Source organism: Parabacteroides sp. CH2-D42-20, assembly GCF_003670185.1.
In the GTDB taxonomy this organism is placed as follows: Bacteria; Bacteroidota; Bacteroidia; order Bacteroidales; family Tannerellaceae; genus Parabacteroides; species Parabacteroides distasonis.
The window spans coordinates 1-57,671 of record NZ_RAYG01000022.1 but is presented as its reverse complement, the minus strand read 5'-3'; the positions used below and the strand labels follow the sequence as shown (position 1 = coordinate 57,671).

Genomic DNA, 57,671 nt, shown 5'->3' with positions numbered 1-57,671 from the left:
AGCAGGTGTCTCCGCTCTGGTTTTCAATTCCATCCGCGACGTGGCTACCGTATATTATTTCAAATACTTTATCATTGAGGAAGCCTATGCCAATGTATCTCTTTTCGGAGTCTCCTTCGTCTTAAGCGGATTATATCTGGCGGTAGGACAGGCGGCAAACATTATCGGAGTAATCTTGGCCGCCCCATTAAGCAACCGGATCGGAAAGAAAAGAACCTATATGGGCTCCATGCTGATCGCCTCGGTCTTAAGCATCCTCTTTTTCTGGCTCGACAAGACGGATATAGCCCTGATATTCACGTTCCAAGTGTTCATCAGTATTTGCGCCGGTAGTATTTTCCCCTTACTTTGGTCCATGTACGCTGATTGCACGGATTACTCGGAACTAAAAACCGGGAACCGTGCCACAGGATTGATCTTCAGTTCTTCGTCCATGAGCCAGAAATTCGGATGGGCGATCGGCACGGCTATCACAGGCTGGCTGCTCGCTTTCTTCGGATTTCAGGCCAATACCGTACAAAGCGAGGAAACGATTAGCGGAATCAAGATGTTCCTCAGTTTCTTACCGGCCGTAGGTACGATCCTGTCCGTTGTATTTATCGCTTTCTATCCGCTTAGCGAGACAAAGATGAAGGAAATCACCGCAACATTAGAAACCAAAAGAAAAGAAACAAATGAATAAAATCACCGAAGATTTACAAAACGAGGTTCAATGGGAGCTAGAGAACAATATCCTCCCTTTTTGGATGAACCGAATGATTGATAATGAGTATGGTGGTTTCCATGGGCAAATCACGGGAAACGGCCAACGAGTCGTACATGCCCCTAAAGGCGCCATCTTGAACGCCCGTATCCTATGGACATTCTCCGCCGCATACCGTTTATTACGAAAGCCGGAATATCTGGAAACGGCGACCCGTGCAAAACGCTACTTTATCGATAAATTCTACGACCAAGAATTCGAGGGTATTTACTGGGAATTAGACTATACCGGTCAACCGGTGCAAACCAAAAAGCAAATCTACGCCTTAGGATTCGCTATCTACGGATTAAGCGAGTACAACCGGGCTACCGGAGATAAAGAAGCGTTGGATTATGCGATCCGTCTCTTCAAGGCGATCGAACAATATAGTTTCGACCCGGAAAAGAACGGTTATATGGAAGCCTTTACGAAAGACTGGAAACTGATAGAGGATATGCGACTCAGCGACAAGGATGAGAATGAGAAAAAAACAATGAATACCCACCTGCATATCCTCGAACCTTATACCAACTTGTACCGGGTATGGAAAGACGAGCACCTCAAAAAACAACTCCGAAATTTGATCCTGATTTTCACCGACAAGATTTTGGATCACCGTACCTATCATTTAAACCTCTTTTTCAACGAGGATTGGGAAAGCAAATACCGTATCATCTCCTACGGTCATGATATAGAGGCATCTTGGTTACTGCATGAGGCCGCTATCGAATTGGGAAACAACGAGATCCTTCAGAAAGTAGAGCCTTTGGTTCAAAAGATAGCGATAGCGGCCGAAGACGGGTTATTAGCGAACGGTAGCCTCATTTACGAGTATCACCCGGATGAGAAGAAAGCCGACACGGACCTGCATTGGTGGGTGCAAGCCGAGAATGTAGTGGGTCATTTCAACTTGTATCAACATTTCGGAGATGAGCCTGCCTTAGGCACAGCCTATACATGCTGGAAATTCATTCAGCGTTATTTGATCGACAAGGAACAAGGGGAATGGCATTGGAGCGTATCGCTCGATCACGAGATCAATCGCGAGGATGACAAGGCCGGTTTCTGGAAATGTCCCTATCACAACGGACGGATGTGTATGGAGATTATCGAACGACTTGCCGGCGAATAGCCGTCCGAAAGACCGCCTGCCGGCTCTTTTTTATCAGATTAACAACCGTCGGAAGTTTCCGACATCAAAAAAACAAGCGATATGAACAAATTCTATTGGATGGCGATCGGCCTCCTTCTCGGTTTGGTGAACCTCCGGGCCGAGATCAAGCTGCCAGCTTTGGTAGGCGACAACATGGTACTCCAACAAGCCACTAAAGTACGGCTCTGGGGAAATGCAACCCCAAATTCAAGCCTGAAAGTCCGTAGTTCTTGGGACAATACGGAATACACGGCCCAAGTAAACGATCAAGGCAGATGGGAAATCTGGGTTCAGACGCCCTCGGCCAGTTTCGAAAAGCAACAGTTAACATTAGAGAATGGACAAGACAAGATTGTCTTGCATGATCTTCTGATCGGCGAGGTATGGTTCGGTTCCGGCCAATCCAATATGGAAATGCCATTAAGAGGTTTCTGGCACTGCCCTATCGAGGGAGGTAACCACGCTATCGCTACATCCGGGAAATATAAGAACTCGATCCGTTACGCTACGATCCAACGGGTCGGAGCCTTGGAACCGAAAGATTATCCGGTAGGTGGCGAATGGAAAGTATGTGATCCGCGAAACGCCCCGGAGTTCGGAGCTACCGCCTATTTCTTCGCGACCCTGTTGACCGAGGTGTTGAACGTGCCGGTAGGTATCATCAATTGTAGCTGGGGCGGCTCCACAGTGGAAGGTTGGTTGCCCAAAGACATCCTGCTAAATTATAGCGATATCGATCTATCCTTAGCGGGTAACGATGAGAAAATCCATCCGATGCTACAACCCATGATCATGTATAACGGAATGCTGAAACCAGCCAGCAAATATACGGTCAGAGGTTTCCTATGGTATCAAGGAGAGTCAAATGTCGGACACCCGGACTACGCTAAACGCCTAGCGACAATGGTAGAACATTGGAGAGGATTATGGGGACAAGGAGAATTACCTTTCTATCTGGTAGAAATCGCCCCTTACGAATATGGAGAAGGAGACCAAGCCGCATACCTTCGTGAAGAGCAATACAAAGCCACCCGGTTGATCCCCAATAGCGGTATTGTTTCCACAAACGATCTGGTACAGGATTACGAGAAACGGCAAATACACCCCAAAGAGAAACAAAAGATCGGTGAGCGTCTTTGTTATATGGCTCTAAACAAAACCTATGGTTATACAACCATCGCTTGTGAGGGCCCCCAATACGATCATATGGAAATAGATAAAGATAAAATCATTCTTTTTTTCAAGAATGCGGAAGATGGCTTCAATCGAGATAACGGGATCATAGGCTTCGAGATAGCCGGAAAAGACATGCGTTTCCACAAGGCAAACGCAACTATAGACGCTAACAAGAAAACCGTTATTATCTCAGCTCCGGGCGTAAAAGCCCCAATAGCCGCTCGTTATGGTTTCCGGAATTTCCAAATTGGCAACTTGCAAAACGTACAAGGATTACCGGTGCTTCCATTCCGCACGGATAAATAAAACGACTTAGAAAATAAAACACAATACGTTATAATATTCAAGCTTGTTCATACGTAATGTCTTATTTTCATTTGTAAGACGTATTTAGTTTTTATTTCATTCTATTGTGATAATAGAAATTACCCTCCTAAAGTATTAGTAAACTTAATTCTTCTCATAAAAAAATGGGAGATCTTATTTTACAAGGAATCAGAGACCTCCTCTGATTCCTATTTATTTTTCATTCATATCATAATGTATACAAAAAATGATAGTTTGTATACAGACCATACTAATACATTGCGCTTTTTTTGCATCTAGATTTACTGAAGGGGGAAATATTTGTATAACAAACTAAATAACAATAATTTCATGAACAAGCTTATTAACAGAATTTCTCCGGAAACATCTGAAAACCGAATCTTACACGCTGGCTTTAGTATCATATTGATGTCAGAGGAAATAACACAAACCTTATCTGGTTTATCCAGCGATATGATTATTTTTATCTTAAGCGGATCCATAACTATATATTCCACTAAAGAAGAAAAGAAAACAATCGGTGAACAGTATATGATCTTTCTAAGATCATTTGAAAATTATACATATGATATCACCCTAGGTTCAAAAATCATCATTTTCTTTTTTGACAGTTTAACGATGAATAAGTTACCGTATTACCAACATCCGTACGGAATATTACCTCAACCTATCTCTAAGTGGATAGAGCTGAAAATAGTGGAACCTTTATACGGTTTTCTAGAACTTGTCGGACAATATCTTGAAAATAATTTCCTGAACTACCCTTTGTATGAATTAAAGAGAACGGAATTATTCTACTTATTGAAAAAGCTTTATAGAAAAGAGGAATTAGACTACTTTTTCTATTTATCAAGTACGCATTCAGCAGAGTTTGAGAGACTCATCGCCGAGAATTATATAAAAGCTAAAACAGTAACAGATCTAGCTCAAATGATAGGTTACGGAGTAAATTCCTTTCGAATGAAGTTTAAAAAAGCTTTCGGTATTCCAGCCTACGAATGGCTGATGCAAGAGAAATCCAAACGACTATTGGTCGCCATAGCTAACAGCGAGGATGATTTTAAGAACATAATAGATGAATTCGATTTCTCCTCGCATTCGCATTTCTACAAATTTTGCAAGGCACGCTTTGGATATAGTCCCACGGAGCTAAGGAAAAAACTTAAATCGTTGTAGAAAACACCCCCTATCAGAATATACATTTAAATTGTCAAGTTGTATAACTCCTAATAAGTTATGCTCATTTATCTTTGCCTCATTGATTTTAGACACCTATCCGTATGGATGATCTAATAAAAGATAGTGTATAATGACCACCATATTTTTTTATGTTTTACTATTCCAAATTAAAGACTGGGATAAAATTTGTAAAGAAGAGGGTAAAATGACATCGCCGATAATTTGCTATATTTTGCTAGGGGTTATCTTATTCATAATCTTGATGCGTATACTTTCCATATTGCAGTTTTTGCGATTGAAGCGGAAGGTAAAGAAACGTATTTCCCCGAAACACGATAAACCTTCCTGTAAATAAAGCCTCAACCCGCTTACATACATTAATAATTAAAGGAAGAACCAATTCGCTTCTTTCTATGTTTATATAGGAAAAGCGTTTAGATCATGGGCTTCAACATTCCTTACACAGACAAAAAGCGGGTCGTAATTATCGGGGGCGGATTTGGAGGGTTAAAACTAGCTGAGAAATTGAAAAAGAGCAAGTTTCAAGTAGTCTTAATCGACAAGAACAACTATCACCAGTTTCCTCCCCTGCTTTATCAAGTAGCGTCCTCCGGCTTAGAATATAATGAAATATCCTTTCCATATCGAAAGATATTCCAGAAGAGAAAGAACTTTTACTTCCGGTTGGCAGAGGTATATGGCGTCAATCCGAAAGGGCATACCATTCAAACCTCCATCGGCGAATTGGAATATGATTATCTTGTAATCGCCGCTGGAACTATCACCAACTTCTTTGGAAACAAAACGATCGAGGAACAGTCTCTACCCATGAAAACGGTAGAAGAGGCGTTAGCTTTACGAGACACCTTATTAATTAATTTAGAGAAAGCGACTACTTGTACGGACCCGGACGAGAAGCAAGCTTTGCTAAATATAGTTGTTGTAGGTGGAGGGGCTACAGGTGTAGAAGTATCCGGCGCTTTATCCGAGATGAAACGGTTTGTTTTGCCGAAAGACTATCCGGATCTAGGAAACTTTCATATGAATATCTATCTGATAGAAGGGTCCCCTAAATTACTAGGGGCCATGTCTCCGGAAGCCTCCTCCAACGCTAAACGCTTCCTTGAGGATATGGGCGTTAACATCATTCTTCAGAAGCGTGTCGTGGACTATAAGGATGGGAACGTTTTCTTAGATGACGGACAAACCATACCCACTAGAACCTTACTTTGGGTAAGTGGTGTGAAAGCGGTGCATTTCGATCATATCGAAGGAGAACTCTTGACCCGGGGGGAACGGATTATCGTCAATGAATGTAACCAAGTAAAAGGCTTATCCAATATATTCGCCATAGGAGATGTCTGCTGGATGGCAGAACCGGATTACCCGAACGGACATCCGCAAGTCGCTCAGGTAGCGATTCAGCAAGGTGAGTTATTAGCCGAAAATCTACAACGGATCGAGGCTCTAAAAAAACCGAGACCTTTCCATTATAAGAATTTGGGAACTTTAGCTACTGTCGGCAGGAATAAAGCGGTTGCCGATTTAAATAAGGTGAAATTACATGGATTTACGGCATGGTTGGTTTGGATGCTCGTACATTTACGTTCCATCTTAGGAATCAAGAATAAGCTAATTGTACTGATCGACTGGATCTGGAATTATTTCACGTACGACCGTTCCATGCGTTTCATCTTGTTCATCCAAAAGCACAAACAAGATGGAACACAGGGCACGGAACCTACTTTATAAACGATAAGTCAACGTAAGCCAAGCTACCCAGGCATCACGATTGCGCTTTTGCGTCATTTCTAAGTTCGGGGCATCAATAATCGTTGTTTCTTCTAAACTATCGAATATATTGTTGATACTTAAGTTCGCGCATAATTTACGATTGAGGAAATATTGAGAGAGACCGGCATTTACGCTATAACGGCCTTTGATCTTACCTTGAGGCGTAAGCTGGTCGGAAACGTAGAAGCCGTCTACCTGAAAATCCGTAGTCGGCGTAATACTTACGTTCACATTCCCCTTCACATCCCAGCAAACCAAGGATTTCTTCTCGCCATAGCCTACCGTACGCCCATCGATCTCGTCCCGATAGATATCCCCGGAGAAACCGACCGTCAAGATACGTACCGGATTCCAGCTACCGGACAAGTCGGCTCCGACTGCTTGGCTATGTCCGATATTCTCTTTCTTCCAAACCGTCTCATCATTTACTTGGCCAGCGATCTCCATGATACGATTCGTACGATTCCGATAATAAATAGCCGGAGTCAAACGAAAACGGGGAGCCGAAAACTGATATCCTAGCTCTACGTTATGTATAAACTCATCCTTCAAGTCCGGATTCCCCTGTATGATATGGGTAGGATCACTGTTATTCAAGAAAGAGCACAAATAGCTGCCATTCGGACGAATCGCCCGTTGCTGATAACTCAAGCTTAAACGATTGCTCTTATTCACCTCATAAGTAAAACGGGCACGAGGATACAAATGAAAACGAGAACTCTTGTTCTCTTTGCCTTTTATCCCCTGCCAATAAGGGTCGTTGATCCAAGAAGGGCTAAACTCATCCATCTTAAAATGACTAAATTCCGCCTGTATCCCTATCTCCGCGTTAAAAGCGCCCCAATTCTTAACCACGTCCGCATAGATCAAATTCAGATAACGGTTGAAATCGTAATTATACGATTTCGCCGGACTTAACTCAAAACTACCGTCCACCTTATCAAAAGCAGCCGTCAGATAATCCTCGTTTCGCGCACGACCTATATAACCAAGCTTGAAATCCCAACCATCGATCTCCTGCCCATATCCAAATCCCCAGAAATAATTATGTTTCGTATGGTCGATAAATTGGTTATCCTCCGAGACGATATTCCCGTTTTGAGGATTCTCATTCTTGAAATCATTATCCTCATCATACGAGAAATTATTATAGTTGAATACGGTATAAAAACCTTGATTCTCCGAAATCTCATGGTTCCAATACGCTTCGGCGGCATAAGCTTCCTGGCGCTGGTCGTTATACCGGTTACGGATCACGTACTTCATTTGCTCCCCTTTCGGGTTGAATACCCGGTTGTTAATGCGTCCATACCGGCTATAATCCATCAAATGATACAGGCCATGCACGGTGATCCGGTCTTTCGCGGAAAGATCATAGTCTACTTTCATATCCGCCACATGTACGTCCGGACGAGCCGTGGCATTATTATTCATCTCCGTCCGGTTTTTAGCGGTCGCAGTCGATTTGCTGAAAGATCGTTCCCGGTATTCCCTCCTATAATTGTATTTCGCGTTGATATGGAATTTTCCGGGATGCAAATTCAATACCGCTCCCGCGTTATATCGCTCATTCCATCCCGCCCCAAGCGTAACATATAGAGGGGAATCTCCCGTTCCATACATACGAGGCACCAGATTGAGTATGCCCGCGTCACCATCCGGCACCGCATTAATCGGAGGAAACGCACCTAATGAGATCTGGTTAAAGAACAGGGCGGGAAGTTGGATCAGCACGTCACCGCTATATTCTTCCAGCAAACCGTAAGGAACTCCATCGACAAGCATCCCGACATTACCGGAGCCCCTGTATGTAACGGCTCCTTCCATATCGGTTATGACAGAAGGCAATTGGCGAAAAGCATCTGCCGCCGTATTGGTAACGCTACTCAAGTTATTATCTACCCGCAAGATTTTCATCCCGCCCCTCTCGCTCAACCCGGCGAAACGGGTACCCTGAATCTCTATATTCCGGATCGTAAGCGTCGTATCGGCAGGAGTCTGCGAGAATACCGGCATAGCCAATAGAGCGGCCAATGGAAGAAGTAAAATTTGTCTCATATCATTATCTATGGTTTATAAACAAAAAAAGTCTGTATGTTCAACGCATACAGACTGTCCTCAAAACTCGTTTACTGATTATTATTCAGCAGGAGCAGCTTCTACGGCAACAGAGTCAGTAACCTCGACAGCTACAGAATCAGTAGCAGCAGCATCCTCTTCTACTACAGGAGCTTCCTCAACTACAGTAGCCTCTTCTGTTTCAGCAACAGATTCGGTAGATTCAGCAGATTTGTTGCCACAAGATGCGAATGATACAGCTGCGATAACAGCAGCAAATGCAACTAACTTTTTCATTTTGTTCTTAATTTAAACGGTCTATAATATCTTGTTGTTGTAAAACGATGCAAATGTATGTATTAATCATATATGTTGTACAACATAAGACGTTTTTTTTTGAATTATTTTCTACCGCTTTTACAATATGCTGAATATTAGCTGCGTTTGCTTTCTATTTATTTATCAATAATTACTGTACAGGTAACGCTTAATGCTTTTCTTCGGTGTTTTCTCGAATTCTGTCGGATACAATTGTATCTCCGAGATCGTTTCGTAAGGAGCCAGGAGCTTGTTCAACTCTATCCTATTTTGTTCCATGATAACTGGAAGATCCGTATGCGAGATACCCGTACTATCCACCGTATCGTAATCCGGATACACCATCCCGATCAATTTCCCGTTTTTCTCCACGACCAAACTCTCCATCACGAATGGCAAATTGTTCAATTTGGATTCAATCTCTTCCGGATAAATATTTTGTCCGCTGGGACCCAAGATCATCGTCTTGCTACGTCCACGTATAAAAATACGGTTGTCATGATCGATCGTACCCAAATCACCCGTCCTTAGCCAGCCATCTTCCGTGAAGACATTTTGGGTTGCCTCATCATTCTTATAATAGCCTTTCATTACGTTCTCGCCCGATACTTGAATCTCGCCTACCTTATTATAAGGGTCTTCCGAATCGATACGGACTTTCATGATCCCTTTCAAGATCTGTCCGCAAGAACCGGGCACATACTCATTATTATGGTCATAACTGATCAACGGGCCACATTCCGTCATACCATAACCGATCGTGAACGGGAATTTGATCTTATACAAGAAATCCGTTACTTCTTGATTCATGGCGGCGCCCCCCACGATCACTTCACGGAAACGTCCTCCCAAGGCATCCACCAAATGTTTGCGGATCTGGGCATAGATACGTGAATCCAACAGTGGGATATTCAAAGCCAACTTCAAGGTTCGCTTATTCAACTGAGGAAGGATCATCTTCTTATAGATCTTCTCCAAGATCAGGGGAACCATCAAGATCAAGTTCGGCTTCACCTCTTCGAATGCCTTTAATAAGATCTTAGGAGACGGCACCTTACCTAATAAATAGACATGCACACCGAATGCCATGGGTACCAATAAATTGAAAGCGCAACTATAGGCATGGGCCAGAGGCAGGAAACATAACTCACGTTCACCCCGGAACAATAGATCCAGTGTCCGGGCATACGTCACGTTTCCGGCTAAATTATTCCCCGTCAACATAACCCCTTTGCTAAATCCGGTCGTACCCGATGTATAGTTGATCTCTACCACCTTGTCATTATCCAGCTCAGCGTATTTGATATCCTCTTGGGTGAAGCCATCCGGATATTTCTCGGTCATCTTCTCATCCAGCGATTTCATCAACTTCTGGATATTCTCCCCATCCCGTTGATGCAAGCAACGATAATCAGAAAGAGAGAATACACCGCGAACCTCTTCGATCTTATCTTCCTCCAAAGAATCCCAAATCCGGTCGCTAACAAACAAAAAGACAGATTCCGAGTGGTTAATAATATGATGTACATCATTCGGATTAAAGTCCTGAAGAATAGGCACGATAATCGCCCCATAAGTAACAACCGCCATATAAGCGATGCACCAACGGGAGCTGTCTTTACCGATCAACGCGATCTTGTCTCCACGACGGACTTGGCACTCATGGAATAAAAGATGAATACGTGCGATCTCCGTTGCTACATCACCGAAAGTAAAGGTTTTACTTTTCCCGTAATCCGTTAATGCCGGCAAGGCCCAGTTTTCCTTGAAACTCTCCTCGTAAATCTTAATGAAATTCTCTTTGATCATAGCACACTTTTGTGAAATTCGCGTAAAAGTAAAAACAAATCCTTACTTTTGCCATGATATAACCTATAAATTTAAAATAAGAATGAAAAGAATCACTCTCGCATGGGCATTGACCCTCTGTAGTTTTATTACATTTATCGCCTGTTCATCCCCAGATGTTGGAGAAAGAAGCGTAAGCATTATCCCCGCTCCGGCCCAAATGACAGTAGGCGAAGGTACATTCACGATCCATCCCGGCATCGAGATCGGTTATGCGGACGAATCCTTAAAGGGTATGGGCGAGTTGCTATCCAACGAGATAGAAAAGTTGTCCGGCATCAAGCTGGCTTCTGCCTCAGACAAAGAATCGAATTGCATCATCTTCCTCGAGTTGACAGATCCGAAAGAGTTCGCCGACCTGCCAAAAGCTTATGGATTGAGTCCGAAAGATAGTGTCCCCGTAGATGAGTCTTACTCCCTCTCCATCCAAAAGAGAAACATCTACATCAAGGCCACTACCCTAGAAGGTATCTATCGAGGTATCACTACCTTGAAACAAATCGTGGGTAGTAACCTACAACCCGGAGGCGAGAAGATTTATCTACCGCTACTGGAAGTGAAGGACGCACCTCGTTTCGCTTGGCGCGGACTCTCTTTCGATGTATCTCGTTGCTTCTTCGATCCCGAGGAAGTGAAACAAGTGATCGATATGGTCGCCTTATATAAGATGAACGTACTGCATATGCATCTTTCCGATAACCAAGGCTGGCGTATCGAGATCAAGAAATATCCCGAGCTAGCGGAAATAGGAGGTCAACTTCCCAACAACGGCAGAAAAGGTGGCTATTATACACAAGAGGAATTCAAGGATCTCGTGAATTACGCAAACGAACGCTTCATCACGATCATCCCGGAAGTGGATATCCCGGGGCATACAGCTGCCGTATTCGCCGCCTATCCGGATTTCAAGAACGCGGTTAAATTCAAGACCAAGGTTAACATCCCGGGGCAGGCCTTCAATGCCCTCGACGTAGACGATCCGAAAGCGATGCAATTTACGGAGGATGTTATCGCAGAGCTAGCCGCTTTAGCACCCGGAAACTACATTCATATCGGAGGCGACGAGGCGATCGGCTTACCCCATGATAAGTTCGTCCGTTTTATAAATAAGACACGGGAAATCGTACTGAAGAATGGAAAGAAAATGGTCGGCTGGCAAGAAACCGCCCGTGCGGATATCTCGGAAGGCGATGTCATCCAGCACTGGATTTATCTGAAGCAAAAAAGCGAGGACTCTTCTAAGAAAAAAGATAATATACCTGCCGAATATAAAGAGATCATGGCCTTATTCGCCGAATTCATGAAAGAGGCACCAAAAGATCCGGGACTTGGTATATCCAAAAAAGCGAAAGTGATTCTCTCGCCGAGCGGTTACGTTTATCTGGACCATAAATATCTGGAACCAAGTGCGGACTCCACCCAAAATGCGGAGCAAGAACGTCTGGGCATGGCCGCCTATGAGAAACAAACGATCCAAGAAATGTACGACTGGGACCCGATGACCTTCAACCCAACTGTAGAGAATCCTCAAAAAGATGTAGCGGGTATAGAAGCCGCCATCTGGTGCGAGACGATCACCAATTTCAGAGATCTGCAATTCCTGTTAATGCCCCGTTTGGCTGGTGTCGCCGAAAAAGGTTGGTCCAAAGTAGAGAACACACATTGGGACGAATATAGAGTAAGACTTGGCGCGCAAGCCCCCTTATGGGAAAAGGCCGATTGGAACTATTTTAAATCATCCTTAGTGGATTGGAAATAATAAAGCATAAATTCGAATCATCTTTGTACCCCTAGCAAAATACTTCGACAATGGTTAAATATTTTATACTTTTAGCGATCCTACTAACGGCTTGCGATAGATCTCAAGAAAATGAGAGGGCGATTTTTAATATTGACCTAACGGATCTTGTGGAATCGACCGTTGAGCCGATAAACATAGACAAATGGAGCAAAAAGGTGCGCTATGTCCCTTTAGAGACCACAGATTCCGTCTTCATTAAATATATCCAGAAGGTCTATCTACATGACAATAAATTCTTAATCGTACACTCGGGCAGGATTTCCGTATTCGATATCCAAGGACGATATTTGCACGACATCGGAAAGAAGGGAAACGGGCCGGAGGAATATGCCGACCTTTTCGACCTCTGCCTGCATGGTAACGATATCTATGTGCAAGAAACCCCGAACCGTATCAAAGTATATGACAGGGAAGGTAAGTTCATGCGAAATCTACGATATCCCGAAAATATACGAGGTATATATCCTCTTCCCGATAAAGACGAGATATTCGCCTTCATCCCCAACCTGTTTGGTAACACTCCCTCACGATTCTATCACATCCAAGGAGAGACGGTGACAGACAGCATCCCGAACCTGCGCTTATATCCTAAGGCGGTCTTTCAAATGATGTTTTGGCATGAGTTTTTCCCAACACAAGGAAACAGGCTGAATGGCTTTATGGAATTGTACAACGACACGATCTACAGGATCACTCCGAAGAGAGAAATCAAGCCTTACGCCGCCGTACAGATCGGAAAGCTACAGCCCACGGAAACAGAACGATATGGTGTAGCACCCGGTGATATTCGAAAAAATCCGATGGAAGGTAAAAAGCCCATGATCGCCCTTGGAGAATGCGAAGAACGAATCTACCTATATAGCAACTATATAGTAAACCTTTTTTTCTGTTTTGACAAGAAGACCGGTGTATCCCAGGCTCTGGAGATCACTTATCCTAAAGGCTATTATTCCCTGTCCGAAAACGCTCGTTTTGTTCCAAGGTTTCTCGCAGATGATAATAGCTATTTAATCGACTGGGAGCAACCCGAGAATGATAACAATCCGGTATTAATCTTAGTGGAGCCCTAGTTGCCGTATTTCCTCTATCGGCACAATAAACAAAACAAGGCCGCAGCAAGGACTATTCGATAACAAGTCTTCATAAATAATGTTGCTTGACTGTATCTATTCCTTAGTCCACGGCATGGTTTTTACAGACCACGTCATGGTTTATACAGACCACGACGTGAATCGCACAGACCACGACGTGGTTTGTAGAATATATCCAATAGCAAAGAAGAATAGATAGGCTCCCGGAAAACTATTTATGCAATAGTAAAGAGTTTTTAAGTCCATCTCAATCCGAACTCTTTACTAATCCGGGCTTAATTAGTACCTTTGCAGTCTAACTAAATCGAAAATGATAGATCAGACCGTATTTAACAATAAAAAGGCCGCTTATTATACGCTGGGTTGCAAACTAAATTTCGCGGAGACCTCTACCATTGGAAAGCTATTAGCCGAACAAGGGGTACGCAAGGTGCGTCCCGGGGAAAAAGCGGATATATGCGTGGTGAATACTTGCTCCGTAACGGAACTGGCCGATAAGAAGTGCCGGCAAGCGATCCGTCGGATCAGCAAGCAACACCCCGGCGCTTTTATCGTGGTGACCGGTTGCTACGCACAGTTGAAGCCGGAGGAAGTCTCCCATATAGAAGGCGTGGACTTGGTTCTTGGCGCCGAACAGAAATTAGAGATCCTTCAATATCTGGAGAATCTGGAGAAGAAAGAAAACGGAGGAGCGGTTATCGCCTCACAGAGCAAAGACATACGCTCCTTCTCCCCTTCTTGCTCGGCCGATGACCGTACACGTCATTTCTTGAAAGTACAAGATGGATGCGATTATTATTGCTCCTATTGTACCATTCCTTTCGCCCGTGGAAGAAGCCGGAACGGGACGATCGCCAGCATGGTGGAACAGGCGCAGGAAGTCGCTCGTAAAGGAGGTAAGGAGATCGTATTGACAGGCGTAAATATCGGGGACTTCGGCAAAAGTACCGACGAGACCTTTATCGACTTAATCCGGGCTTTGGATGAGGTAGATGGAATCGTACGCTATCGTATCTCTTCCATCGAGCCGAATCTGATTACCGACGAGGCCATAGACTTCGTGGCCCATAGCAAACGTTTCGCTCCTCATTTCCATATTCCTTTGCAAAGCGGTAGCGATGCTGTCTTGCAATTAATGCGCCGCCGTTACGACACCGCTCTTTTCCGTCATAAGATCGAAAAGATCAAGGAAGTAATGCCGCATGCTTTCATTGGCGTAGACGTAATCGTTGGAACCCGTGGCGAGACAGACGAGTACTTCGAGGAGGCCCGCCAATTCATCGATAGCTTGGATATAAGCCAACTGCACGTGTTCAGTTATTCGGAACGCCCGGGTACCCAAGCGCTGAAGATCGATTATGTAGTAGACCCAAAGACCAAACACGCACGCAGTCAACAACTCTTGGATATCTCAGACCAGAAACTTCATGCCTTTTATGAGGCCCATATCGGACAAGAAGCGAATGTCTTATTCGAACACACCAAGAAAGACGGCAAGATGCACGGTTTCACCGAGAACTATATAAAGGTAGAAATCCCTTATGATGCCGCTTTGGTCAATGAGACCCGCAAAGTCGTACTAGGCGGCTGGAATGAGGATCGCACCGCATTAATAGTCAACAATCAATCATCAACCGTCAACTAAGATGTGGGATAAAATACAATATGCCTTTCTTTATAGCTGGGTAAAAGTACACGCCTTACTTCCCATGCGAGCTTTATACGTGTTATCAGACATCCTATATGTCCTTATCTATAAGATAGCCGGATACCGGGTAAAAGTAGTGCGCCGTAATATAACCGCCTCTTTCCCGGATAAATCCAAGGCAGAATTACGCCAATTAGAACGTCGGTTCTATCATCATTTCGCCGATTATATCGTAGAAACGATTAAACTAGCCCATATCTCTCTGGATGAGATACAACAGCGAGCCTATCTGAGGAACCCGGAATTGGTTGACCAACTTATGGCGAAAGGCCATACTTGCTTCATCCTCACGATGGGGCATTATGGCAATTGGGAATGGTTCTCCGGCTCGACCACCCGTTTCGAGGACTCACGTATCTATCAGATATACCGCCCGTTAAACAACAAGGCTTTTGATAAGCTATTCGCCAACCTCAGGACGCAATTCGGTTCTTTCGGCATCAAGAAAAACGATACGATACGGGATATCATCAAGTTAAAACAAGACAAGACCCGCTCTGTCGTCATCTTCTTGGCAGACCAGACACCCAGCAAGGCGAACCTGCATTATTGGACCGAGTTCCTTCATCAAGATACGGCCATATTAACTGGTCCGGAGCGTATCGCACGCAAACTGAACCTGCCTGTAATCTTCCTCGATACCCAAAAGGTAAAAAGAGGATATTACACCGTAGACATGAAGCTGATTACGGAGAATCCAAAAGAGACTCCGGAGAATTACATCACCGAGCGATACGCACGACTTTTAGAGAAAATGATCTTGCGTGATCCGGCCTACTGGCTATGGACCCATAAACGTTGGAAACATAAACATGAGCAACAAGGATGAAAAAAGTAGCGATTGTCATCTTAAACTGGAACGGAAGAAAGCTAATGGAGGAATTCCTTCCTTCCGTCGTATCCAACTCTCCGGAATGGGCGGAGGTTATCGTAGCAGATAACGGTTCTACCGATGACTCGATCGAGATGTTGAAAGCAAAATTCCCCACGGTCAGCATTATCTGCCTCGACCGGAACTACGGATTTGCCGAAGGATATAATCAAGCGCTCAAAAGGCTCGACCATGAATATTGCGTTTTATTAAACAGCGACGTAGAAGTTACTCCCAATTGGTTAGATGCCCCGATTGCCACTCTCGACTCTGATCCGTCAATCGCTTGTGTCCAACCCAAAATACGGGCTCAACGAAATAAAGAATACTTCGAGTATGCGGGTGCGGCCGGAGGATACATTGATAAATACGGCTATCCATTTTGTCGGGGGAGAATCTTGCATATCGTGGAAAAGGACGAGGGGCAATACGACACTCCCGCCGATATCTTATGGGCGACAGGAGCCTGCTTATTCGTTCGTACGGCTACGTATAAGGAAGTCGGGGGATTGGATGCCGGATTCTTCGCACATCAAGAAGAGGTCGATATGTGTTGGCGTTTACGTTCCCGGGGATATCGGTTGGTATGCGTCCCGCAATCCATCGTTTACCACGTTGGTGGAGCCACCTTGAACGCGGAAAGTCCCCGCAAGACTTTCTTGAATTTCCGAAACAGCTTATTGATGCTTTACAAGAATTCCCGGGAAGAAGATCTAAAGCATGTGATGTGTGTCCGCTTTTGGCTGGACTATATCGCCGCCGCAAAGTTCCTGATGGAAGGACATTTCGCAAACGCCAAAGCCGTTTATGAGGCAAGGAAAGCCTATCACCAACTCAAACCGGAATATGCGTCTAAGCGTAAAATAAACTTGGAGAAAACCGTTCTTCCCTCCATCCCAGAACTTTTGCGGGGAAGCCTTATCCTAGCGTTTTACCTAAAAGGAGAAAAAACATTTGACCAATTAATAAATAAAAGATAATGTCACTCATTTATCGGCCCATCCTTGTGTATTTCCACAATCTTAGTAGCCACAGCATATTCATCCGGAAAGATTTTGCCTCCCATATCATTAGCCCATGCCTTGGTAAATTCAGCCCCCGTGTAAATGATAATGGCTGAATAATAAATCCAAGTAATTAATACCGCAAGAAATGCCGCCGTTCCATAAACGGTTCCGACATTCGCTATATTAATGTAAAGAGATATTCCCCATTGCCCTACCAGTAATAAAATAGTTGTTACAATAGCCCCCGTGAAAATATCCTTAATTTTTATTTTTGCATCTGGCAATATTTTAAATATGAGTGCAAAGATAGTTGTAGTAACAATTATATTCAAAAAGATTCCCGTCACTTTTACTAGCGATTCAGCGACATCAGGATAATTAGTCATAAACCGGACACTTAAATTTTCAATGACATTGGAAATCATAAATGTCACCAAAAGTATAAAAGCAAACACAAGAATTATAGAGAATGAAAGTAATCTATTTTTTAAATATTTCAACCAACTTTTCTTCGGGATTGCTTTAATTCCCCATATTGTATTGAGCGAGCTTTGTATTTCCGCAAAAATAGCAGTCGCACCAAAAACTGAAACCGCCAAACTAACAATTGTCGCAAATGTGGATGAATTACTATTTGCAGCATTCTCTATGACAGAGTTTAATGCATTCACTACGCTTATTCCCAATATAGGTTCCAACTGAGCATATAATTGTCCAGCCATATCCATCTTCAGAAACACACCAATCGTAATCAAAAGAGAAAGAAGAGGTATGATTGAAAATAATGTGGCATAAGCTAATGATGCGCTCAGTCTTGGTACACTATCGTCAATAAATCCTTGAACCATATCCTTTAATATTTTAAAAAGCAGAGACATGGTCAGTTTCTTCTTACTTCCAGAGCCATCTAATTTGTCAACAGACAGGTGTCTTTTTAGATTTTCCATATGATCCCGATTATTATCCATATATAAGCGTTTAAAGAACAAACAACTATATACCCCCTAAAGGATATCTCATTTTTATTTTTTTTACATTTTTAAAAATCGATATAATAAATCCTTAAAATAATATTCTATTTTCTTAACGAGAGCAACAAAAAAAGGTTCTTACTCTGTTTTTTAATCGTTAAAATCCTAAGATATAAAAACATTCGTCCTTTACGGGCAATTCACTTATTAAAATTAAAACGGTATGGAAACAAAAAGCAAAAAAGTCAAGAAGCTACCACATAATCTTGAAGGTGGTATAGTGAGAAATTTAAAATTTATCATTCATAAAATTAGAAGCTATGAAACTGGAAAATAATAAATTATTACAAGGTGTGATAACAGTAGTCGGAATCGTTTTGTATCTCTTGTCACGTAAAACAAAGGGGAAATCAAAACTTACATTTTTAATGATTCCAATCTGTATGTTAGGTCTTATCTCCTTATCATGCGGCAATAAAAAACAGGATAAGGTTGACATTAATAAAGCTTTAGACAACGCCATAGAAAAAGTGGAGGATGAGGCTGATAAATTACACGATGCCTGTGACGATACAAGAAAAGAAAGTCAAAGAAAAGTAGAGAAGGTAAAACATAAAGTAAAAAGAATATAAAATTAAAATGTATAACAATGGACTTACATTCAGGATTACCCTACTGGATTATCAAAAATCCCCTATTCGATTATTATAATCCTTTGAAAGAGAATCTGGATACGGATATAATAATTATTGGTTCCGGCATTACAGGCGCCCTCGTAGCACATGAATTATGCCGGACAGGATTGAAATGCTGTGTGGTGGATAAGCGGAGTATCGCCACGGGCAGCTCGGCTGCCAGTACGGCACTTTTACAATACGAGATAGACGTTCCGCTTTGCCGAATGGCTAAACAAATAGGCGAACAAAACGCAGTAATCGCTTATCGCTCCTGTTTGCAATCTATTTCAGACATTGAAAATGTTTTGAAAGAGACTGGAATCGGCGCCGATTTTGAATGGATGCCTAGTATCTTTTATGCGAGTGATGAGAAAGGAGTAAAACTTATCGAACATGAATATGAAATACGTAAACGGCATGGACTTCCCACAGAACTATTAAACAAGGAAGAGCTACATAAACGGTACAAGCTAGAAACCTATGCTGGAGCGTTACTTAATCATCAATCCGCACAAATTGATGCTTACAAAGCGGCGACAAAGCTCTTTCGGTTTCACCTGCAAAAAGATGATTTACGAATATTTACCCATACAGAGATAATCTCCTGTGAAGAAACATCCCAGGGTTGCCGATTAGAAACAAGGGAAGGCTTGGTTATCCAATGTAAATATGTGATTATCGCCGCCGGATTTGAAGCCGGACAGTTCCTGCCTAAAAAAGTAATGAAACTGACCTCCACTTATGCACTTATCTCACACCCTGTGGACCATAAAGATCTGTGGACAAAACGTTGTCTTATTTGGGAAACAGGAGAGCCTTACATATATGTGAGAACCTGTAATAATCGTATTATCATAGGAGGAGAAGACGAAGAATTCTGCGATCCGGAAGCTAGAGATGAACTTCTTCGGAAAAAAACAGAGATACTTGAGAAGAAAATCCATAATTTATTGCCTACAGTACCTTTCGAAACAGAAATGGCTTGGTGTGGAACTTTTAGTACTACGAAAGACGGACTTCCGTTCATCGGGACATGGCCCGGGATGCAACACATATTTTTTGATCTGGGATACGGAGGAAACGGAATCACGTTCAGTATGATTGGCGCACAAATCATACGTAATACCCTACAAGGTATAGAAGACGAACGTAGTGACATATTTGGTTTCCAACGAATAGTTTAAAAAGTTCAGGAGGAATAAGGACGATTCCTGTTCCTCCTGAAATAATATTAGGAAGAATTCAAGCTCCTTTATTATTGATTTAACCATACCGGAAATTTGGTTCTACCATAAAAATCATAAAAGAACAATCCTATCCAACTAGTAATGACTATCAAAATAACGGCTATAAGCCTTCTTCGCATTGGAGCATGAAGGTTCCAAATTTTAAGAGCAGCTTTTAAAGCTAGAACCAACCCGATAAACCATATCGCAACTACCTCCATATCAACTCTGCATTTTCTTAACACAGTCCTCTAGTTTATACAACTCAAATTCATATTTACGCATATAGCCACAGGTGCCATCACATATTTTAATATGACGAGGAATTGTATTCGATATCATCATACATTTATCTCCAAACAAATGACAACATCTAAGCCTATATGCCTCCATTGCCAAAGATTTCTCGTGTACACATCCCTCCTCATAAGCATCCCTACATATCTGGTAAAGACATTCATTATCTGCTTGGACAGGATTCTCCAATTTGTATCTCAAAGTTTCTTCCCATTTCATAGCTCTCAAAGATATTTGTTTACAAGATATTTTTTCAAGAAAACAATATCGAAAAGAAAATAGTTCCATCAATATATAAAATACTTTCTTATATCACAAAAACAAATACAGTTACATATATACATCAAAACAATTGTTAATTCACTTTTATACAACGAACTATTTTCATACTAATACTGTTATTAAAATATAATTCAGTTTTGATATCAAGACTTATATTTACATTATAACTTTTGAACATTAACACATAAAAAATTATTAACATGTATTTCATTTGGTATATTATCATTGGAATCTTAGCTGGTTTTATTGCTAGCAAGATCATGAAAGGAGGGGGGGGCGGTATCCTTATCAATTTATTGATTGGCATTGTTGGCGGAGTCTTAGGTGGTTTGGTATTCGGTCTATTAGGTATTGCCACCGCAGGGATTCTAGGTAGCTTAATTACATCCGTTGTCGGAGCTATTCTATTATTGTGGATCGTTTCTTTATTTAGAACTCCACATAAAACAGAAATATAATTAATTATTCATCTTCTAAACTTCTTGAATTTATGGGAACTAATTATTCTAAATTTTGGTTAGGTCTAGGATTAGGATCGATCATAGGCGTGGTGGCTTATCGTTTCTCTCGCTCTTCTAAGGGAAAGGCATTGAAAGAAAAGACAAATCAAGTCTTTCATCAAATCGGAGACAAAGCGGAGGACATGATAGATTCAGCCAAAAATAAAATGGCAAATACTGGCACAAAAGTAGCAGATAAGGTTGCCGACGAAGCTTTCAATATCGCAGAAAAGACTGATGATATCAAAAACAAAGTACACAGCTACGCAAATAACATAAAAAAATGATCAATTAATCATCCAAACAAAAAGAGGACGTAAGATATTATATTCTATCGTCCTCTTTTTATTTATCACAAAATAAAAAATCCACCTTAATCAAAAAAGTCCATTAATACACGTTTATATCTCCCCACTTATTTCGTTAAACAATCCTATATACAAAAGAATATGCCAACTAAAATAAACCTATCATTGTTTTTTTTACCAGATGCGCATCTTCAAATATTTATATGTATAATTTAAATTTTTGAGTTATGTTTTATCATGTAAAAGATTTGCAGTACAATACTCGTGTATCTGCTCCAGACCCACGTTTCGCACGTGTACTCCTCGAGGCTTTCGGAGGTGCTAACGGGGAGTTAAAATCAGCCTTGCAATATTTTGTCCAGGCTTTTAGTTGCCATAATCCTTATCCCGACAAATATGATATGTTGATGGATATCGCAACAGAAGAACTGGGACATCTTGAAATTGTTGGAGCCACTATCCAAATGCTCCTCGGACCGGTGAACGGAAAAATGAAAGATGTCGTGGAAAATATGGAGATCAATACCATGATGAACGGTAAAGCAGCCAAAGAGGATTTCATCCATCAGGCCTTCACCAACCCACAATTCTTGGTTACATCTCCCGGAAGTCCTACGCTAACAGACAGTAACGGTAATCCATGGTGCGCAACATACGTGTCTGCAAACGCAGATCTCACAGTAGATCTACGTTCCAACATGGCGGGAGAATGCCGGGCTAAAATCGGATATGAAAATCTTATTCCGTTAACGGATGACCCTTACGTGAAGGAGACTCTCATTTTTCTTATGACACGCGAGGTTACTCATTTCCAACAATTCGAGGCGGCATTAGAGACAATCCAGCCTAACTTTCCTCCCGGATCGTTTCAAACCTCCCCCAAATACAGTAACCTGTATTTCAATATGTCTAAAAAGGATGACGCACGCGGACCTTGGAATGAAGGAAAAAGTACACGCTTAAAGGAAGAATGGCAATATATAACTGATCCTTTAGAAGAAGTGCGAAGTACAAATGGCCTTGTCGACCGCAAGCCGAAAGGTACACATCGCACCGAGAAAGAGGTGAAGGAAATGGATAAGAAACTGGCCAAGGAACGTAGCGAGGAAATTCTTTCGTCCGTTCCTAAGAGCATCATGAGCTGGTGTGATTATCAAAATAAAGAAAAGTAGTAGGCTAGAAACTACTACCCAATATATTTACTCTCTTAAAAATTAAAGCATCATGAACAAGAAAAATGAAAAAAAACAAGTAGAAGCGAAGGGTTCAAAAAAAGAAACCAAAGTCAAAGAATCCAAGTGCTCAACTTCTGATAAGAAATCGGCTAAAAAATAACCGAATATCGCACTTGTAAGTAATTAATCCTTTCCCGGCGAAAAATAATTCCCCGCCGGGAAATTTTTGTTTATAAAGCGTAATATTCGCCCTACAGACTTAGGTGATATATCAATCGAAGATAACCAACACTTAATTATTTCGACGATATTCGGTTGGAGTGACCCCATAGCTTTGTTTAAAAGCCGTACTAAAATAACGAGCGCTGGAAAAACCGACACGGTCCGCTACTTCCTGAATACTCATATCCTTATGAGATGAAAGCAACCGAGAAGCCTCGACCATACGAAACCGAATCACATAATCACCAACCGAGACATCCGACAAATGACTGAACTTGCTATAAAGCGTCGTTCTACTCATCGCCATTGCAGAGGCGATAAAAGGCACATTCAAATCCGGATTACTCAAGTTCTCCCGAAGCAACGTATTCAATTTACACATGAATTGTTCGTCCGCATTGCTTGTCGCATCCTCTTTTGGAGAGAATAGACAACCGGACTCACGATAACGCACACGAAGTAGGTCTCGCTGTCTCAATATATTCCGCAGAATCACCAACAAGGAATCTATATCAAACGGCTTCGCCAAATAGATATCCGCCCCTGATTTATACCCCTCTACCGAACTTGCTTGATCCACCCTAGCGGTCAATAGAACCACAGGAATATGGCTAACCGCTACGTCGTTCTTGATTCGGTAACACAGCTCAAAACCATCAGTCCGAGGCATCATGACATCACTGATTACAATATCCGGCTGACATTGACCCAAGATTTCCCAAGCCTCTTCCCCGTCTCCGGCTACAAAAACCTCCTTAAACTCTGCCTGCAAGACACCGAGTAAGTAGTTACGCAGCTCTATCTCATCTTCAACCACCAACAATGTATATTTAGCAAGCTCCGTATCTACCTGTACCCCGCGCACATCTGTTTCCGGCTTGTCAGTGCCCTTCACGCTTAAATCGATAACGCTATCCGGTTCCGCGGCAGCAAACGCTTGCGTGAAAGGAAGGTCGAAATAGAAAGTGGCACCTACATCCTCATTATTGTAAGCACCTATACTTCCGCCATGCAACTCTATAAGTTTCCGGGCATAAGCCAACCCGATCCCACTCCCTTTACGGTCGTGTTCACCTTGGTAAAAACAGGTAAAAAGACGGTTTATATCCACATGTCTCAATCCGATCCCCTGGTCCGCAAGGAAAACCCGCACATGCTTATCCATACGCTCCGTACCAATGACCAATGAGGTATCCGGATCGCTGAATTTCATCGCGTTTATCAATAAATTAGATAAAACGACACGACATTTGGAAGTATCAAAGGGTACCTTCTCTACCGAAGCATCCAACTGGAACCGCACAGAAATCCTACGGGCTTCGAATTCCATGATAAAATCATCCGTTACCAATCGTATCCAATCGTTAAGATCGTAAAAACGAATATCCATAACATCGCCGTTCGTATCAGACTTCTGGGCATCGAGCACCATATCGACGATCTCCCGCATCCGGCAAGTCTGCAACAACAAACCATCCAATTGCCGGGATACATCTTTATCCGTCACCTTTCCGGATTTCAGCAAACGTTTGAGCGGAGCATAGATCAAAGTAAGCGGCGTACGTAATTCATGGCTGATGTTCACCATGAAACGGACTTTTTCCTCATAAAACTTTCGTTCATGTTCTTTCATGGCCCAAGCAAGTTTCCGTTCTTTGCGTCGCATAACAGACCAGATCATCCCTCCAATTGCCGCAAACGCGATCACCCCCATCGCAATCAGAAACCAAGCGCGTCTCCACAAAGGAGGCTCCACATCTACCGTCAATAATCTCAAAGGAACACTCCAGTCTCCATTCTTCTTGCTATAGGAAACCCATAATTCATAGTTGCCCGGAGAAAGCGCCGGAAATGTAAACGCATGGCTTGAAGTCTCCAACAACTCCTCACGGTCTCCCTTGATGTAAAAACGGAATAATTTCTTCCGCATCAAATCCTTCTCTTTCACGATAACACTTAACCCAAGGGAAACATAATCCCACGGAATGGAAATAGCCTGTTCCCCGGATATACCATCAGGATGAATCGGTAACCCATCTAAAGCCAAATTAATCATGCTCACAGAAAAATCCTCTTCCTCATGAATGTCATAGCCGGGCCGTATCCTAACCAGCCCTTCCACTCCAGAAATATAAATATTACCGGAAGAAGACTCAAAAGCAGGTTCCGGAAGAAACTCACGTGTAAAGATACCGTCAGATTCCCCAAAAACGATTACACGCTTCTCATCCGGCACATACGCATACAACCCTTCATAAGTACTTATCCAAAGACGATCAGAACGATCAAACGCAAGAGACGTTACCCCGATAAAACGATCCTGATCAACCGTATCCAATCTTTCCGAGAGACGGTCATAAACATACAGTCCGGAAGATGTCCCCAACCAAAAATGATTATCCTTATCTTGTTTTACCGCAAGTATCGTACCGATATCCTCATTCCTCACAAATAACGGACGTAGTTGCTTATGCGGGACATCCAACACATACAAAGCTGCGGAAGAGCTTATGTAACAAGAATCGCCTTGTATGAAACGGGGCGCAAGCAAACTTTGTGGTAACAGATCTTCCGGTAAAGACTCAAATTGTTGTTTCCGCCGATTATACACAGACAAATGATTATCAGATAAAAGACAAAAATGATCCTCGTCTAAAGGAGATAAACGAATCGAATTACCTCGTAAGAACAAATCCTTTCGCACATGCCCCCAATTTAACAAAAACTCCCGGCATTCTCCGGTATTTTTATTAAAAAGACAAAGCCCTACGCCAAACAAAGATAACAACAATTCCGAATCGCTATACGGCATGATAGACACCACCTTCATCCCCGCAGTCTGAGGATACTTCCGGAAAGTCTCTTTTTGCGGATCAAACAAGTCAAGACCTCCCCCATCCGTTCCTACCCAGATTTTCCCATCACGATCTTCATACATGGAAGTGACCGACTGAAAACTCAAACCGTAAGAAGCCCCGGGAGGAGCATCCCGATAAGTTGTCATAAAAACAGGTTTGATGCCGATCAATCCTCCCCTGATACTACCCGCCCAAACATTATCCTCATCATCGATATACAGACAGGCGAAAGAATTTATCGGCAACGAATGGCGATCGCCCGGAAGATGCATAATCGCTCTTACGGTCTTATTTTTGTAATTATATATATTGATACCACCTCCGTCCGTCGCCAGCCAAAGTTCGCCATCTTTCTCGCACATATCTTGCACGACATTATGAGTCAATCTCTCCGGGGCTTCCAAATGTTCCTGTAATCTCCCCTCTCGATCATAACAAAAAACACCTTTATTATAGATAGCCACCCATATTCTCTTGAATGCATCTATATACATGGAGGGGATATTCCCTTTTGGGATAAACGGCACACGTTCCATATCTCCGGTGTCTAGCGAATACCACCAAAGCCCTTTTTCCAGAAAAGACAGTATGACCTTCCTCTCTTTTTCGTCATACAAATAAGCATAATTAGGCGAAAAGGTAAACGGCCTCTCCTCCTTGAACTTGCACCGGATCATTTTCTTTTCCGCATAGGAATAACAAAAAACACCCTGCTTCCCTAAAAAATAGATTCCTTCCGGCATGAGGAGGCTACAGGCAGCAACCATGGGTTGACCGTCTATTTCCTGACGTATAAATTTTCGAGTACCACGATCGAAACATGCCAATCCGCGACTGGTTCCTACCCAAATATTTCCCTCCGCATCTTCCTCCAAAAAAACTATATCATTATAAGGAAGAGAATGCGGGTTCTCCCTCTCCTCCTGATAAACGGTAATCTTTTCCCTATCGAAACGATTCAACCCAAATCGGGTACCAATCCACATAACCCCTCTTTCATCTACCAGCACACATTTTACGGAAGACTGCGATAATCCGTTTTCCAAAGAGATTTGCTTAAAATAATACCTAGGAGCTGCATAAAGAGACTCTGTTAAACACACTAAAAACAGCAATAGATATAATTGTAAAAACTTCCAAAATACTCGCATAGTTGTATATCACCCATTGTTCGGCAAAAATACTAAATCGTCCGAAATATAAGGCTTGCAGAGTATAAAAAAACGTTTTTTGAATTTTCACGGACGATTTTGGACTCAAGAAAATATCCTTAAAGCATAGATTTGCAGCAAGTGAAAAATTAAACAAAAAAGCATATCATTAAAAATTATTCTTATGTTACGTACAACGGGTATATATTTTATTATTTTGGTTATGATACTTGTAAAATGTTTCCTTCCGGACGAAAAACCGGAGATCATTCCTTTCCCCTTGCAAAGTGTATCAGACAAAGGTGATTTCACATTCAACAAGGCAACCCTCATCAGTGTAGAAAATGAAAAACAGGCTATGATCGCTCGGGAGTTGACCGATCTGTTCACGCTTTCCGCCGGATTCACCCCGGAAATAAAAATACAAGACAAACGAGCCAATATCATATTCCGCACAGACAGAGAACTAGCGGCCGAACATTATAAACTGAATATAGCCCCCTCTTGTATTCTAATAAAAGCATCCGGACAAAAAGGTTTCTTTTACGCAACGCAAACCTTACGTTTTCTGCTTCCTCCAGCAATAAACAGCCAAACTCAGGTAGAGAATATTCAATGGAACGTACCGGGAATGACCATACTAGATGGCCCCCGATACAGCAATCGGACCGTGGCAATACACACACCTTTCACTCTCATCTCGAAGGATAATCTCAAAGAATTGATCAATCACCTAGCCATGTTAAAAATAAACAGACTTCATTTCACACAAGAAGTTCATGATACTACACCTGAAGGACAGCAAAAAATGAAGGATATGAACCTGTATGCTAAATCCAAGAAGATCACGATCTCAAACGGGACAACACACACCCATGATATCATATCGTATCTCCCGTTCCAAGCAGAGCGACTTATCTGGAAAGCAAATATCTCCAATTGCGATGAGGATAAGAAAAGGTTATTCCAATATTTAGCGCCCATCGCAGAAAGAAGCTGGTCTGGTAATTTGTTAGCCCATCGCCTCACGCAATATATCGATCAAGATAGGCTTCAATCCGCTTACGAAACATTCCACGGCGATCACCATCAGTATCAATCCCATCAAACGCATCATCACGTTATTTCCAGTCTCTCCCAATATACGCACCAGCCGGGTGGAAGCTTGCAAGATCAAGAATGTGATAAAATAGACCAATGCGATTATTCCGATCAACGTACCCTTTAAGGTGAATGTCGAAGCGTCATCCATAAGCATGATTGCGTTGGCGATCGCTCCCGGACCGCACAACATCGGAATCGCCAGAGGAGTAATGGATATATCATCCGCATAGGTTTTCACCTCTTCCTCTTTCAACTTTGCGTTGGAATAGCGTGCCTGAAGCATATCAAACCCGATCTTGAAGATAATAAAGCCGCCAGCTATGCGAAAGCCGTTTGAGGAGATACCAAAGAACTTAAACAGGAACTGACCGGAGAAAGTAAAAACCATCAAGGTGATGAACGACACGATCGTGGCCCTTCGGACAATCGCTTTCCGCTCATGCTCATTCATGCCATTGGTCATGGTCAAGAAAACCGGCATCGTACCGAGTGGATTGGTCAACGTAAAAAACGAAGTGAAACATAATAGGGTGAAAGGTAACAAGTCTTCCATATCAATAATTTTTTAATTGGCTAATGTGCCAATATGCCAATTAGTTGAAGAGAGCATGATTGGCACATTGGTACATCAACATATTGTCACATTATTTACTCATCCCAGACCAAATAGGCTGAGACCAACCAATGATTCAGCTTATTCCCATCCACTTCTGCCGCTTCCGGAATACTCACCGTCAGCGTATGATGGCCGGGTTGGATATCTTTCAACGCTACCTCTTCCGGTATCACATCCGATCCGGGACACCAATTAGAGCGGGAAAGATCCGAAGACGCCAAGGGTTCCTCTACTTCTTTCTCCGAATATCCCTTCTCGGTGATATAGGAAGCCAGACGCTTTCTCAACCAAACCCCGGTAGCCGGATTAAAACGACGGAAAGAAGCGCAGTCCGTACGCCAAGGAACAAAATCCAAGACTGGAACTCCATCAACGGAAACAATATTCTGTTTTTCCACGAACTCATCCCCGCCGGAATGACCGCCATGTCCCGTAACGATATATTTCAGACGGACATCACGTGCGCCTTGAGGAATATCAAAATCCAATGACACGTCCTTCCGGGCGAATATATCCGGATATTCCTGCCCGATATAATAAACCGTATTCATCAACGGCTCTACATGTTTCTTCGGCAAAGCGTCGCAAGTCAGATCGGACTCATCCACATCAATCGTCATGCTTGCGACGTATCCTTCCGGTGTCCATGTATCGATAAAGATTCCAACATAAGCACCACCTTCCAGAAGAGGATACAAATCGGTTATGTCTTGCTCCCAGCTTACGCTATCTTCCCAATGATCGATATACACGGGCTTACGATGTTTCGTCAAGCTATCCTCGGGACTACTGTAATGCCCTACTCCGAACGGAGTCATGAAACGCATCAATTCCACGGTAGGTTGATAATCCGTCCCGGGGATGATACCGATCATCTTCTCCAGTTTCACGCTATCCACCGCAGGAAACTCCTTCTCGCCTTTAGCGATATTCAACAAATTAATGCCCGAGGCATTTGGCAATACAAAACAAGACCCGGATTTATCCCAGCGATCTCCATTCGAAGCTACCGTAACCCGGAGTTTGACGGAAACGTTTCGCTTATATTTCGGCAATGTTACCTTCTTCAAGATAATACGGCCATTCACCAAATGAAAGATACTGTCCGGTCCCGGAGCGTTAAAAGCGGCGGGATATACATCCGGAGCGAAACGTACGCGGGTATCATTAAATACCTGTACGGAATAATCTCCCATCGACGGTAATTCTTTATGTCCGCAAGAAGCGGTACATAGAAAAACTCCCGTCAAGGAGACAAATAAAGCCAATTTTTTAATCATTTTGTCTAGAATTTAGTAAGCTCCTTAATAAGCTGCTTTTGTCCGGCAGTCTTATCGGCGTGCGTACAAGGACCGGTCACACAACCGCCCTCGCAAGCCATCACTTCTATAAACTGCGCAGGAGCCTTTCCGGTTTTAGCGTAAGCGCGTAATAATGCCACATTTTTCTTTGTCAGGTTGGCTACCTGCACGGCATTTACGTTCTCGTCCTTCAAATAAACCTTAACGGCGTTGATCACACCACCACTTTGGGCGAAGCCATGCGCCTCACGGACAGCGTTAAATAATACAGAGAAAGGCTGGGCCTCCTCGATCTTGATACCCAATCCCTCCAATACGGAACCTACTTCCTCAAACGTAAGTGTAAAATCCACGCACGGATCTAGTTTCACCTCTTTTCGTTTCGCCACGCATGGGCCAACAAACACGATCTTCGCATCCGGATATTTTTCCTTCACGATACGGGCCGTATAATACATCGGAGATCCAGTAGAAGAGATGTATTTCTTTAAATCCGGGATATGTTTCTCGGCCAATTGCACGTAAGACGGACAGCAACTAGTGGTCATGAACGGTTGTCCTTCTTTCAATTTCTCGATCAATTCTTCCGCCTCATGACGGGTGGTTTCCATAGCGCCTTGCGCCACCTCGACCACTTCCTCGAATCCCAAGGACTTGATAGCGCCATACACTTTTTCCTTCGGAGCGCTAAACTGAGCTAAGATAGACGGAGCGACAATCGCTACCATCTGTTCCTTATTCCGCAAGCGTTGCAAGATATCGAATACTTGCGAGATCTCGAAGATAGCACCGAACGGACAAGCATTCACACATTTACCGCAATATATACATTTAGACTCGTCGATATGCTCCACCCCATACTCGTCCTTGCTGATCGCCTTAACCGGACAAACTTCCTCGCAAGGGATCGGGATATAAACGATGGCATGGTACGGACAGCTTTGGTGGCATTTACCACAGCTGATACAAGTTTCATGATCAATCTCGGCCTGACCGTTTTTCTTGAATCGGATAGCGTCCTTCGGGCAGTTCATATAACAACTACGAGCCACGCAACCCCGGCAAAGATTCGTGATCTCATAATTCACGGAGACACAAGAGGAACACGCCTCATCCACTACACACATGATATTTTCCTTCTTATTCTCCGAGCGGAACAAGGCACGCTTCGCATACTCTGAAAGCGGTGTCAACTCATCTTCCTCGTCCTGCATATCAAAACCAAGCAAAGGCAAGGTTTTGTATTTCCAGACGGCACGTTCCTTATGTACACAGCAACGGCCCCTCACTTTCGATTTTCGGGGACTCAACTCGATCGGCAAACGATCAATTTCTTCCAGAAGACGGTTTTCATTCCAGAGCTTTACTAACTTCGCCAGCAATCCGTGACGAACAATCATTACGTTGTTGGTAAATGCCATAATGTTATCGTATTTGTGCTTTTAGTATATCGTATATCGCATCACTTCTTTACAAACGCGAAGGTAAATAAAAGTTTCTAAACAGAAAGAAAGCTTTCTTTAAGAATTATCGAAGCACTATGAATATCTCCGCCAAACGGAGGATTTAATTTAGACAAGACAAGTTCCACCTCCGTGATCTGTGGAAATCTCTCTTTCAAAGCCTTCAAGATACGCCCCGCCGCATGCTCGAGAAGTCTCGAGGGGATAGCCATTTCTGCTTTCACGGTTTCATATACTGTGGCGTAATTGATCGTATCGCTTAAATCGTCGCTCCATACCGCGTTCTCCAACGGAGCTGTCAGTATCAAATCTACGATAAAAGTATTCCCAACCCGGGTCTCTTGGGGTGCCACGCCATGATAGGCATAGAATGTCATCCTTCGTAATTCAATCTTTGTTGTCATAATCTTTTAATTTATCTGTAAATGTATAGAAAGTAAACCTTCCTGCAAAAAAATAGTCTTATATTTGTCAACCAAGTAACAACACATTATGATGGGAATAAAACAAAAAGATGAAAATTCCGCAGGCGGATTACACAACGCCTTGGCTGCGGGGACAACGATAAAGGGTAATATTATCACAGAGACAGACTTTCGCTTGGATGGAAAAGTAGAAGGAGATATCAGTTGCAACGGCAAGATCGTTATCGGCCCCAAAGGTAGCGTAACAGGCAATATCGTATCCGAGAATGCTGAGATTCTCGGTGAGGTAGATGGCTCCGTAAAAGTAAGCGCAAAGCTTATTCTAAAATCAACAGCAATTATCAAGGGAGATATATATACCCAATCCCTAGAGATCGAACCAAACGCACGGTTCAACGGAGCCTGCTCGATGTGTTCCGAGAAAAAGAAAGCGGACAAATAGACTGAGGGCCGCACTTTTCGATACGGCCCTTAGTCTTTCTTATTTTCGTCCAGCCTCTTTTATCAACGAGACTATCTTATTATTCAGGTTATCAGCCTGTAAAAGCTGTTCCAACGTAATATGCATCCGGTAGCGCCAATAATGCGTTGAATTCGCAGGAACGTTAATACGCTCGGATTCTATATCCTTTCGCTTGATAGAATCATCCATAGCAAACCAATCCTGCAACGGAATAATCGTCAGCATGGAACGAGTCTTCAAATGATTAGAAATAATCTGGGCAACGATTTCAGCCGTACATTCATCCGGGGCCTCACCGATCCGTTGCAATACATGGTTGTAATAACGCTGTGTCTTCTCCGGATCTTCTTTCCACCAATTACGAAGAGGAGTCATATCATGTGTAGAAGTCGTACAAACGGAATGATAAGGCAAATTAAACATATCGGAAAATTCCCGCTGTGGACTCTTCGGCATACGCTCAATCTCAAGGCTTAGTATTTGCAACTTATTCATAACCTCGGGAACAGAGGCGGGGATCATACCTAGATCCTCTCCACAAACCAACATCTCCGTGGACGCGACCAACGGTGTCAAACGCTTAAACGCTTGCGCCTTCCAAAAATCATTATGGCGATGATAGAAGAAATGCCAGTATAACTGATCGAACGCATAACGGTCGGAACCACTCAATTCCCGATAGATATAGGATTGATTCGCCGAGATCCGGGGATGGAACTTATCGGTCTCTCTTGGGTCACGAAGAAATAATACCTCATTCGCAATCGTAAACAGGCCATTCTTGATCCGTAGGGAAACTGGATCCGCCTTATCCGCAAACAACGCCTCAATCTTCCTTTGCGTATCACAGAACGGTTTTAACACATAATGCCGGGAGGAGGATTGTGCCAAATAAGCACCTATCACCTCTTCTGTATTTTCCTCAAACAATTCCGATAAGAATTGTCGATTGATATGTGGGGTCGTGAAACGAGACTCGTTAAAATTCAATCCATACTGCTCGATCTCTTCTCTCGAGAACGGCAACGCTGGATTGAAATGACCACAAAGCCCTTGCACATATTCACAAGGAACCTCCCATATTCGGAAAAATCCCAAGATGTGATCTATACGGAAACAATCGAAATAATCACTTAACTTAGCGAAGCGTTTTTTCCACCAAGAGAAATTATCTTTCTCCATCGCATCCCAGTTATAAGTCGGGAACAGCCAGTTCTGACCGTTCATGGAAAAGTCATCGGGGGGAGCACCCGCTTGACCATTCATATTAAAATATTTCGGTTCCGTCCAAGCCTCTACACTAGTGCGGCTCACGCCAATGGGTAAGTCACCTTTCAATACAACTCCATTCTTACGGGCATAATCCGATACCGACTTGAACTGGTTGTGCAATACATATTGCAAAAAATAAGAGAACGAGATCTCCGGCCATGCGTCACTATCTTCCCGGCATAGGGCGCGAACACGTGTCTTATTATAAGTAGAATTACCTTGCCATTGAGAGAAATCCGATGTCCCATAACTTTCCCGCAAGAAACAATAAGTAGCGTAAGGCATCAACCATGACTCATTTTGCGCCAAGAACTCTTTAAACTCCGGCGTATCTAATACGGCCTTACCCTCCCCTGCGAAATATTCTTGACAATAACCCAATTTATATTTCAGTACTTCCTCATAATCAACCGTATCTTTTGCGTTTAATTCTTTTTGCTTCCCTGCATAAAAAGCAGCTCTCTCCGGATCTTGCAAGGTCCCCAAAGCCGATAAATCCACATACATGGGATGAAGGGCATAAATAGAAATAGCGCTATACGGATAGGAATCCACCCAAGTATGGGTCATCGTCGTATCATTCATAGGTAATACTTGAATGATACGTTGGTGCGTCTTTCTAGCCCAATCCACCAACATGTGTAAATCTCCCAAATCACCTACTCCAAAGCTCTTTTCCGAGCGCAAGGAAAAGACGGGGATAACCGAGCCGGCACAACGCCATAACGGTAAGCTATCCCGGAAGTAAAGACCAGATATAACAACGGTCTCACCCTGTTTCTGGGGAACAAGACTTAGAATACGATTCTCATCACTCTCCCAATACAAAGGTTGACGGGAATCATTATCCCAAACCAAAAATTTATATTCTAAAGGATACCGTATCTCCGCAGCGTCTAAATCAATATGCCATTCCGGGAAAGTATCGCAACTCAACAATAAAGCCTTGTCCGGATGCCAGTTACCTAAGCATTCTTGATTTCCAGTAATGGCTACACACTGATTCTTTTCCACCCGGGGAGCGGATATCTTTATCACCAATTTTCTTCCACTTCTAACGACCCTCTCATGTGTATTGCAGGGATGAGCGAATAAACTTTTGGTGAAAGCAGAAGAATAAAAGGCTAGATTATCCGGACGGATTTGCCAATAATCATAAAGGATGTAAGAATCAGATTGTCCATCCAATACAATCCGGTGATTCTTCTCCCACTCCTCAAAGATCTGCTTATCATTAACACTTAAGAAATATCTATATTCTATATCTTTTATATCGGGTGGAAGATCCAGTTCCAGTTTCCAGTTTCCATCTCCAGAGTAATTCATCTCCTTAGCCAAAGCAGGTTCCCAAGAGCCTAATTCCGGTATGGAGCCCACTACACATAACTTCTGTCCCCAAACGGTATGGAAGTTTATATTAAAAGTGACTTTCATGGTATATAGATTTAGTCAATTATTTAACCGCATTTAGAGGCTCCGCAATTCGTGCAGATCAAACAACCTTCTTGATAAATCAAGGTCTCCAACCCACAGTTCGGACATTTCTGCCCTTTCGCTTCCATGCCGTTCGGTAAATATTTCTTCAAGGCCCGTTCCACGCCATTCTTCCAAGTATTGATAGACTCGCTATTCAACTCCATACCCTGTACCAGTTTTATAACCTGATCGATAGGCATTCCGTAACGGAGCACACCGGAGATCAATTTAGCATAGTTCCAATATTCCGGATTAAACTTGCCATCCAAGCCTTCGATTGTCATTTTATAACCGCGTTTATTCTTGAACTGGAAGTCGTAATGCTTATTACCATCCTCATCATAGCTCTTGATGATCGTACCTTTAGAAACGTTTTTAGGTAACATGATACCCTCGTCATCATCGGCCAAACCGGTAAAGATCTCATACGGACGGCCATTCAACAAGCCGACGAAAGCGATCCATTTCTCACGGTTATTCTGGAATTTTACCACATCCGCATCCAACTCACGAGGACGGGTAGATACGATAACCGGTGGTTGCATGCAGTTACAATCCTCTTTTTTCTTCTTTTTATCTGTCGCAATCAAGACACCGGAACGAGAACCATCTCGATAAACAGTACATCCTTTACATCCGCATCTCCATGCCTCAACATACAAAGAGTCTACCAACTCCTCACTTACATCGTTCGGCAAATTGATCGTTACGCTGATAGAATGGTCCACCCATTTCTGAATGCGTCCTTGCATACGGACTTTTTGTAACCAATCGACATCATTGGAAGTCGCTTTATAATAAGGAGACTTAGCAACTAGCTCCTCCACTTCTTCTTGTGTATATTTCTTACTTGCCGAATAACCATTCGCTTGCATCCACGTTACAAACTTATGATGGAATACGATATACTCCTCGAAAGCGTCGCCTGTCTCATCCACGAAATCCACACGAGCCTCGGAATCGTTCGGGTTTACTTTGCGGCGGCGCTTATATACCGGCAAGAATACCGGCTCTATACCGGAAGTGGTCTGTGTCATCAAGCTAGTCGTTCCTGTCGGAGCGATTGTTAAGCAAGCGATATTACGACGACCGTATTTCAACATATCCTCATATAAAGCAGGATCAGCCTCACGCAAACGGTTGATGAACGGATTTTTTTCCTCACGCTTCGCATCGAATATCTCAAAGGCACCACGTTCTTTCGCCAACATTACGGATGAACGATATGCGGCCAAAGCTAATGTCTTTTGTATAAGTTCCGCACAATCGGTTGCTTCTTCTGTTCCATAACGCAAACCTAAAGCGGCAATCATATCGCCTTCCGCCGTAATGCCCACACCTGTACGACGTCCTTGCAAAGTCTTTCGTTGGATCTTTTCCCACAAATGACGCTCTGTTTGTCTTACCTCCATGGATTCCGGATCCGAGTCGATCTTAGCCAAGATCATCTCGATCTTCTCCGACTCCAAATCAATAATATCATCCATAATCCGCTGGGCCAAACCTACATGCTTCTTGAATAAATCATAATCGAAATAAGCGTCCGGAGTGAACGGATTTACCACATATGAATATAAATTGATCGCTAACAAACGGCAACTATCATACGGACAAAGAGGTATCTCGCCACAAGGATTCGTGGAAACCGTACGGAACCCCAGATCCGCATAGCAGTCTGGTACAGACTCACGTAAGATCGTGTCCCAGAATAACACACCCGGTTCAGCGGATTTCCAAGCGTTATGAATAATTTTTTTCCATAAGCCAGAAGCATCGATATCCTTCACATAAACGGGAGAATCCGAATCAATTGGATATTGTTGCTTATAGGTACCGCCATTAACCGCGGCATTCATGAAATCATCATCAATCTTCACAGATACATTTGCACCTGTAACCTTACCTTCCGTCATCTTAGCGTCGATAAACGCCTCCGAGTCCGGATGTTTAATAGAAACGCTCAGCATCAAAGCTCCACGACGGCCATCTTGGGCCACCTCACGGGTGGAATTCGAATAACGTTCCATAAACGGAACCAACCCGGTAGAAGTCAACGCAGAATTCTTAACCGGAGAACCTTTCGGGCGAATATGCGAAAGATCATGGCCTACACCACCACGGCGCTTCATTAATTGTACCTGTTCTTCGTCAATACGAATAATCGCACCATACGAATCCGCTTGCCCGTCCAATCCGATAACAAAACAATTAGAGAGTGAGGCTATTTGATAATCATTGCCAATTCCCGTCATCGGACTTCCTTGCGGAACGATGTAGCGGAAATGATCAAACAGGTCGAAAAGTTCTTGTTCCGACAACGGATTCGGATACTTTTTTTCCACACGGGCAATCTCACTTGCCAAGCGATGATGCATATCATTCGGAGATTCCTCATAGATATTTCCAAACGCATCCTTCAAGGCATATTTATTTACCCATACTTTAGCGGCGAGCTCGTCACCGGTAAAGTAATCCAATGAAGCCTTAAACGCTTCGTCAAAAGTGTAAGTTTTACGATCCACAATTATTATATTTATTTTGCGACTGCAAGTTTACGCATACTTTACCAGTTATCCAAATTACCCTACGTTAAAAAGAATACTTATTGAAAAGTTTTCCAAAACCAAACTCGCAACCCCACATTTTCAACTACTTAAACAAAACTAAACATCAAATAGTTTTCCAAAAAGAAAACTTAACACTTACACAGATTTCCCAAAACAAAGAAGGACGCCTCTTTAGAGAGACGTCCTTATCCTACTATATAGGGATTCTTAATTTAGTTCTTGAGCAAGACCTCGATTTCCTCAACGGAAGACCGGAAAGACTTACTAGTCTCAATCTGGTCTTTGATCGTCTTACAAGCATGCAAGACAGTCGCATGGTCTTTCTTTCCTACGATCTTTCCAATATGGGAAAAAGAGGAGTCCGTATATTTCTTCGCCAAATACATCGTGATCTGACGGGCTTGCACGATCTCACGTTTACGGGAATTAGTTTGGATAACCGATTGCTCCAAGTTGAAATACTTGCAAACGATCTCCTGAATCATCTGTACGGAGATCTGTTTCTTCTCCAACCGAACCGCTTGGCTAACCACACGTTTCGTCAACGGCAGATCGATCTCACGATTATTGATAACTGCATTAGCCATTAAAGAAACGAGAATACCTTCCAAGTCACGGACATTCTCCGTCACATTATTAGCGATAAAGTTAAAGACCTCATCCGGAATCATGATTCCGTCATGGTTGATCTTATTCTTCAGTATCTTTTTACGTAGATCCAGATCCGGACGGCTCAACTCAGCCGTCAATCCCCATTTTAAACGGGTGATCAAGCGCTCTTCCATCCCTTGCAAATCCACAGGAGGTTTATCAGAAGTCAAGATAAGCTGCTTACCTAACTGGTGCAGGTGGTTGAAAATATGGAAGAATGTATTTTGAGTCTTATCCATACCGATCAACTCCTGTATATCATCCAACAGCAGCACATCGATATTTTGATAGAAATTCAAGAAGTCATTAGTCGTATTCTTACGGATAGCATCTGTAAACTGTACCCGGAACAAATGCGAAGATACATATAACACTTTCTTTTCCGGATGCAACTCCCGGATACGGGTTCCGATCGCATGGCATAAGTGAGTTTTACCCACTCCTGACGGACCAAAAATAAACAACGGGTTAAACGTAGTCTTTCCCGGATTCTGGGCAACAGCCTCACCCGCCGTACGAACCAACTTATTGCTCGTACCCTCGAAATAATTATCAAAATTATACTTCGGGTTCAACTGAGGGTCCAAATCCTGCGGAGCAGTCGTCATAAAAGGATTCGGAGCCTTGTTAGCGTCCTTGGGAGTGACTTTCTTTACAGCGGTGGAAGCATTCTCCGCTGGATAATCAACCGTACCACCAGTTGTCTTATCCACCATGATACGGTAGTTAAGAATGGTTCCTTGACCGATTACACGATACAATGTAACTTTCAAAACATTAACATACTTCTCTTCCAGATACTCATAGAAGAATTGACTAGGCACCTGTATGGTAAACTTCTTGTCTTCGTATGATAACGGAACGATAGGTACGAACCATGTGTCAAAAGCTGCCTTAGGCACAATATCCTTTATGACCGCAAGGCACTTATTCCACAATGTTTGATAATCAGTCTGCATGTTTTCTTTCTCTCCCACTAATACTTTTTACATTCGGACTACAAAGTTTAGAAATTAATTCCGAAAAAAAAAGTGCTATTTTGTTTGGTAAATATGAATTTTCAATATCCCTTTTAGATTCAGATAGTTACTAATACCCATCTGATTTACTGTTATTTAGATCGACCAATGTTCAAAAACCCTTTATTTTAGAGACCTCTACAAAAGCGTAAACGCAGACGTCCGGTGACGGAATAAGGCCTCAGGAAGTATCTATCTCACTTTACCTAAAGGCCTTATGCGTATAATCAGCAGGAGTCCCCTAACTTTTTGTCTAATTAGAATGATTCTAAATAACGTCTTTTATGCTATGATTTTTTAACATAATCAAAAAACAGAGAAATGCACGTATCTCTTCGGATTCTCCCGCAAATCAAGCAATAGCTTAGAGGCGTTGTCCATCGTGCTGTTCAGATTATCATACAATCCTTTGTCGTTCAACAATAAGCCGATGCTATTATCCGTCGAGTTCAATTTATCCGTAGTCAACTTCAAGTTCGCCAAGGTCGCATTGATGGAATTGACCGTTGTAGCCAAATCCAATTCTTTCAAGTTGGCGCTCACCTCCGAGAAATTATCCGTCATCGTCTTCAAGTTATTCACGATACCCGGTACATCCTTACTCAACATCTGATTCAACTGACGAGTAGACACCTCTAGGTTGCTAGTCGTTTTTTCGATATGATTCAAGGATTGAGCCAAGGCCGGATGAGCGATCAAGGTTTGCAAACTACCCAAGATCGTGTCGATCTTCGGCAAAAGGTTCTCAACGCTTGGCAAGATCTTCTCCTGTACGGATTGCATCATATCCTCTTCCATTCGTCCCTCGAGCGTAGAACCCGGCTTCAAAAAGTCATCCACGTAAGTGTTCAAATGGATATGCAACTCAGCTCCGCTTAAGAAAGTATTGACAACCGCTATATAACTTCCCTTATTCAGCCTCATCTTATCTTCCAAACTAACCTCAACGATGATCTTACCGGTCGTATCATAGTCATAAATAATATCACGAACCAATCCCACCTTAAAACCATCCACAAATACAGGGCTGGAAATCGTCACCCCCTTTACGTTGCTGAATGATACGTAGTAATGGTTCACCGGTTGAAACAGGTTAATACCCTTCAGATAATTAATGCCTAAATACAATAACGCCAGACTTACGATCGTCACAAGTCCGATCTTCGCCTCTTTAGTGAATACACTTTTCATTTCCTTTATTTATAATGTATAATTTATTCCTAAATCATTAATATTTCACCTTCTTCCCATCCTTAAAAGCGATGATGAAAGCATCTTTAAAATCTTTTGCGATCGTTCGGCGCATCTTCCGGATCGAGTTAAAATCCGAAGTCTCGCCATACGTGTATTTATAGATACCTTTCTCCACATAGAAATCCACGTTCTTGTACCCCTTAAATAACCGGGAGTTCGCAGGAAGCTTCTTATTGGAAGTCAAGAATTGTATCTTATATATAACCTTTCCTTTCGTGTTCCTGTTCACGGAAGTGGTAGAAGAAACTGAGTTTTTCTGTCTTGTGGCTTGCTGTTTTTTATTTAAGATATCAGCCTCGCTCCCCGGAGGCGGAGTTTCCTCATTCGCTACGGGAGCAACGACAGCTCCGGAAATATTTCCTTTACGACGATCGTAATTCTTCTTATATTTGCAAAAAGCATCGTACAACGCTTCCGCCAATTTATTTTGTCCGGCGGCGGTTCTCATGAACTGCTCTTCTTGACGATTCGAGATATACCCCAACTCGACCAGAACACTGGGCATGCTCGTTTTACGAAGCACCAAAAAACCAGCCTGTCTTACGCCACGGTCCACCCGCTTACAAGCCCTGAACGATTTCTGTATCTCGGAAGCCAAACTAATACTTTGCTCCATATGCTTATTCTGCATAAACTCGAAAATGATATATGACTCCGAAGAGTTCGGGTCAAATCCCTCATACCGTTGTTGATAATTATCCTCCAACAAGATCGCTGAGTTCTCGCTCATAGCCACCTCTAAGTTCTCTTCGCTACGGGCCAAACCCAGCGTATACGTCTCCGTACCTTGCACGGTACTTCCACGCTTTACGGCATTCGTATGGATAGACACGAAAAGATCCGCCTTATTGCGGTTCGCTATATTCGCACGTTCGTCCAACTCGATAAAACGATCCGTCTTACGAGTATAGATCACACGCACATCCTCCGCGTTATTCTCTATCAATCGACCCAATTTTAAGGCGACAGCGAGATTTATCTCCTTCTCATTAATATTCGCCCCTCTAGCGCCCGGGTCCTTACCGCCATGCCCGGCATCGATCACGACCGTAAAAGTCTTCTCTCTCGCCTGAAGTCCGGGCAAGAAAAAAAACAACGCAAATAGCAAGTTAATATATAGAAAAGACTTTTTGCTCACTTTCTAAAATTATTGCAAATTTGGAGACAAATGTAGTGCTTTTTTGCTGATTGACAGATGTCTTTTTTTATAATTAAAACAAAAAAAGAGGGTAGTTTCGAAACTACCCTCTTTCATGATATATTAAAGTATCTATTATTCAGAAACAACCTCGAAAGGAACCTCAACGGAAACCTCTTTGTGAAGTTTCAAAATAGCCTTATAGCTACCTACTTCCTTAACAGACTCCTTGATATAGATAATCTTACGATCGATATTCTCAAAACCAGCCTTAGCCAAAGCCTCAGCAACTTGGATATTCGTTACAGAACCGAAGATCGTACCTGTAGAGCTAGTCTTAGCACCAATCGTCAAAGCTACACCCTCTAACTTAGCGGCCAAAGCCTGAGCGTCTTCCTTGATCTTAGCCAATTTGTGGGCGCGTTGCTTCAAGTTCTCAGCCAATACTTTCTTAGCAGACTCTGAAGCGATCACTGCCTTACCCGTGGGGATTAGAAAGTTACGTCCGTAACCGTCTTTTACTGTTACGATATCGTCTTTGTAGCCTAAATTCACTACATCTTCTTTCAAAATAACTTGCATATTCTGTCTCCTCTTAATTAATTATTTCATCAAATCGGTTACGTAAGGAAGCAAAGCCAAGTGACGAGCACGCTTTACAGCCTGAGCCACACGACGTTGGAACTTCAAGGAAGTACCAGTGATACGACGCGGAAGGATCTTACCTTGCTCGTTCAAGAATTTCTTCAAGAATTCAGGATCCTTATAATCGATATACTTGATACCGTTCTTTTTGAAACGGCAATATTTTTTCTTCTTAACGTCTACTGAAGGCGGAGTTAAATATCTGATTTCTGATTGAGTTGCTGCCATAATTAATTATTCTCCTTTACTGTTTCTTTAGATGATTTCAGATTTCTTCTCTTAGCTGCATATTCTGCGGCATACTTGTCTTGACGGAAAGTCAAGAAGCGGATCACACGCTCGTCACGACGGAAGTTCAACTCCAACGTAGCGATAACACTAGGATCTGCCTTGAATTCAACCAACTGGTAGAAGCCTGTTGTCTTCTTGTCGATAGGATAAGCTAACTTGCGCAAGCCCCAGTTCTCTTCATTCACGATCTCAGCTCCTTGAGCTTTCAGAAGGTTCGTGAATTTCTCTACCGCTTCCTTCATCTGAGCGTCAGACAAAACGGGAGTCAAAATGAAAACGGTTTCGTAATTGTTCATAAAACGCTGTTTAATATTGATTAATAAAAAATTTTGCGGTGCAAAGGTAGTGATTATTTGATAACTGGCAAATAGTTATACAACTTTTTTCAATCTCAGACTCATTTCACTCGTTTTAGCACCAACATCCAAAAATTCATAGCCTCCTCATTCCGGATCGTTTTCGCTTGCAAGGATAAAGTGGCCGTACCTTTCGATAGAGGAATCGTACCGACAGAGCAAGGAGCAAATCCTTTCACATAAGACTCCTCCCGGAGAACCCTATCCAAATCCGCACCGAGCATGGGTTGGTCATTTACTTGATCCAATGTAAATACAAGATTCTCGGCATCCCGGTCCGTACGAAGTTCAAAAGTAGAGCCTATATTTCGTTTATCGCAAGTATAATAGATAAAAGCCTCGAACAAGCCGGATTCCTCCACCTCCACATTCCAGCTTATCTCCGCTTCCGGGCTTTTCCAATTCGTAAAATAAGAACAATTCGGATAACGGTTGGAGCGTTCGATCGGGCCGGATATCCTCGCATCCCGGGCCGGTAGCTTTGAATAGGTTTCCTGCGGATGACCGATTATAAACGGACGGGTATCCTTCTTCGGGAAATCCGCCAGTAACTCATCCTTAAACCAATTCGAATAACGCTTCATCCGCTCATATATCTCGGGTTCTTTATCCGATACATCCTTCCGTTGCTCACGATCTATATCCGTTTTATATAAATGACCTTCCGCATCCAATAGATAATATGAGATACGCACACTCGTCTTACCTCCCCAATAACTATATAAAACCCGATCCATAGCAGGAGCTTTCTCATCCAGCAATCGCTGTCCCCAATCGATTCCGTCCAGTTTCCTTAACGGGGTATATTCTATTCCCGCCAAACCTAATAAAGTAGGGATTAAGTCTATAGCCCCGGACAACTGGGTTTCCACGGCCCCTTTCCTTATGTGTCCCGGCCAACGGATACAAAACGGCGAACGAACACCCCCTTCATCCGTAGAGCCTTTTCGCCCTTTCATCCCACCATTCCACCGGAAACTATTCGGGCCGTTATCCGAGAAATAAATAACAATCGTCTCTTGTTCCAAATCCAATGAATGTAACAAAGACAATACACGTCCGATATTCCAATCTAAATTCTCGGCCAAGGCCAAAGCCGCTTTCGTAAACGTAGTATCTTCTTGCTCCGGGAAAGTAGCTCGCTGCGACAAGGTACGATCTTTTACACGGTTCCACCAACTATCCGGGACTTGCATCGGACTATGAGGTGTGTTATAAGACAAGAACATAAAGAATGGATGTTCTTTATGATCACGTATATAATCCAAGGCTTTATCGGTCAGATCATCTATGATAAAGCCCTCGCCCGAAATAATCTCTCCGTTATGCTCCAACACCGGGTTCCAATAATTCCCCCAATGCCCGGAACAAAAACCATAGAACTCCTCGAAGCCCCTTGCGTTCGGATGGTAGGGATATTGCGTACCACTATGCCATTTTCCAAATAGAGAGGTAGCGTATCCGGCCTCCCGGAAATATTCCGCGATCGTTTTCTCTCCCAGATTAAAGCGCTCGCCTCCCCCGGTCGTAGAATTAACGCCACTCCGTACATGATAGCGTCCGGTCAAGAACTCCGCCCTCGTCGGGGATGACACCGGACAGACATAAAAATTCTCCAAGATCGTTCCCTCATGAGCGATACGATCTATATTAGGAGTTTGCACGAAGGTATTCCCCGTGAAGCCCAAATCGCCCCAACCTTGGTCATCCGATAACATTACGATGATATTGGGGAGCTGTTTTTGAGCGAAGGCCGGAATACAACCGGCCCCCACTCCCAAAACACTAAACAATACGCCTAACTTTGTCATTCGATTCAACTTTTTGCCTAATCAAGATTACCTTTATTGCGGACGGCTATATCCTTGATCCAACAATTTCTTCAACAACGCAGAAAGCTCATTCGCAATGCCTTTCTCACGCAAGAAGAGATTATTACTCTCCAAAGAATCGGTCCGCATATTATAAAGTTGGCCTTTCGGTCCATTCTTCACCGGGGATAAACGGGCGGGAGCCGTAAAACCACCGGAGCCCAGACAATCGATATATTTCCAATCTCCCTTCTTGATCGCTAATTTGCCGGAGCCGGACAAGTACATGATCTGGTCTCTCGTCGAGGCATTCATATCACCATCCAATACTTTCTTAAAGCTAAAGCTATCCTCTGCCTGTCCTTTAGGAAGGGATTGCCCGGTTAAATCCGCCAATGTAGCCAATATATCTACCAAGCCAACCGTTTGGGAACAAACCCCAGGGCGCTTGATATGATCCGGCCAATGAACAATCAGCGGAACATGATGACCGCCGTCCCACGCATCACCTTTCTGCCCACGGCGGCTCCAGTTACTTTGATGCCCGTATTGCTGGATATCCTCCTCTTCCCATGCGCCTCCGTTATCACTGGCGAAAATGACAATCGTATTCTTCTCCAGACCTAATTCCTTTAGTTTGGCATTCACCCGAGCCACGACATTATCGATATCGCCCATAAAATCGCCATAGGTACCTAACTCGGTAGATCCCTTAAACTGAACGGTGGGCAACCATGGGGTATGCGGACCGGTTAACGGCATATATAAAAAGAATGGCTTGTCCTTTCGTCCTTCCCGATCGATAAAAGCGATACCCTCATCTACGATTGTCGGGAAACATTCCTCAAACTTAAAGGAGCGCGACATCTCTCCGTTACGCCACCAAACGCCCCGTTCCCAATAAATATCATTCTCGTTCGTATGTTTACGATCCCAAGCGTAAACCGTCTCATCCTGTTTCTTCGGATAAGCGTCCGCCGTCAAGATGACATCCGGGTCCACGACACGGTCATTACGCACGAACGCATAAGGCGGCATATCCAAGGAAGCCGGAAGGATGAAAGAATAGTCAAACCCTAATTCCGTAGGGCCTCTTTTTACAGGGGCGGAGAAATCCGTATTCGTATAACCAAATTTCTTAGGGGTAAGAATCTGTGGTTTCGAGTCATCTTTCAACTGCCAGTCGAGCCCTAGATGCCATTTCCCGACACAAGCGGTCGTATAGCCGGCATTACGCATCAAGGAACCGATCGTCAAACGCTCCGGTTCGATATATGGAGACAAGTACCCCCAATACTCGGACTTCTTCGGCGTACGGAAAAAATAACGTCCTGTCACTAAACCGTAGCGTGAAGGCCCACTCAACGCACCCGCAGAATGGGCATCCGTAAAACGGATACCGTTCCGGGCCAATTGATCGATGGCCGGTGTACGTACCCTAGCATATGGATTATTGCATCCAACATCCCCGTACCCCATATCATCCGCCAGAATGATCACGACATTGGGTTGCTTTTGGGCGAACACCACCGGCACATATAGTAAACCGGTGGCTAATAAAGACAACTTGATCTTCATATATTATTTTCTATTCGTTAATAACCTTGATTCTGAGCCAGGTTCGGATTCGCCTGCCGTTCGCTTAATGGAATCGGGAACAATAGCTGGGTTTCCGTATACACCTTACCCCAATTCGTCTTATAGCCGATAAAGTCCACATATTCCCCGGATTTATCATCCCGGATCTTACGGGTGCGTAGCATATCAAACCACATCTTATTCTCATAACATAGGTCAAAGTAACGTTGGTCCCAGACTTCCTCCAAGAATGCGCTTGCGTTGGTCTGCCTGAACGGTGCTAATCCGGCCCTTCCTCGTATTTGGTTCACGATATCGATGGATTGCTGGTTCGGAGTACCATCCGCATTCACTTGCGCTTCCGCATACATTAATAATACATCCGTGTAACGATATACACTCCAGTTCAAGTCCGACTTCGCCGTATTATCAACAGCTACTTGATCAAAAAACTTATAGATATAATAGCCATTCAAATCCATAAACTCCAACTCTGCCGCTCCCGGAGAGAACTTACTCGGATGCCCCTTGTAGTTCGTAAAGAAATATTGCTTCTCTTCCGTACGCTTATCCCCTTTTTCAAAACTTTCTACGAATTCCTTGGTAGGGATCAGGCTACCATATTCCAAATCGTAGGCGGAAATGCCGGAACGAGAAGGTAAAAAGATACGTACCGACTCGTTATGCCGCTTGTTCAAGGAGAACTGAACTTGATAAATAAACTCTCCCTTATTATTCTGCGACGGAAGCCGTAGGCTCTCATAATCCGTGAAGAGCGTATACTCATTTGATTTTATAACCTCCAATGAACGTTTAGCCGATTCCGCGTAATAAGATTTACCTCCTTGCAAAGGATAACCGGCATACGTAAGATAGACATCCGCAAGAAGCGCTTTCACCGCTCCCATCGAGACACGCCCTGTATGATCGCTAAAAGCCAGATCCGATTGTTCGGCCTCCAACAAATCCGGAATAATGATCTCATCATAGATTTCCTTTACCGGGGCACGAGATACTTGCAGCTCTCCCAACTCCGACTGTACGGTCGTAATCTTAGGGACATCACCAAAGATACGTACTAAATAGAAATAATACAAAGCCCTCATAAACTTCACCTCAGCCATATAGCCATTAATCAAGGAAGCATCCAGATTCTCGAACTCCCCGAGTTTTTGAAGCGCGAGGTTACAGTTCGCGATACCGGCATAACAATCTTGCCACCAGTTCTCGATATACAAAGAACGATCACTCACCAGTAGATCCTGAAAGTCCTTATAATTCGCTTGGGAATTCTCGGAAGTAGCTTTGCCTGTCATATATTCGAGCAATAAGATCGTATTACATCCCCAGCCCGGGGTCATCTTATTAAAGACCGTATTCTTCAAATAAGCCGAATTCGTCAAGGCCAAAGCGGACTCCTTACTTGTCAACTTTGAATCGGTAGTCATCGTACCGGTAGGCTGCTCGTCCAAGAAATTATTACAAGAAGACAAGAATAACGCACATAATGAGACGATATAGATTTTATTTATTTTCATAACTCAATCGCATTAGAATTTAACATTTAAACCAAAAGTAAAAGTACGTGCCTTAGGCTCGCTGAAGTCGTCGATACCTTGTCCGAAAGCAGCATCCTCATAGGTCGTAACCTCCGGATCATAGCCTTTGTACTTCGTGATACAGAACAAGTTCTGAGCACTCGCGTAGATTCTCAAATCCTGTAACCTTATCTTTTGGAGCAAACTCTTGCTGAAAGTATATCCCAAGACGAAGTTCTGCCCCCGAACGAAAGAACCGTTCTGCATCCAATGTGAATCCGGATAAGAATCATAGTACGATTTCATCGGACGACGCTGGGCAACCATCGTATGCTGGTTTTGCGGAGTCCAAGCGTTCAAATTCGACTTGAAGCCATTCGCTACACCCGACCGATCCTCGGCGTTATGAGTAGCGCAATTCACGACATCATTCCCGAACACGAAGCGGAGATCGAACGAGAAATCGAAGTTCTTATAAAGGAACGTATTAGAGATCGTCATGGTCCAGTCCGGGGAGGTACAGCCGATAATCGTATTATCCTCGCTATTGATCTTCCCGTCGCCATTCAAGTCCTCATACTTCACGTCTCCCGGGAGGCGGTTGTATTTAGCCGCTTCAGCGGCCTCGTCCTCACCCCAAGTTCCCAGACGACGCAATCCCCATAGCGAACCAACAGGTTCACCGACACGCAGGATCAGCATATCCCCTTGCGGATGACGCGGAGCAGGATAGATATCCTCATCATTTTCGCCCAAGCTCAGGATTTTATTGCGATTCACGCTAAACAATACCGTAGACATCCAATTAAAATTGTCAGTCTGTATATTATGCGTATTTAATGTCAATTCAAAGCCTTGGTTCTGCACAGAGCCGATATTTCGCATGATCGTATTCAATCCGGAAGTTCCCGGGATCGGGGCATTCAATAACAGATCACTCGTCTTTTTATAATAATAATCCAAAGACAAATCGATACGCTGATTCAATACGCTTACATCGACACCGGCATCCCATTGCAAGGTCTTCTCCCATTTCAAGTCTGGATTACCAAATGTACTACGATATAAAGCCGTATAATAATTATCTCCAAAAATCGCATTCTCCGATCCTAAATTCTGGAAGAAAGCATAATTGCCGATCTCCTGGTTTCCGGTCTCGCCGATACTGGTACGTACCTTTAGATTATTCAGCCAATGAACACTTTTCAAAAAGCTTTCCTCCGAGGCTCTCCACGCAAAGGCGAAAGAGGGGAAGAACGCATATTTATTATTCTTTCCGAATTTGGACGATCCGTCGTAACGGCCTGTAGCCGTAAATAGATAGCGGTCTTTCAAGGTATAATTGATACGTGCGAAATAAGAGTTGATAGACCAAGCATAATCATCCGATTTCGACGGTATCGTCACTGTTCCCGCTCCCAGATTATGCCATTGGTAAAAATCATCGCTGAAATTCTGCGAGGTAGCTTCCACGCTCTCGGCAGCCCGTTGCTGCCAGCTTGCTCCAAGCATCACATTCATACGATTGTTCTTATTGAACTCCTTATTATAATTAAAATAATTCTCACTCTGCCAATACAATTCCTTCAAGGTCGCTATTGTAGCGATACCTCCCGCCGTCTTACTGAACTGGATCAGATCCTTACCCGAATAATAATTACGTTTCCTATTACTGGCATCTACGGCGAAAGTAGACTTAAAGTTCAAGTCGTCCGTGATCTTGAAATCCAGATATAGGTCGGCGATCGTCTGGATATTGGAAGTCTCGTTCACCATCTCTTCCAGATACCGGGAAGGTGTATCCTGTACCGCACCGGGGAAATCACGGTTGCTTCCCCAAGAGCCATCGGGATATTTTACGGGAATCAACGGAATAGCTTCCTGTACCAAACGCTTTACTCCATAACTCTTGTAATTATCGTTTCCCTTATTATAATTGAACGACATATTGGCACCCATTTTCAACCAATCCCGAAGCTGGGAATCTAAGTTGATCCTACCGCTATACCGGTCTAGGAAACCGTTACGCATCAAGGCATCCTTATGCATATACCCCAAATGCACGCTATATAAGGTCTTATCGGCTCCGCCCCGGATGCTGACTTGGTGATTATGGTTGATAGCCGTTTGATAAGCCTCATCCTGCCAATCGGTATCATACAATGGGTTACCATTAGCATCGAACAAATTCGGCAGATCCGCCGGCGTCACTTTCTTGTACTTGCCTTGCGCATACCCTTCCGGATCATATTTCTGCCCGTTATCCATCGTGGTATTGTAATTCTGCCACCACTCGGAAGCGTTCATCAAGTCCAGTTTCTTCGCCATTTTACCGATAGAGACATAACCGTCGTACGAGATCTGCGCTTTCTCGTTCTTGATACCTCGTTTCGTCGTAATCATGATCACGCCATTCGCTCCACGAGCACCATAGATAGCCGTGGCGGAGGCATCCTTCAATACCTCCAAGGATTCGATCTCACTAGGATTCAACAGATTGATATTGCTTACGCCAATCACGCCATCTACCACATACAGAGGCTCATTCGATGAGTTGATAGAGTTATTACCACGGATACGCACCCGTACTTTCCCGTCCGGCGTACCGCCATTCTCAAAGATCTCCACACCGGAAGCCTTTCCCGCCAAGGCCTGCCCAACATTCACCACCGGCTTGCTCAACAGCTTCTCCGCCTTTACGTTGGTAACCGATCCGGTCAAGTCGCTCTTCTTCATCGTACCATAACCTACGACTACCACCTCATCCAATGTCTGTGTATTCTCGCCCAGCTTGATAGAGAAACTCGTCTTTCCGTTCGCCGAGACCTCTTGCGTATTATAGCCGATATAGGAAACTTGAAGGACAGAGTTGTCATTTACCTCTAGCGTAAACTTTCCGTCGAGATCGGTAATCGTACCGTTGGTAGTTCCTTTCTCCACCACGTTCGCCCCGATCACAGGATCGCCGTTCGTATCGACAATCACACCCGATACTTGCTTTTTCCCCTTGACAGTCTTGACCTCTTCCGGCACGATGATCACATAATTCCCGTTTATTTTATACGTGTATCCCGTATTCTTTAACAGCTGTGATAAGACCTGCAATACTTCCATGTCTTTCTGATCCATCGAGACCTTTCTCGACACGTCCAATTGGCTATCATTATAAGCTATCTTATAAGCAGAGCTTGACTCTAGTTTCTCAAACGCCTGTTTCAATGAGATCGAACCTTCATGGAAGGTCACTTTCTGCGCATCGATAGGCAAGCTCCCAGCCATAGCGAGGCTCAGGCAAAGAATAGCGACACGTATAGATTTATTCCTGTTCATGCGATATTAGATTTTTTAGTTAAACATTATATATCTCCTTTGTAGTACGTACTCGCTATTAGGACAAGGGAAACGAGGAGCGCACCCAACGGAAAAACGTTAACGAATTATAAAAGCCTAATATCTCCTTAACTCAATCAATATAGATCCCATCCTCTTTGATCTGATACTCCAAGCCGGGTATCATCTCCTTGACCAACATCATGATGTTCTCCAACGACTCATGCTTATTGAAATGGATCGTAAGTCGGTTGGAATGATAAGCGGAAGTACGCAAATGCACCTTCACGTTGTAGACACGTTCCAAGGTTTTCAAGATTTCCTCGAAAGAGTCGTTGTTAAACAACAAGCCTCCCTCTTTCCAATCCGAGTAATCCGAGGCCACCACCTGCCGCACGTCCATCTTTCCCCGGGAAGGGATGTAGACAAGCTGCTCGTTAGGCCTCAATATACATGGAGCCACCGAGGGATCATCGGGAAGGATCTTCAAGGAACCTTCCTCCAAGGTCGTTGTTATTTTCTCTTGGTCCGGGTAGGCGGATAAATTGAACTCGGTGCCCAGCACCTGTACCCGCATCGCTTTCGTCCGCACGATGAAAGGCTGCTCGGGGCGTTTTCGCACCTTGAAATATCCCTCTCCCACCAGATAGATCTCCCGCTTATCCCCAATAAAGTCAGAAGGATAAAGCAGCAAGGTACCGGAATTCAACCAAACCTCGCTACCATCGGGCAAGGTGATCCGCTCCCGCTTGCCGGAAGGTACGAACTGTTCCATAAAAGCAAGTTGCTTGACATCCCGCGCATCCCTGTATAGATAATAAGAAACACCCAACGACAACAAAGGAATCAGCCAGATAGCGGCGATACGTACCCACGCCGGGATACGCAGACGGCGGCGGGGCCTCACGCCCAATGTATTCTCCAACCGGGCGAAAGCCATCTCGCTCCGCTTATCCGCCTCCGGGAAACCGATCTCATTCCAGATATCCCGTAAAGCCTCTTCCTTTTCCCGCTCGTCTCCCGGCTCCGCCAATCGCTGATGTACCCGATCCACCATCTCCCCGGAGAACGAATGATGGAAAAAGTATTTTAATATCTTTTTTATAGGACTCATTCCTGCTTTTCTATTTTATCTTGTTTATAGGACCTCCTTTTCCCGCTTTACCCCCAAGCTATTAACACATCATAACAAGAAGGAAAGTCAATACCGCGTTCCGCAATTCCTTTAGCGCTAGGTTCAAGTGGTTTTCCACGGTCTTTTTCGAGAGTTGTAGATTCTCGGCGATCTCTGTGTTCGACAAACCCTCGTCGCGGCTCATCCGGTAGATCATCTTCCGCTGTGGCGGCATGGTCTCCACGATCATATCCACTAGCAACCGTAAATCCTTGGCAACTAAATCCTCGTAAGGCGTATCACTTCGTTCCCCGTCTTCCTCCCCGGCTCTCTCCAAGCTCACGAGATTCACCCGGCGGGATTCGATATAATTGAACGCCGTATGCTTCGCCAGCACATAGAGGTAGGAACCGAACGTCCTCACTTCCGTGAAACGACTCCGATGCGTCCAAAGCTTTAGGAAAATCTCTTGGGTCAAGTCCTCGGCATCGCTCTCGGACTTCACGAGTCCCAGCACGAAATAATAGACTTTCAGATGGTAACGCATGAACAATTCCCGGAAAGCGGTATGATTTCCAGCGGCAAATTGTTCTAAAATGGATTTTTCATCTGTCATCTCGATTAACTCCTTTCACGATACGGTGGGAGCAAATAAAGTAATAATAACCGGCCGTAAGAACGCTTTTCTTGTTAATAAATACAAAATTGAAAGAAATCCCCCGTATATCAAGCCCTCCCTTCCCGAAGATTTAAGGCTTCTAAAGGCATCCTTTAGCCGTTTTCTCCGTACCTATTCATCTTCTACCATCCGTTGTATGATCATCCACCAACTGTTAGAAGATCATGCAACGGATGGTGGATGATCATACAACAGATGACAGAAGATGAAAGTCTACGCTCGAAATCCTTTAAATGTAGGTTTCTTTCGCCTAATGTGTGATGAAGAATCGCTTACCGCTTCCTTATGTTCTTTTTTTTGTCTAAGTTTGTTCCTTCAATGACATTCAATATGTATTGGTTACATCATTCTATCAATTTACTCAAGATCGTGCCCTTTTTGGGTGGTTGGTTATCCGACCGGTTGCTGGGAGACCCGGAAGGTTGGCCCCATCCTATCGTATGGTTTGGCAAAGCGATCAGCGCCGGAGAGAAAGAGTTGAATAATGGCTCCGAGCGGGTCCTAAAAGGCGGCATACTGGCAGTCGTGCTTATCCTTGGCGTGTATTTAATCTGCGAGAGGATATTGTCGTGGGCTTGGATCATACATCCGCAGTTCAGTGGGTTGCTGACGGCTGTCGGCGTATTTTATTGCCTATCCGGGAAGACGCTTATTAAGGAAGTGAAGGCGGTGTTCGAGGCCGTGGACCGCAGCACGGAAGAAGGACGGCGGCAAGTGGCGCGGATCGTTGGGAGGGATACCTCGAACCTGTCGCCGCAAGAGATACGGGCGGCGGCGTTGGAGACCTTGTCCGAGAACTTAAGCGACGGCGTGATCGCCCCGATGTTTTGGTTTGCCCTGCTGGGGTTGCCGGGGATGATGGCTTACAAGATGGTGAACACGCTGGACTCGATGATCGGTTATAAGAATGATCGTTACCTTGAGTTCGGACGGATAGCGGCACAAATCGACGATATCGCCAATTACATCCCGGCCCGCCTCACGGCCTATTTGATATTGCTGGTCTCCAATAATTGGGGGAAAAGGGATTTCGTACGGCGTTTCGGCCCTGAACATGCAAGCCCTAATTCCGGTTATCCAGAAGCGGCCTTGGCGGCGGTCTTGGACTGCCAGTTCGGGGGGACGCACGATTATTTCGGCAAACCGGTGGAGAAGCCTTATATCGGAACGAACGCAAGGCCTTTCACGACCGAGGATATGCGTATCGCCATTCAAGTGAATAGTAATACGGAACTGGTGATGGGTGTGATCGTCACCCTTATTTTACTAATAATATAATATTAATAATATGGAAATTAGATTAAACAAACTGATAAGCGAAGCCGGTGTTTGCTCACGCCGGGAAGCGGACAATTTCATCGAGATGGAACGGGTAACCGTAAACGGCAAGCAACCGCACGTAGGCCAGAAGGTCACGGCGGAAGATGTCGTATTGGTGGACGGTGAACGCTTGAACGTAGAGAAATATATCCGCCTGCAAGAGGAGGAGAAAAAGGAGGTGCAGCAAGAAAAAGAATTACTCGGCACGCTCCGGAAAGCGAAACCCGAGAACAAGGGAGGCCGTGAAGGCGCTAAAATGGAGAAGTTCGGAAAGTTCAATAAATACGCTGCCGCCCGTAAGGCGCAGAAAGAGGGAGGCTGGAAATCCAAGACCGCCAAGCTTACCGACGAGGAGAAGTTATTGCGGGATGCCTTACGCCCCAAGTTCGGAAAGGCACTGAGCAAATCGGCGGTGGCGCAGCGGATCGCCGCCAACCCGAAATCGGCCGCCCTTCGGAAGACGAGCAAGAACAATCCGATCAACAAGGCTAAACGTGCCGCCCACCGGAAAAACAGGAATCACGAAGGCGATGAGTAAGAAAGTGATCTTAGTGACTGGAGGACAGCGGTCCGGCAAGAGCGGATACGCACAGAGGCTCGCCTTATCGCTGTCGCCCAACCCGGTTTACCTAGCTACCTCCCGCATCTGGGACGAGGAGTTCCGGAAGCGGGTGGAACGCCACCAGCGAGACCGTGGACCCGAGTGGACCAATATAGAGGAGGAAAAATACCTAAGTCGTCACGATCTTACCGATCGTGTCGTGGTGATCGATTGCGTAACCCTTTGGGGGACAAATTTCTTCTTCGACAATCAAAGCGACGTGGAATTATCCCTCTCCCTCCTCAAAGCGGAGTTCGATAAACTCTCCCGGCAAGATGCCTACTTGATCTTCGTGACGAACGAGCTGGGTATGGGAGGCGTGCCGATAGACGAGGTGCAACGTAAATTTACCGATATGCAAGGCTGGCTCAACCAATATATCGCCTCTAAAGCGGACGAGGTTGTCTTGATGGTCAGCGGAATCCCCGTCAAGATCAAGGAATAAGAACAACGACTTATATAAAATACTACTATCATGATACAATTTCACATCGAGGCCCCGGACAAAGGGCTGGAGGCCGCTTTACAAGACAAGATCGATAATCTGACAAAGCCGAAAGGCTCATTGGGAACGCTCGAGGCGCTCGCCCTGCAAGTGGGATTGATCCAGCAAACCTTATCGCCTGTCTTGCGTCATCCCGTGAACGTAATCTATGCATCGGATCACGGCATCGCCGACGAGGGCGTAAGCAAATCTCCCAAGGAGGTAACTCGCCAAGTGATCCATAATTTCTTGAACGGAGGAGCGGGAGTTTGCTACCTTGCCCGCCAGCATGGGTTTGAGTTGAAGATCGTGGATGGCGGCGTGGATTTCGATTTCCCCGTTATCCCCCAACTTATCGACCGCAAGGTACGCAAGGGAGGAACCCGTAACTTTCTTCACGAGGCGGCCATGACCGTGGAGGAAATGGAGAAAGCCCTTCAATACGGAGCCGATATCGTGACGGATTGTTACAACGAAGGCTGTAACGTGATCAGTTTCGGAGAGATGGGTATCGGGAATACGGCGGCTTCCAGCATGTGGATGACTTGCCTCACGCAAATCCCATTGATCGACTGTGTGGGGGCCGGTAGCGGACTGGACAGCGAAGGCGTACGGCATAAATACAATGTACTGAAACGCTCGTTGGAGAATTACAAAGGGGATGGAAGCGCCTTGGATGTTATGCGCTACTTCGGAGGGTATGAGATGGTTATGGCTGTAGGAGGCATGTTGCGTGCCGCCGAACTGAAGATGATTATCCTCGTGGATGGTTTTATCATGACGAATTGCGTATTGGTGGCTTCCCGCTTATATCCGGAGATGCAATCGTATTGCGTATTCGGGCATTGCGGCGACGAGGCCGGGCATAAACGGGTACTGGATTTCTTGGGGGCGAAAGCATTGCTCGATCTAGGGCTACGGCTGGGAGAAGGTTCCGGCTCGGTATGCGCTTACCCGATACTCGACTCCGCCGTTCGCATGATCAACGAGATGCATAGTTTCAAGCAAGCGGCAATCACCAAATATTTCTGATATGTTGCGGATACTCGCTGCGTTTATATTCTTTACTCGGTTACCGTTCTGGCGGTTGGCGGAGGTTCCGGCGGCCTGTTTCAAGAATATCGTGAGCCATTGGGCGTTGGTCGGTTGGCTGACGGCTGGTTTGTCGGTATTGGTATTGTACGCTACCTCCTTGATTCTTCCGCCATCCGTGGCGATCTTATGCGCCATGATTGCCCGATTGCTGATAACCGGCTGCCTGCATGAGGACGGGCTGGCGGATTTCTTCGATGGTTTCGGCGGCGGCACGAGCCGGGAACGCATATTGGTGATCATGAAAGACTCGCATATAGGTAGCTATGGGGTAATCGGACTGATTTTCTACTTCGGACTATTCTACCTACTAGTAAGCAGTCTCCCGATCGAGCTAGCGGGATGTGCCATACTGGCTGGAGATCCTTTTTGCAAAGGCGTCTCCAGCATGATCATCAATCGCCTGCCTTACGCAAGGAAAGAGGAGGAAGCCAAGAACAAGACCGTATATAGCCGAATGACCTCTCGAGAATATGTATTTAGCATCATTTGTGCTTTCTTACCGTTATTATGGCTTCCCCAACCTGTTTACTTACTAGCGGGTATATTCCCGGTTATCACTTGGTACTTCCTCACCTCTTTCATGAAGAGAAAGATACAAGGATATACGGGAGACTGCTGTGGAGCGACTTTTCTTCTTTGTGAGTTAAGCTTCTATATGGGTTTCGTGATCATCTATCAAACTATATAATTATGGAGATTTATTTAATCAGACATACCTCTGTCGATGTTCCCGCCGGCTACGCCTACGGGCAAACCGATGTTCCATTGAAACCGACCTTCGAGGAAGAGGCGGAAGAGGTAAAAAAAGGCTTGAGCGATCATACGTTCGATAAGGTTTGGACAAGTCCCCTTACCCGCTGCGTGCGCTTAGCTAATTATTGCGGCTTTCCGGAGGCGGAGAGAGAAGACCGTATCAAGGAGGTGAATTTCGGGGAGTGGGAAATGAAGTCATGGAATGAGCTATCCTCCGATCCCCGCTCAGAGGCTTGGTTTAAGGATTGGGTTAATAACCCGACTCCAAACGGTGAATCCCTACAAGATCAATACGACCGGGTTAGCGACTTCTTGAATGAGCTTCGCAAAAGCGGGCTGCAAAAGGTATGCCTGTTCGCGCATGGCGGGGTATTGACTTGTGCCCGGGTCTACGCTGGCGAATATCCTTTGCAAGACGCTTTTAAGAACGTACCCTCTTACGGGGCTATCGTAAAATTAGTGCTGGATTAACCAAAATCCGGCACATTTCGAAAGGATAAGATGCGGCACGCCACATCTCTACAACGGCTGGTGTATATACCAAAAAAAGGAGCCAATCTTTCGACTGACTCCTTTCACCTAAGACG

The 57,671-nt window shown here is 44.0% G+C and carries 46 protein-coding genes and 1 pseudogene (1 of these 47 running past the window's edge); 23 read left to right on the top strand and 24 right to left on the bottom strand.

Annotated elements, in window-relative coordinates:
- From D7V92_RS13720 to D7V92_RS13695, 5 genes are all read left to right on the top strand, one after another.
- Positions 1–682: the final stretch of an MFS transporter gene (locus D7V92_RS13720; protein WP_121773092.1), read on the top strand. It extends 710 nt beyond the left edge of the window; the window shows 682 of its 1,392 coding nt (coding positions 711–1,392); its start codon lies beyond the left edge, outside the window; it ends in the stop codon at positions 680–682.
- A complete protein-coding gene (locus D7V92_RS13715) occupies positions 675–1,874 on the top strand; it encodes an AGE family epimerase/isomerase (RefSeq protein ID WP_121773091.1) in 1,200 nt (399 codons plus the stop codon). Before D7V92_RS13720 ends, D7V92_RS13715 begins: the two co-directional genes overlap by 8 nt.
- 81 nt (positions 1,875–1,955) lie before the next feature.
- Positions 1,956–3,377, top strand: a complete 1,422-nt coding sequence (locus D7V92_RS13710; protein ID WP_008774464.1) for a sialate O-acetylesterase — start codon at positions 1,956–1,958, stop codon at positions 3,375–3,377.
- 351 nt (positions 3,378–3,728) lie between these two features.
- A complete protein-coding gene (locus D7V92_RS13705) occupies positions 3,729–4,574 on the top strand; it encodes an AraC family transcriptional regulator (protein WP_121773090.1) in 846 nt (281 codons plus the stop codon).
- Positions 4,575–5,018: 444 nt separating this feature from the next.
- Positions 5,019–6,329 carry an NAD(P)/FAD-dependent oxidoreductase gene (locus D7V92_RS13695; RefSeq protein ID WP_005865574.1) on the top strand — a complete coding sequence of 437 codons (1,311 nt, stop codon included), beginning with the start codon at positions 5,019–5,021 and terminating at the stop codon, positions 6,327–6,329.
- Here D7V92_RS13695 and D7V92_RS13690 read toward each other — a convergent pair.
- The 3 genes from D7V92_RS13690 to D7V92_RS13680 all read right to left on the bottom strand — a co-directional run bounded on the left by D7V92_RS13690 (position 6,324) and on the right by D7V92_RS13680 (position 10,556).
- Positions 6,324–8,429, bottom strand: a complete 2,106-nt coding sequence (locus D7V92_RS13690; protein WP_036611743.1) for an outer membrane beta-barrel family protein — start codon at positions 8,427–8,429, stop codon at positions 6,324–6,326. The two genes, D7V92_RS13695 and D7V92_RS13690, sit on opposite strands and share 6 nt — an antisense overlap.
- 81 nt (positions 8,430–8,510) lie before the next feature.
- A complete protein-coding gene (locus D7V92_RS13685; RefSeq protein WP_005855187.1) occupies positions 8,511–8,726 on the bottom strand; it encodes a hypothetical protein in 216 nt (71 codons plus the stop codon).
- 165 nt (positions 8,727–8,891) lie between these two features.
- On the bottom strand, positions 8,892–10,556 hold the full coding sequence (locus tag D7V92_RS13680; protein ID WP_036611738.1) for an AMP-binding protein: 1,665 nt from the start codon (positions 10,554–10,556) through the stop codon (positions 8,892–8,894).
- Positions 10,557–10,638: 82 nt separating this feature from the next.
- Between D7V92_RS13680 and D7V92_RS13675 the strand changes: the two genes are divergently transcribed.
- The 5 genes from D7V92_RS13675 (at position 10,639) to D7V92_RS13655 (ending at position 17,046) form a co-directional block, all read left to right on the top strand.
- Entirely contained in the window at positions 10,639–12,354 is a 1,716-nt protein-coding gene (locus D7V92_RS13675) for a family 20 glycosylhydrolase (protein WP_121773089.1), read from the top strand.
- A gap of 50 nt (positions 12,355–12,404) precedes the next feature.
- The gene (locus D7V92_RS13670; protein ID WP_008774469.1) at positions 12,405–13,466 is read left to right on the top strand and encodes a 6-bladed beta-propeller; all 1,062 of its coding nucleotides are present in this window, start codon (positions 12,405–12,407) and stop codon (positions 13,464–13,466) included.
- 331 nt (positions 13,467–13,797) lie between these two features.
- Positions 13,798–15,132 (top strand): tRNA (N(6)-L-threonylcarbamoyladenosine(37)-C(2))-methylthiotransferase MtaB, encoded by a 1,335-nt coding sequence (gene mtaB / locus D7V92_RS13665; RefSeq protein ID WP_121773088.1) that lies wholly within the window; start codon positions 13,798–13,800, stop codon positions 15,130–15,132.
- A 1-nt stretch (position 15,133) separates the two neighbouring features.
- A complete protein-coding gene (locus D7V92_RS13660; RefSeq protein WP_087345767.1) occupies positions 15,134–16,024 on the top strand; it encodes a lysophospholipid acyltransferase family protein in 891 nt (296 codons plus the stop codon).
- The gene (locus D7V92_RS13655; protein WP_121773087.1) at positions 16,021–17,046 is read left to right on the top strand and encodes a glycosyltransferase family 2 protein; all 1,026 of its coding nucleotides are present in this window, start codon (positions 16,021–16,023) and stop codon (positions 17,044–17,046) included. The genes D7V92_RS13660 and D7V92_RS13655 overlap by 4 nt, the downstream gene beginning before the upstream one ends.
- A gap of 2 nt (positions 17,047–17,048) precedes the next feature.
- Here the strand turns inward: D7V92_RS13655 and D7V92_RS13650 are convergent, their stop codons facing one another.
- Positions 17,049–18,020 (bottom strand): YihY/virulence factor BrkB family protein, encoded by a 972-nt coding sequence (locus tag D7V92_RS13650; protein WP_050758739.1) that lies wholly within the window; start codon positions 18,018–18,020, stop codon positions 17,049–17,051.
- Positions 18,021–18,364: 344 nt separating this feature from the next.
- Between D7V92_RS13650 and D7V92_RS13645 the strand changes: the two genes are divergently transcribed.
- Complete coding sequence (locus tag D7V92_RS13645) at positions 18,365–18,676, top strand: hypothetical protein (RefSeq protein WP_121773086.1); 312 nt, start codon at positions 18,365–18,367, stop codon at positions 18,674–18,676.
- Between the two features lie 17 nt (positions 18,677–18,693).
- A complete protein-coding gene (locus D7V92_RS13640; protein WP_121773085.1) occupies positions 18,694–19,905 on the top strand; it encodes an FAD-binding oxidoreductase in 1,212 nt (403 codons plus the stop codon).
- A 71-nt stretch (positions 19,906–19,976) separates the two neighbouring features.
- Here D7V92_RS13640 and D7V92_RS22475 read toward each other — a convergent pair whose 3' ends face one another.
- Positions 19,977–20,168, bottom strand: coding sequence for a hypothetical protein (locus D7V92_RS22475; RefSeq protein WP_034532384.1), 192 nt, complete (start codon positions 20,166–20,168; stop codon positions 19,977–19,979).
- Between the two features lie 558 nt (positions 20,169–20,726).
- On the opposite strand from D7V92_RS22475, the gene D7V92_RS13625 reads away from it, so the two are divergent.
- The 3 genes from D7V92_RS13625 (at position 20,727) to D7V92_RS13615 (ending at position 22,506) form a co-directional block, all read left to right on the top strand.
- Positions 20,727–20,984 carry a GlsB/YeaQ/YmgE family stress response membrane protein gene (locus tag D7V92_RS13625; protein ID WP_008774478.1) on the top strand — a complete coding sequence of 86 codons (258 nt, stop codon included), beginning with the start codon at positions 20,727–20,729 and terminating at the stop codon, positions 20,982–20,984.
- A 32-nt stretch (positions 20,985–21,016) separates the two neighbouring features.
- Entirely contained in the window at positions 21,017–21,313 is a 297-nt protein-coding gene (locus tag D7V92_RS13620; protein WP_008774479.1) for a YtxH domain-containing protein, read from the top strand.
- A gap of 248 nt (positions 21,314–21,561) precedes the next feature.
- On the top strand, positions 21,562–22,506 hold the full coding sequence (locus D7V92_RS13615) for a manganese catalase family protein (RefSeq protein WP_008774480.1): 945 nt from the start codon (positions 21,562–21,564) through the stop codon (positions 22,504–22,506).
- A 295-nt stretch (positions 22,507–22,801) separates the two neighbouring features.
- Here D7V92_RS13615 and D7V92_RS13610 read toward each other — a convergent pair whose 3' ends face one another.
- Entirely contained in the window at positions 22,802–26,740 is a 3,939-nt protein-coding gene (locus D7V92_RS13610) for a two-component regulator propeller domain-containing protein (protein ID WP_121773084.1), read from the bottom strand.
- Between the two features lie 184 nt (positions 26,741–26,924).
- Between D7V92_RS13610 and D7V92_RS13605 the strand changes: the two are divergent.
- A pseudogene (locus D7V92_RS13605) lies at positions 26,925–27,326 on the top strand (glycoside hydrolase family 20 zincin-like fold domain-containing protein); the annotation flags it as partial.
- A gap of 426 nt (positions 27,327–27,752) precedes the next feature.
- On the opposite strand, the gene D7V92_RS13595 reads toward D7V92_RS13605, so the two are convergent.
- The 4 genes from D7V92_RS13595 to folB form a co-directional block, all read right to left on the bottom strand.
- A complete protein-coding gene (locus tag D7V92_RS13595) occupies positions 27,753–28,397 on the bottom strand; it encodes a MarC family protein (protein WP_121773083.1) in 645 nt (214 codons plus the stop codon).
- Between the two features lie 95 nt (positions 28,398–28,492).
- Positions 28,493–29,740, bottom strand: coding sequence for a PNGase F N-terminal domain-containing protein (locus D7V92_RS13590; protein WP_121773082.1), 1,248 nt, complete (start codon positions 29,738–29,740; stop codon positions 28,493–28,495).
- 5 nt (positions 29,741–29,745) lie between these two features.
- Positions 29,746–31,182 (bottom strand): monomeric [FeFe] hydrogenase, encoded by a 1,437-nt coding sequence (locus D7V92_RS13585; RefSeq protein WP_057329228.1) that lies wholly within the window; start codon positions 31,180–31,182, stop codon positions 29,746–29,748.
- Positions 31,183–31,259: 77 nt separating this feature from the next.
- Complete coding sequence (gene folB / locus D7V92_RS13580) at positions 31,260–31,628, bottom strand: dihydroneopterin aldolase (RefSeq protein WP_005855090.1); 369 nt, start codon at positions 31,626–31,628, stop codon at positions 31,260–31,262.
- Between the two features lie 91 nt (positions 31,629–31,719).
- Here folB and D7V92_RS13575 point away from each other — a divergent pair, with 91 nt between their 5' ends.
- Positions 31,720–32,091, top strand: a complete 372-nt coding sequence (locus D7V92_RS13575; RefSeq protein ID WP_005855088.1) for a polymer-forming cytoskeletal protein — start codon at positions 31,720–31,722, stop codon at positions 32,089–32,091.
- A 39-nt stretch (positions 32,092–32,130) separates the two neighbouring features.
- Here the strand turns inward: D7V92_RS13575 and D7V92_RS13570 are convergent, their stop codons facing one another.
- The 14 genes from D7V92_RS13570 to D7V92_RS13505 form a co-directional block, all read right to left on the bottom strand.
- On the bottom strand, positions 32,131–34,818 hold the full coding sequence (locus D7V92_RS13570; RefSeq protein WP_005865486.1) for a 4-alpha-glucanotransferase: 2,688 nt from the start codon (positions 34,816–34,818) through the stop codon (positions 32,131–32,133).
- Between the two features lie 23 nt (positions 34,819–34,841).
- Positions 34,842–37,382 carry an adenosylcobalamin-dependent ribonucleoside-diphosphate reductase gene (locus D7V92_RS13565; protein WP_005855085.1) on the bottom strand — a complete coding sequence of 847 codons (2,541 nt, stop codon included), beginning with the start codon at positions 37,380–37,382 and terminating at the stop codon, positions 34,842–34,844.
- Positions 37,383–37,639: 257 nt separating this feature from the next.
- Positions 37,640–39,037 (bottom strand): chromosomal replication initiator protein DnaA, encoded by a 1,398-nt coding sequence (gene dnaA, locus D7V92_RS13560; protein WP_008774487.1) that lies wholly within the window; start codon positions 39,035–39,037, stop codon positions 37,640–37,642.
- 366 nt (positions 39,038–39,403) lie between these two features.
- Positions 39,404–40,288: an MlaD family protein gene (locus D7V92_RS13555; protein WP_005855082.1), complete on the bottom strand. Its 885-nt coding sequence runs from the start codon at positions 40,286–40,288 to the stop codon at positions 39,404–39,406.
- 37 nt (positions 40,289–40,325) lie between these two features.
- Complete coding sequence (locus D7V92_RS13550; RefSeq protein WP_121773081.1) at positions 40,326–41,489, bottom strand: N-acetylmuramoyl-L-alanine amidase; 1,164 nt, start codon at positions 41,487–41,489, stop codon at positions 40,326–40,328.
- Between the two features lie 135 nt (positions 41,490–41,624).
- Positions 41,625–42,071 (bottom strand): 50S ribosomal protein L9, encoded by a 447-nt coding sequence (gene rplI, locus D7V92_RS13545; protein WP_009276783.1) that lies wholly within the window; start codon positions 42,069–42,071, stop codon positions 41,625–41,627.
- A 21-nt stretch (positions 42,072–42,092) separates the two neighbouring features.
- On the bottom strand, positions 42,093–42,362 hold the full coding sequence (gene rpsR, locus D7V92_RS13540) for a 30S ribosomal protein S18 (protein ID WP_005637107.1): 270 nt from the start codon (positions 42,360–42,362) through the stop codon (positions 42,093–42,095).
- Between the two features lie 2 nt (positions 42,363–42,364).
- Positions 42,365–42,721 (bottom strand): 30S ribosomal protein S6, encoded by a 357-nt coding sequence (gene rpsF, locus D7V92_RS13535; protein ID WP_005865478.1) that lies wholly within the window; start codon positions 42,719–42,721, stop codon positions 42,365–42,367.
- Positions 42,722–42,822: 101 nt separating this feature from the next.
- Complete coding sequence (locus tag D7V92_RS13530) at positions 42,823–44,592, bottom strand: arylsulfatase (protein WP_121773080.1); 1,770 nt, start codon at positions 44,590–44,592, stop codon at positions 42,823–42,825.
- Positions 44,593–44,625: 33 nt separating this feature from the next.
- Positions 44,626–46,170, bottom strand: a complete 1,545-nt coding sequence (locus tag D7V92_RS13525) for an arylsulfatase (protein ID WP_057329227.1) — start codon at positions 46,168–46,170, stop codon at positions 44,626–44,628.
- A gap of 17 nt (positions 46,171–46,187) precedes the next feature.
- Complete coding sequence (locus D7V92_RS13520) at positions 46,188–47,708, bottom strand: RagB/SusD family nutrient uptake outer membrane protein (RefSeq protein WP_121773079.1); 1,521 nt, start codon at positions 47,706–47,708, stop codon at positions 46,188–46,190.
- Positions 47,709–47,720: 12 nt separating this feature from the next.
- Positions 47,721–51,038, bottom strand: a complete 3,318-nt coding sequence (locus D7V92_RS13515; RefSeq protein ID WP_121773078.1) for a TonB-dependent receptor — start codon at positions 51,036–51,038, stop codon at positions 47,721–47,723.
- 133 nt (positions 51,039–51,171) lie between these two features.
- On the bottom strand, positions 51,172–52,152 hold the full coding sequence (locus D7V92_RS13510) for a FecR family protein (protein ID WP_057329225.1): 981 nt from the start codon (positions 52,150–52,152) through the stop codon (positions 51,172–51,174).
- Between the two features lie 61 nt (positions 52,153–52,213).
- Positions 52,214–52,768, bottom strand: a complete 555-nt coding sequence (locus D7V92_RS13505; protein WP_005865466.1) for an RNA polymerase sigma-70 factor — start codon at positions 52,766–52,768, stop codon at positions 52,214–52,216.
- A gap of 381 nt (positions 52,769–53,149) precedes the next feature.
- Between D7V92_RS13505 and cbiB the strand changes: the two genes are divergently transcribed.
- From cbiB to cobC, 6 genes are read left to right on the top strand one after another with little or no spacing between them, the layout of a single operon-like run.
- Positions 53,150–54,109: an adenosylcobinamide-phosphate synthase CbiB gene (cbiB, locus tag D7V92_RS13495; RefSeq protein WP_121773123.1), complete on the top strand. Its 960-nt coding sequence runs from the start codon at positions 53,150–53,152 to the stop codon at positions 54,107–54,109.
- Positions 54,110–54,119: 10 nt separating this feature from the next.
- Positions 54,120–54,689 (top strand): S4 domain-containing protein, encoded by a 570-nt coding sequence (locus D7V92_RS13490; RefSeq protein ID WP_009276779.1) that lies wholly within the window; start codon positions 54,120–54,122, stop codon positions 54,687–54,689.
- Entirely contained in the window at positions 54,682–55,197 is a 516-nt protein-coding gene (locus D7V92_RS13485; protein ID WP_008774497.1) for a bifunctional adenosylcobinamide kinase/adenosylcobinamide-phosphate guanylyltransferase, read from the top strand. Before D7V92_RS13490 ends, D7V92_RS13485 begins: the two co-directional genes overlap by 8 nt.
- Positions 55,198–55,227: 30 nt before the next feature.
- Positions 55,228–56,268, top strand: a complete 1,041-nt coding sequence (cobT, locus tag D7V92_RS13480) for a nicotinate-nucleotide--dimethylbenzimidazole phosphoribosyltransferase (RefSeq protein ID WP_005865457.1) — start codon at positions 55,228–55,230, stop codon at positions 56,266–56,268.
- Between the two features lies 1 nt (position 56,269).
- Positions 56,270–57,019, top strand: coding sequence for an adenosylcobinamide-GDP ribazoletransferase (locus D7V92_RS13475; protein WP_121773077.1), 750 nt, complete (start codon positions 56,270–56,272; stop codon positions 57,017–57,019).
- Between the two features lie 2 nt (positions 57,020–57,021).
- Entirely contained in the window at positions 57,022–57,555 is a 534-nt protein-coding gene (gene cobC / locus D7V92_RS13470; protein ID WP_005855050.1) for an alpha-ribazole phosphatase, read from the top strand.
- The last annotated feature ends 116 nt before the right edge of the window (positions 57,556–57,671 follow it).

Bases quoted from the DNA above. Each gene is read 5' to 3' on its own strand.
- D7V92_RS13485 (WP_008774497.1), top strand. From the start codon at position 54,682: ATGAGTAAGAAAGTGATCTTAGTGACTGGAGGACAGCGGTCCGGCAAG.
- D7V92_RS13680 (WP_036611738.1), bottom strand. From the start codon at position 10,556: ATGATCAAAGAGAATTTCATTAAGATTTACGAGGAGAGTTTCAAGGAA.
- D7V92_RS13610 (WP_121773084.1), bottom strand. From the start codon at position 26,740: ATGCGAGTATTTTGGAAGTTTTTACAATTATATCTATTGCTGTTTTTA.
- D7V92_RS13660 (WP_087345767.1), top strand. From the start codon at position 15,134: ATGTGGGATAAAATACAATATGCCTTTCTTTATAGCTGGGTAAAAGTA.
- D7V92_RS13715 (WP_121773091.1), top strand. From the start codon at position 675: ATGAATAAAATCACCGAAGATTTACAAAACGAGGTTCAATGGGAGCTA.
- D7V92_RS13585 (WP_057329228.1), bottom strand. From the start codon at position 31,182: ATGGCATTTACCAACAACGTAATGATTGTTCGTCACGGATTGCTGGCG.
- D7V92_RS13530 (WP_121773080.1), bottom strand. From the start codon at position 44,592: ATGACAAAGTTAGGCGTATTGTTTAGTGTTTTGGGAGTGGGGGCCGGT.
- D7V92_RS13625 (WP_008774478.1), top strand. From the start codon at position 20,727: ATGTATTTCATTTGGTATATTATCATTGGAATCTTAGCTGGTTTTATT.
- D7V92_RS13695 (WP_005865574.1), top strand. From the start codon at position 5,019: ATGGGCTTCAACATTCCTTACACAGACAAAAAGCGGGTCGTAATTATC.
- D7V92_RS13525 (WP_057329227.1), bottom strand. From the start codon at position 46,170: ATGAAGATCAAGTTGTCTTTATTAGCCACCGGTTTACTATATGTGCCG.
- D7V92_RS13710 (WP_008774464.1), top strand. From the start codon at position 1,956: ATGAACAAATTCTATTGGATGGCGATCGGCCTCCTTCTCGGTTTGGTG.
- D7V92_RS13650 (WP_050758739.1), bottom strand. From the start codon at position 18,020: ATGGAAAATCTAAAAAGACACCTGTCTGTTGACAAATTAGATGGCTCT.
- D7V92_RS13520 (WP_121773079.1), bottom strand. From the start codon at position 47,708: ATGAAAATAAATAAAATCTATATCGTCTCATTATGTGCGTTATTCTTG.
- D7V92_RS13670 (WP_008774469.1), top strand. From the start codon at position 12,405: ATGGTTAAATATTTTATACTTTTAGCGATCCTACTAACGGCTTGCGAT.
- D7V92_RS13620 (WP_008774479.1), top strand. From the start codon at position 21,017: ATGGGAACTAATTATTCTAAATTTTGGTTAGGTCTAGGATTAGGATCG.
- cobC (WP_005855050.1), top strand. From the start codon at position 57,022: ATGGAGATTTATTTAATCAGACATACCTCTGTCGATGTTCCCGCCGGC.
- dnaA (WP_008774487.1), bottom strand. From the start codon at position 39,037: ATGCAGACTGATTATCAAACATTGTGGAATAAGTGCCTTGCGGTCATA.
- rplI (WP_009276783.1), bottom strand. From the start codon at position 42,071: ATGCAAGTTATTTTGAAAGAAGATGTAGTGAATTTAGGCTACAAAGAC.
- D7V92_RS13575 (WP_005855088.1), top strand. From the start codon at position 31,720: ATGGGAATAAAACAAAAAGATGAAAATTCCGCAGGCGGATTACACAAC.
- D7V92_RS13615 (WP_008774480.1), top strand. From the start codon at position 21,562: ATGTTTTATCATGTAAAAGATTTGCAGTACAATACTCGTGTATCTGCT.
- D7V92_RS13505 (WP_005865466.1), bottom strand. From the start codon at position 52,768: ATGACAGATGAAAAATCCATTTTAGAACAATTTGCCGCTGGAAATCAT.
- D7V92_RS13685 (WP_005855187.1), bottom strand. From the start codon at position 8,726: ATGAAAAAGTTAGTTGCATTTGCTGCTGTTATCGCAGCTGTATCATTC.
- D7V92_RS13645 (WP_121773086.1), top strand. From the start codon at position 18,365: ATGAAACTGGAAAATAATAAATTATTACAAGGTGTGATAACAGTAGTC.
- D7V92_RS13595 (WP_121773083.1), bottom strand. From the start codon at position 28,397: ATGGAAGACTTGTTACCTTTCACCCTATTATGTTTCACTTCGTTTTTT.
- D7V92_RS13690 (WP_036611743.1), bottom strand. From the start codon at position 8,429: ATGAGACAAATTTTACTTCTTCCATTGGCCGCTCTATTGGCTATGCCG.
- mtaB (WP_121773088.1), top strand. From the start codon at position 13,798: ATGATAGATCAGACCGTATTTAACAATAAAAAGGCCGCTTATTATACG.
- D7V92_RS13675 (WP_121773089.1), top strand. From the start codon at position 10,639: ATGAAAAGAATCACTCTCGCATGGGCATTGACCCTCTGTAGTTTTATT.
- cbiB (WP_121773123.1), top strand. From the start codon at position 53,150: ATGACATTCAATATGTATTGGTTACATCATTCTATCAATTTACTCAAG.
- cobT (WP_005865457.1), top strand. From the start codon at position 55,228: ATGATACAATTTCACATCGAGGCCCCGGACAAAGGGCTGGAGGCCGCT.
- D7V92_RS22475 (WP_034532384.1), bottom strand. From the start codon at position 20,168: ATGGAGGTAGTTGCGATATGGTTTATCGGGTTGGTTCTAGCTTTAAAA.
- D7V92_RS13490 (WP_009276779.1), top strand. From the start codon at position 54,120: ATGGAAATTAGATTAAACAAACTGATAAGCGAAGCCGGTGTTTGCTCA.
- D7V92_RS13515 (WP_121773078.1), bottom strand. From the start codon at position 51,038: ATGAACAGGAATAAATCTATACGTGTCGCTATTCTTTGCCTGAGCCTC.
- D7V92_RS13555 (WP_005855082.1), bottom strand. From the start codon at position 40,288: ATGAAAAGTGTATTCACTAAAGAGGCGAAGATCGGACTTGTGACGATC.
- D7V92_RS13590 (WP_121773082.1), bottom strand. From the start codon at position 29,740: ATGATTAAAAAATTGGCTTTATTTGTCTCCTTGACGGGAGTTTTTCTA.
- rpsR (WP_005637107.1), bottom strand. From the start codon at position 42,362: ATGGCAGCAACTCAATCAGAAATCAGATATTTAACTCCGCCTTCAGTA.
- D7V92_RS13475 (WP_121773077.1), top strand. From the start codon at position 56,270: ATGTTGCGGATACTCGCTGCGTTTATATTCTTTACTCGGTTACCGTTC.
- D7V92_RS13640 (WP_121773085.1), top strand. From the start codon at position 18,694: ATGGACTTACATTCAGGATTACCCTACTGGATTATCAAAAATCCCCTA.
- D7V92_RS13570 (WP_005865486.1), bottom strand. From the start codon at position 34,818: ATGAAAGTCACTTTTAATATAAACTTCCATACCGTTTGGGGACAGAAG.
- D7V92_RS13510 (WP_057329225.1), bottom strand. From the start codon at position 52,152: ATGAGTCCTATAAAAAAGATATTAAAATACTTTTTCCATCATTCGTTC.
- rpsF (WP_005865478.1), bottom strand. From the start codon at position 42,721: ATGAACAATTACGAAACCGTTTTCATTTTGACTCCCGTTTTGTCTGAC.
- D7V92_RS13705 (WP_121773090.1), top strand. From the start codon at position 3,729: ATGAACAAGCTTATTAACAGAATTTCTCCGGAAACATCTGAAAACCGA.
- D7V92_RS13655 (WP_121773087.1), top strand. From the start codon at position 16,021: ATGAAAAAAGTAGCGATTGTCATCTTAAACTGGAACGGAAGAAAGCTA.
- folB (WP_005855090.1), bottom strand. From the start codon at position 31,628: ATGACAACAAAGATTGAATTACGAAGGATGACATTCTATGCCTATCAT.